Here is a 57,113-nt window from a genome sequence, read left to right as displayed (position 1 = left end):
TTGTCGGCGGGCAATGCGGTGTTCATCTCCCACGGCGGCGCCCATGCGCTGTCATCCACCGCGGACGGGCCGGTGCAGGACATCAAGGGCTTTGACGCCACGCCGCTAGGCGAGACCGTCTGCGCGGTGGATGCATCGCCCGACACGCTCCCGAGCACCTTGCTGTTCAGCGCCTGCATGGCGTTCGAGCTTGGCAGTATCCAGGGGCTCGGCAGCCTGATGCCGGCCTTGATGCTGATCGACGCCCAGGGCCAGCGTTACCCCGGCCTGATGCCGATCCTGGCGGTGATGGAACGCGAAGTCAGCGCCGCTCGCGTCGGCTACTCCGGCATCCTCGCGCGCCTGGCCGATGTGGTGGCCGCGATGATCGTGCGCGGCTGGGTGGAATGCGCCTGCGGCAATGCGTCGGGGCTGGTGGCGGCGCTGCGCGACGCACGGTTGGCCGGTGCCCTGCTCGCCCTGCACCAGCAACCCGGCCGCGCTTGGAGCGTGGCCGAGCTGGCCGCGCACTGTCACACCTCCCGTTCGGTGTTCGCCGAGCGCTTCCAGGCCACCCTGGGTATCCCACCCTTGCGCTACGTGACGGAACTGCGCATGCGCCTGGCCAGCCAATGGCTGACCCTGGAGCGGTTGCCCATCGAAGACGTCGCACTGCGCCTGGGCTACACCTCCCAGGCGGCGTTCAGCCGTGCATTCAAGCGCATCACCGGCCAGCCACCGGGGGCCAGCCGCCACACCCTGCGGAGCCCGGCATGAACGCTCGCCTCGACGACATCCTGGCCGACCGCCTGGACGTGGTGTTCTGCGGCATCAACCCCGGCAAGGGCTCCGCCGCCCTGGGCCTGCACTTTGCCAATCGCAGCAATCGCTTCTGGCGCACCTTGCACCGGGCGGGCTTCACGCCCCAAGAAATCCGCCCGGAGGACGGCCGTACGTTACTGGACTATCACTGCGGCTTGACCACCGTGGTCGAGCGCCCTACCGCGAGCGCGGGCGAGCTGGCACGGCATGAATTCACCGACGCGGCGGCAGCGTTTGAACAGAAAATCCACCGCCACGCACCGCGTTTCGTGGCATTTCTCGGCAAGGCCGGCTACAGCGCGCTGTCCGGTCAACGCGAGATCGGCTGGGGGTTGCAGCCGCAGCGGCTGGGCGGTGCGTCGGTGTGGGTGTTGCCCAACCCGAGCGGACGCAACCTGGCGTTCAGCCTGGAGCAATTGGTGGAGGCGTATCAGTCCCTGCGCGAGGCCATTGCGCCCGTCGACCCCGCGCCCTTAATCTCTTGAGCCCATCACCTTGTGAGCAATGGAGGCTTCATGAAACTGATCGGTATGCTGGACTCGCCCTACGTACGCCGCGTGGCCATTTCCCTGGAGTTATACGGGGTGGATTTTGTGCATGAGCCGCTGTCGGTGTTCCGCACGTTCACCGAGTTTTCCCAGATCAACCCGGTGGTCAAGGCGCCGACGCTGGTGCTGGACGATGGCACGGTGCTGATGGACTCCAGCCTGATCCTGGACTACCTGGAAACCCTGGCCCCGGCGGATAAAAAGCTGCTCCCGTCGCAACCCGCCGCGCGTGCCCGCGACCTGCAAACACTCGGGCTGGCCCTGGCGGCCTGTGAGAAAAGCGTGCAGATCGTCTATGAACACAACCTGCGCCCGGCCGAGAAGCTGCATGCGCCCTGGCTCGACCGCGTCAGCGGGCAGTTGCTGGCCGCTTATTCGTTATTGGAAAAACAGCTGAGCGACAGTGAAGCACTGAGCCAGGCCTCGATTACCGCGGCAGTGGCCTGGTCGTTCAGCCAATTCACCGTGGCGTCGGTGGTCAAGGCGGATGCGTTTCCCAACCTCAAGCGCCATGCCGAGCGCCTCGAACAGCACCCGGCTTTCAAGAAGTACCCGATCGAATAAACACCCCCTATCCAATGTGGGAGGGGGCTTGCCCTAATGCCAGTCAGTTAAGGATGAGCACCGTACCTGTGGCGAGGGAGCTTGCTCCCGCTGGGTCGCGAAGCGGCCCCAGCTCTTTGTTTCAAAAGACTGGGACTGCTGCGCAGTCCAGCGGGAGCAAGCTCCCTCGCCACGGGGTACTTTTCGCTCTTGCTGCTTCTTAACTGACTGGCATTAGGGCAGGCCCTCTCCCACGTTCAGCCAGTTCACCGTGGCGTCGGTGGTCAAGGCGGGTGCGTTTCCCAACCTCAAGCGCCATGCCGAGCGCCTGGAACAGCACCCGGCTTTCAAGAAGTACCCGATCGAATAACCCCCCCTATCCAATGTGGGAGGGGGCTTGCCCTAATGCCAGTCAGTTAAGGATGAGCACCGTACCTGTGGCGAGGGAGCTTGCTCCCGCTGGGTCGCGAAGCGGCCCCAGCTCTTTGTTTCAAAAGACTGGGACTGCTGCGCAGTCCAGCGGGAGCAAGCTCCCTCGCCACGGGGTACTTTTCGCTCTTGCTGCTTCTTAACTGGCAAGCCCCCTCCCACATTCGGCCTGTGCAGCCCGGCTCAGACCCAGCCGCCATCCACAATAAAGTTCTGCGCCGAACACATCGCCGAGGCGTCAGAGGCGAGAAACAGCGCCATATTGGCGATGTGCTCCGGCAGCACACTGCCCGGCAGGCACTGGCTGCGGCTGATCAGTTCCTTGGCGGCATCATCGACCCACATCGCCAGTTGTTTCTCGGTCATCACCCAACCCGGCACCAGCGTGTTCACACGGATGCGGCTCGGCCCCAGTTCCCGGGCCAGGGCGCGGGTCATGCCGTGGGCGGCGGCTTTGCTGGCAGCGTACACCGGGTAGCCGGCGGAAGCCATCATCCAGCCGACCGAGCCGAGGTTGATGATCGCCCCGCCGCCCGCGCCTTTCATCATCGGCACCACGGCCTTGGCGGCCAGGAAGGCGTGCTTGAGGTTGACGGAGATCAGCCGGTCGAACATCTCCGAGTCGACTTCTTCCAGGGTGTGGCGCACGTCATTGGCGGCGTTGTTCACCAGCACGGTGATCGGCCCAAGGGAGTGTTCGAAACGCCCGATGGCCGCCTTGTAGGCGATTTCATCGGTGATGTCGCAGTTCACGAACTCCACGGTGTGCCCGCGCGAACTGAGCAGCGCCGCCAGGCGTTCGCCCTGGCTTTGCGCGCGGTCCACAAACCCGACTTTGGCGCCTTGCGCAGCGAAGGCGCGCACCATGAATTCACCAATGCCCGAGGCGCCTCCGGAAATCAGGACGGTCTTGCCTTCAAGGTCGGGGTAAACGGCGTGTTGAGTGCTCATAGAACAGGTGCCTCGCTCAATTAGTCTTATTTTATTTTGCAAATACGGCGTTAAAGGCTATAAATTCGCTGTCTTATCGACAAAATATCGCACATTAGTAGAACTATTCCACTCAAAACAACAAAAGGAAGTTCGATCATGAAGCACCCTCGATACCTGCTCTCGGGCCTGGCCATGTCCTTGCTGATCGCCAGTGGCGGCGCCCAGGCCGCAGGGCTCACCAGCGAACACAAACCGTTTGGTAAAACCAACGACGGCACCGCCGTCGAACAGTACATCTTGCGCAACAGCCACGGCATGCAAGCCACGGTGATCACCTACGGCGGCGTGCTGCAGTCGCTGAAAGTGCCGGATAAAAACGGCAAGGTCGACGACGTGGTACTCGGCTTCGACGACGTGCAGGGCTACCAGGCTGGCACCGCGTTTTTCGGTGCGACCATCGGGCGTTTCGGCAATCGCCTCGCGGGCGGTGCCTTTGAGCTCGACGGCAAGCGCTACCAGGTGCCACTCAACGACGGCCCCAACTCGCTGCACGGCGGCGCACAAGGCTTCGACAAGCACGTTTGGAAGGCCTCGCCCGTCAAATCCAAGGACTCGGTCGGCGTCACCCTCACCTACCTGTCCAAGGACGGTGAAATGGGCTTCCCCGGCAACCTGAAAACCGAAGTCACCTATCGCCTCAACGATAAAAACGAACTGCACATCGACTACAAGGCCACCACCGACAAACCCACAGTGCTCAACCTCACCAACCACAGCTACTTCAACCTCGCCGGCGCGGGGAATGGCGACATTCTCAAGCAGGTCGCCACCTTGCATGCCAGCCATTACACCCCGGTGAATGCCACCTTGATTCCGACCGGCGAACTGGCCCCCGTCAAGGGCACGCCGATGGACTTCCTCAAACCGACGCCGATCGGCCAGCACATCAAGGAGGATCATCCGCAGCTCAAATTTGCCGAGCCGAAACAAGGCGGGTTTGACTTCAACTGGGCGCTGGACACCAAAGGCGACGTCAAGCAATTGGCCGCCGAGGTGCATGATCCTGAGTCAGGTCGGCGCTTGCAGCTGTACACCAGCGAGCCAGGGGTGCAGTTCTATACCAGTAACTTCCTCGACGGTTCGGTGAAGGGCAAGGCTGGGAAGACCTACCTGCACTGGAGTGGTTTCACCTTGGAGACCCAGCACTTTCCGGATGCGCCTAACCAACCGACATTTGCCTCCACCCGCCTGAACCCAGGGCAAACCTACACCCAGAGCACCGTCTTCAAATTCTCCGCAAACTAAACATGTGGGAGGGGGTAAGCCCCCTCCCACATTTAATCCTCACACGGCATGACTCAGCGTTGTTTCATGCGGTCGATGACCACGGCCAGCAGCAGGATCGAGCCACGGATCACGTACTGGTAGAAGGTGTCGATGTTCTTCAGGTTCATCGCATTCTCGATGATCGCCAAAATCAACACCCCGGCGATCACATGACGGATCATCCCGACCCCACCGCTCAACGATACCCCGCCCAGCACGCAGGCCGAGATCACGGTCAGTTCAAAACCCTGCCCGATCATCGGCTGGCCCGAGGTCATGCGTGACGCCAGGATCACCCCGGCCAATGCGCCGATCACACCGTGTACGGCAAAGATCAGGATCTTGGTACGGTCGACGTTCACCCCCGCGAGCAACGCCGCTTCCGGGTTGCCGCCGATGGCCATGGTGTTGCGCCCGTAGGTGGTGTAGTTGAGCAACCAGCCGAAAAACATGAAGCACAGGATCGTGATGATGATCGGCACCGGCACGCCCAGCAGTTGGCCGTTGCCGAAGATAAAGAACTGATCCTGGGACACCCCCACCGCCTTGCCGTTGGCAAAGATGTACGCCAGGCCGCGCACGATCTGCATGGTCGCCAAGGTGGTGATCAACGCGTTGACCCGCAGCTTGGCGATCACGATGCCGTTGATCAGCCCCACGACCAGGCCCATCAGCAGCGCGGCGCCAATGCCCAGCATGACGCTGTCGGTATCGCGCATCACAATCGCCGCGACCACCCCGGCGCAGGCAATCACCGAGCCCACCGACAAGTCGAAGTGCCCCGACGCCAGGCAGAACAGCATGGTGCAGGCGGCAATGCCCACGGTGGAAATCGCCAGGCCCAGCCCGCGCATGTTCAGCGGGGAGAGGAAGTTGTCGATGAGCAAGGCGCAGAGCAAAAAGATGCTCACCGCCGCCAGCAGCATGGCCCAGTTGTCCAGCAGTGCACGCACGTCCAGGGGTTTGCGCACGGTCGGCAGCGCATTGTTTTGGATTGTCATGATCGTCTCTCAGTTCGCCAGGCTACGCGGCAAAGCCAGCTGCAGCAGGTTGGATTCAGTGGCGTGTTCGCGGGTTTGTTCGCCGCGCATCGCGCCTTCGCACAGCACCAGGATGCGGTCGGAGATACCCATCACTTCCATCAGGTCGCTGGACACTACGATGACCGCAATGCCTTGGGCCGCGAGGTTATGGATGATCTGGTAGATCTCGGCCTTGGCGCCGATATCGATGCCACGCGTGGGTTCGTCCAGCAGCAGGACTTTCATCGGCATCGACAGCCAGCGTCCCAGGATCGCCTTCTGCTGATTGCCGCCGGACAGGTACATGATTTTCTGCGCCGCATTCGGCGTTTTGACTTTCATCGCCTGGATCTGCTGGTCGGCGTTGCGTTTTTCCCAGCCGTCGCGCAACAGCCAGCCAAACGCCGAATGGGCGCCGCGCGCGCTGATATTGATGTTCTCCGCCACGCTGGACAGCGGGATGATGCCCTCCTTCTTGCGGTCTTCCGGGCACAGCAACACACCGGCGGCGATGGCATCGCGCGGTGAGCGCAGTTGCAAGGCTTGCCCGCAGAGTTCCAGTTGACCGGCGCTGGCACGTTCCAGGCCGCTGAGCAGGCGGAACAACTCGGTACGTCCGGCGCCCACCAGCCCGAACAGGCCGAGGATCTCGCCTTTGCGCACATTGAAACTGATCGGCTCACGCAGGCCTGGGCCGAGCAAACCGTCGACCTTGAGCGCCACTTCGCCCTGTTCACGCGGACGGTAGTCGTAGATGTCCTGGATATCGCGGCCGACCATGCAGGTGACCAACTGGTCGTGGGTCAGCGCACTCATGTCATCGAAGGTGCGCACGTAGCGGCCGTCCTTGAACACCGTCACGGCGTTGCAGATGCGGAACACCTCTTCCATGCGGTGGGACACGTAGAGCACCACTTTGCCCTCGTCGCGCAGGCGCGTGATGATCGCCATCAAGCGGTCGATCTCGCGCGCCGAGAGGCTGCTGGTGGGTTCGTCAAAGGCAATCACATGGGCACCACGGGACAGCGCCTTGGCAATTTCCACCAGTTGGCGCTGGCCCAGGGACAGGCGGCCGAGCTTTTCCTGCGGGTCGATTTCATCGGCCAGGCCTTTAAGGCAGGCCAGTGCCTGCTGGCGCAACAGGCTGCGATTGACCACACCGAAACGCGACGGCAAATGCCCGAGGAACAGGTTCTCGGCCACGGTCATTTCCGGCACCAGGTGCAGTTCCTGGTGGATCACCGCCACGCCGCTGGCAATGCTGTCGGCGGCGTTTTTGAAGGCCATGGTCTGCTCGCCGATCTGCAGCGTGCCACTGCTGGGGATATAAGCACCGCCGAGGATTTTCAGCAGCGTCGACTTGCCCGCGCCGTTTTCGCCCATCAAGGCGTGCACTTGCCCTGGGTAGGCGGTGAAGCTGATGCCATCCAGCGCCTTGACCCCAGGAAAGGTTTTGCCGATGCCGTTGAAGCTCAACTGGGCAGCAGCGTTGTGTGTCTGTAATTGCGCGTGCATAACCACCTCGTCACACCAAACCGGCGGCCCCGTTGTGGGGGCCGCCATGCCAAACACTCAGTTCCACAACCCGATCTTGGTCAGTTCTTCCTTGAAGTTCTCGCGGGTGATCAGGGTCACTTCGTCCATGGCGGTGTACTTCGGTGGCTCGGTGCCTTTGGTGACCCACTCGTACATCATCAGCGCCGTGTTGTAGCCCTCGATATGTGGGCTAGGCAGCATGGAGCCGAAGAAGCCGCTGTTGGGTTTCTTCAGTTCGCCGATGGCATCGGTGCCATTGATGCCGATACCGATCACGTTGGCGGCTTTGAAGCCGGCGCTTTCGGTGGCGCGCACGCCGCCGAGTACGGTGTTGTCGTTCATGCCGCCGATGATCAGGTTTTTCGCGCCGCTGGGCAGCTTGACCAGGGCCGAGTTGGTGGCGTCCATGCTGCCCGGTACATCCAGGGTCTTGGCGGCGGTGAACAGGATGTGATCCTTGGGAATGCCGGCTTCCTCCAGGGACTTGACCGAGCCGTCGGTGCGTTTCTTGCCGGTGTCGAGTTCGTTGAAGGTGTTGATCACGGCGTAGGTGTCTTTCCAGTCCCAGCCACGTTTTTTCGCTTCAGCCGCCATGGCCGCGCCCTGCTTCTGGCCCACTTCGAAGGCGGCCATGCCCAGGTACGGCACGTCTTCCATGAAGGCGCCCTTGGCGTCGACGAAGCGGTCGTCCACGGCGATGACTTTCAGCCCATTGGCTTTGGCCTTGGCGACGATGGCCGGGCCGAGGGACACGTCCGGCGGGCAGATCACAAAACCCTTGGCGCCGTTGGCCGCCAGGCTGTCGATGGCCGAGAGGGTTTTCTCGCCATCGGGCACGGCGATCTTGATCACAGTGAAGCCATGTTCCTTGCCGGCTTTTTCGGCAAACGCCCACTCGGTCTGGAACCACGGCTCTTCAGCCTGCTTGACCAGAAAACCGATCTTCACTTCTTCAGCGGCCAGCAACAGCCCGCTCAGGCTCATGGCCGAGACCGCCACAGCGGCGCAGCACAGGGAACGGATACCACGACGACGATTCATACGGGTGACTCCTTGTTGTTGTTTTTAGGTAGAACTCTAGAAGCGGGCTGGCAAGGAACCCACTCCCATTAGGGTTATCCGGCAAAGCGGTGACAGGGTTTGCCTGGCACGTCGACCTCGATGGCCAATACCGCACCATCCAGGGGGTGATCCAATGGGCTGGCAGCGCTGGTGATATACAGGGTGGTGAGGTTGGGGCCACCGAATACGCAACTGGTGGGACGGCTGACGGGCAGTTCGATGATGCGGTCCACCTCTCCTGCGGGCGTGAGGCGCAGCAGGCAACTGCCGTCCCAGCGCGCGTTCCAGAGGTAGCCTTCAACATCCATCGCCGAGCCGTCCGGCCCGCCGCGCTCGTGTGGACCAAACCACGTTTGCGCCGGACCGAGCTGGCCGTCCGCGTGGATCGCATGCCGGTACAGCGTGCCATCCAGGCTGTCGCCGAAATGCACCTGGCAGCCGTCATCACTCCACAGCAAGGTGTTGGGAATGCCCAGCCCGCTCAGCAACGGCGTCACCTGTGCATCGGCATCGATGCGAAACAGGCCGCCGGAACGTCGGGTGATCGGCACGTCTTCACCGTGTTCGCCGATGTTGTTCTGCATGGTGCCCAGCCACAGCCGGCCCTGGGCATCGCAGCGCGCTTCATTGCCACGGTTGCCCGTATGCGGGTCGGCCACGCACAGCAAGGTCAGGGCCTCGGTGGCCAGGTCCAACCGGTACACGCCGCTGCTCAAGGTCACTAACGCATCGCCGCTTTCACACGGGATAAAGGCCGAGACATGCTCGGGCAACTGCCAGATCTGCAACTGCCCGCCCATCAGGCGCAGCGCCTGTTTGCCGGCAATGTTGACCCAATACAGGGCCTGGGTGGGCACGTCCCAGAACGGGCCCTCCCCCAGTTGCGCGCGGTGCGCGGTGACGGCGGTACACGACATGACGCCTCCTGGTTTTTTACAACGAATCGCGCGATGGCGTGCCATCCACCAGCCGCTGGATCCGCAACGGGTTAGCGTTTTTCAACGCGTCGGGCAGCAGGCTGTCCGGGTAGTTCTGGAAGCACACCGGGCGCAGGAAACGGTCGATGGCCAGGGTGCCCACCGAAGTGCCACGGGCATCCGACGTCGCCGGGTACGGCCCGCCGTGAACCATCGAATCGCAGACTTCCACACCGGTCGGGTAACCGTTGAGCAGGATGCGCCCGACTTTCTGTTCGAGCAGTGGCGTGAGTTCGGCGAACTGCTGAAAGTCGCCCGGCTCGCCAATGATCGTGGCGGTGAGTTGGCCGTGCAGGCCATGCAAGGCAGCGCTGAGTTGCGCCTGGTCAGCCACTTCGACAAACACGGTGGTGGGGCCGAAAACTTCTTCCTGCAGCACGTCATCGCCGTCGATCAACAAGCCCACATTCGCCTTGAACAGCTGCGGCTGCGCCTGGTTGCCTGCCTGGGCATTGCCCGCCAGGTGCTGGATGCCGGGGTGCGCCAGGAGTTTTTCCAGGCCTTTGCCGTAGCTGCTCAGGGTGCCGGCATTGAGCATGGTTTGCGCCGGTTGCTCGCCGATCAGTTGCGCCACCTGTTGGGTGAACGCGGTGAAGGCTGGCGAAGCAATCCCGATCACCAAGCCAGGGTTGGTGCAGAACTGGCCACAGCCTTGCACCACCGAGGCGGTGAGGTCGCGGGCAACGGTGTCGGCCCTGGCCTGCAACGCCTGGGGCAATACGATCACCGGGTTGATGCTCGACATCTCGGCAAACACCGGGATCGGTTGCGGGCGCGCCGCGGCCATATCGCACAACGCACGACCGCCCTTGAGCGAACCGGTAAAGCCGACCGCCTGGATCGCCGGGTGCTTGACCAGCGCTTCACCGACGCCACCGCCGAAGATCATATTGAATACGCCGGCCGGCATCTCGGTGGCCTCGGCGGCACGGATGATCGCATTGGCGACCTGTTCCGCCGTGGCCATGTGGCCGCTGTGAGCCTTGAACACGACCGGGCAACCTGCGGCCAGCGCTGCGGCGGTGTCGCCGCCCGCCGTAGAAAACGCCAGGGGGAAATTGCTCGCGCCAAACACCGCGACCGGGCCCAGGCCGATGCGGTATTGGCGCAGGTCCGGACGTGGCAGCGGTTGGCGATCGGGCAACGCTTTGTCGATGCGCGCGCCGTAGAAATCACCGCGACGCAACACGGTGGCAAACAGGCGCATCTGGCCACTGGTACGCCCGCGCTCGCCCTTGATACGCGCGGCCGGCAATGCGGTTTCGCGGCAGACCAATTCAATGAAGTTATCGCTCAGGGCATCCAGTTCGTCTGCGATCGCGTCCAGAAACTGCGCGCGACGCGCCGCACTCAAGGCGCGGTACGCGGGATAGGCCTGCGCGGCGGCCTTGGCGGCGGCGTCGACTTCCTGCGGGGTGGCCTGGTAGAAGTCCTGGGGCAAGGCTTCGCCGGTGGCTGCGTCGACGCTTTGCAGCTTGACGCTGCCGTTGGCGCTGCGCTGGCCGCCGATGTAGTTGTGGCCGAGGAACTGGGTCATGGGGGTCTCCTTTAAAGGGTGATGACGTTACCGGGTTCAAAGGCCGCATCGGCACTGCCGACACGGTTGACCAGCGGCGCGCCGAACTCGGCTTGGCTGATCTCGAACACATCGCCCGGTTGGGTACGTATACCGTCGGCGAATGACAGCGTGGCGGTGCCGAAGAAATGAATATGCACATCGCCGGGCTTGAGGAACTGACGGTATTTGAAGTGGTGGTATTCGAGGTTTTCCAGGCTGTGGCACATATTGGCCTCGCCACTGAGGAATTCGTTCCGCCAGATTTCCTCGCCGTTACGCAGGATACGGCTGGTGCCGGCCAGGTGTTGGGGCAATTCGCCCACGCGCAGCTCGGGACCGTAGCTGCAGCTGCGCAGTTTGGAGTGGGCCAGGTACAGGTAGTTCTTGCGCTCCATGATGTGGTCGGAGAACTCGTTGCCTACCGCAAAGCCGAGGCGATAGGGCTTGCTGTCCGGGCCGATGACGTAAAGGCCGCCAATTTCCGGTTCTTCACCGGCGTCTTCGGCAAATGGCGGCACCGGGAAGGCTTCGCCAGGGCGCACGACGATACTGCCATCGCCCTTGTAGAACCACTCCGGCTGCACACCGGCTTGGCCGGCTGCGGGCTTGCCGCCCTCGACGCCCCATTTGAAGATGCGCATGGTGTCGGTCAGTGCGGTGTCGTCACCGGCCTGGTGCATTTTGTCGCGTGCCGAGGCACTGCCCAGGTGAGTCAGGCCGGTGCCGCTGATCAGCATATGGGCCGGGTCCGGGTGATCCAGCGGCGGCAGGACTCTCAGGTCGGCCAGCAGTGCGGCGTAGTCATGGCTGTCGCCCAGGCCGAGGGTCTCGACCTGCTGCTGCAACTTGATACCTGCCTCGATGGCGGCCAGGGCCAGTTCGCGTACGCTGCGCGCCGTGTTCACTTCACGCAATGTGCTGCCTTCCACCACGCCGACGCGGCGCTCACCGTTGTGCAATTCGAACTGAACTAAACGCATGAAACTTCTCCCAGATTAAGTACGTGTGGCGCCACGGGCGCTGGCGGCGAACTGGTCGGCAGGCAATACGTGCTTGCGCTCAAGCACACGGTAGACCACGAAGGTCAGCAGCAGCCCGAACACCATCACCCCGGACAGGAAGTACAAGCCCGAAGCCAGGTTGCCGGTGTATTCCTTGAGCGCGCCGATCACGAACGGGCCAATGTAGCCGCCGAGGTTGCCCACCGAGTTGATCAAGGCAATGCCCGCCGCCGCACTGGCGCCGGCAAAGAAGCGCCCCGGCAGGGTCCAGAACACCGCCGTGCAGGAAAACATCGCGAACGCCGCCAGGCACAGCGCCGCCATTTGCAGCACCGGCACACTCAGCCAGGCACTGAAGAACAGGCCGATGGCACCGAGCACATAGAGCACGGCGAGGTGGCCGTAGCGGTCATTCAATCGGTCGGAACTGCGCGGGATGATCAGCAGGCCGATGATGCCGAAGATATAGGGCACGGCCGAGATAAAGCCGGTGGTGAGGTCGCTGCCGCCGAATTGCTTGATCAGGGTCGGCAGCCACAGGCCCAGGCCGTAGATGCTCAGGGTCACCGGCAGGTAGAACAGCGCCAACAGCAGCACGCGCTTGTCTTTGAGGGCATGCAGCGGGTTGCCGTGACGGGTCTGGCCGTAGGCTTGCAGGTCTTTAGCCAGTTCGCCGGTGAGCCAAGCCTTTTCGTCATCGCTCATCCAGTTGACCTGCTTGGGGCCGTCCGGCAAGTAGCGCAGCACCGGCCAGGTCAGCAGGATCGCCGGGGTGCCGATGACGATGAACAGCCACTGCCAGCCGTGCAGGCCAAGGATGCCGTCCATGCCCAGCAAACCGCCGGACACCGGGCCGGTGATCATCATCGCGATGGGTTGCGACAGGATGAACAGCCCGAGGATCTTGCCGCGATGACGCACCGGGAACCACTGGGTGATGTAGTACAGGACGCCCGGAAAGAACCCCGCCTCCGCCGCGCCGAGCAGAAAGCGCATCACGTAGAAGCTGTGCGGCCCTTGCACAAACGCCATGCCGATGGTGATGGCGCCCCAGGTGATCATGATCCGCGCAAACCAGCGCCGCGCGCCGAAGCGGTCGAGCATCAGGTTGCTGGGGATCTCGAACAGGAAGTAGCCAATGAAGAACAACCCCGCGCCCAGGCCGTAGGCGGCGTCACCGATACCCACGTCAGCGCCCATGTGCAATTTGGCGAAGCCCACGGCGGAGCGGTCCACGTAGGCGATCAGGTACAGCAGGATCAGGAAGGGAATCAGTTTCAGCGTGATGCGCCGAATAAGCCGCAGTTCCTGGCTCATGGGGGTCGATCTCCGATTGTTGTTTTTATAGAAGCTCGGGGGACGCCTCTCGCGAAAATCCGCCAGGGTCATACCTCAGTTGAGACCGACTATATAGTAGGACTATTTGCAAAACAACTCTTCCAAAGCATCGATTTTGCGCTTATGTTTAAGCACGCATAGAACATATAGTCATACAATAAGAGAATCGATCATGTCTGATAAAAAGCCCGGCCTACGCTCCGCCCAGTGGTTTGGTACCGCCGACAAAAACGGTTTCATGTACCGCAGCTGGATGAAGAACCAGGGCATTGCCGACCATCAGTTCCATGGCAAGCCGATCATCGGCATCTGCAACACCTGGTCGGAGCTGACCCCGTGCAACGCGCATTTCCGCCAGATCGCCGAGCACGTCAAGCGTGGCGTGATCGAGGCCGGCGGCTTCCCGGTGGAGTTCCCGGTGTTCTCCAACGGCGAATCCAACCTGCGGCCCACTGCGATGCTCACGCGCAACCTGGCGAGCATGGACGTGGAAGAAGCCATTCGCGGCAACCCGATTGACGGTGTGGTGCTGCTGACCGGCTGCGACAAGACCACCCCCGCCCTGCTGATGGGCGCCGCCAGTTGCGACGTACCGGCCATCGTCGTGACCGGTGGGCCGATGCTCAACGGCAAGCACAAGGGCCAGGACATCGGTTCCGGCACCGTGGTGTGGCAATTAAGTGAACAGGTCAAGGCCGGCACCATCACCCTGGACGACTTCCTCGCGGCCGAGGGCGGCATGTCGCGTTCGGCGGGCACCTGCAACACCATGGGCACCGCGTCGACCATGGCCTGCATGGCCGAGGCATTGGGCACCTCCCTGCCCCACAACGCGGCGATCCCGGCGGTGGATGCACGGCGTTATGTGCTGGCGCATATGTCCGGCATGCGTGCGGTAGAGATGGTGCGCGAAGACTTGAAACTGTCGAAGATCCTCACCAAAGAAGCGTTTGAAAACGCGATCCGCGTGAATGCGGCCATCGGCGGCTCGACCAACGCCGTGATTCACTTGAAAGCCATCGCCGGGCGCATCGGCGTCGAACTGGACCTGGACGACTGGACCCGCATCGGCCGTGGCATGCCGACCATCGTCGACCTGCAACCGTCAGGGCGTTTCCTCATGGAAGAGTTCTACTATGCCGGCGGCCTGCCCGCCGTGCTGCGTCGCCTCGGTGAGGCCAACCTGATCCCGCACCCGAATGCCCTGACCGTCAACGGCAAATCGTTGGGTGAGAACACCAAGGACTCGCCGATCTACGGCCAGGACGAAGTGATCCGCACCCTCGACAACCCGATCCGCGCCGACGGCGGCATCTGCGTGTTGCGCGGTAACCTCGCCCCGTTGGGCGCGGTGCTCAAGCCGTCCGCCGCCAGCGCGGAGCTGATGCAGCATCGTGGCCGTGCGGTGGTGTTCGAGAATTTCGACATGTACAAGGCGCGCATCAACGACCCGGAGCTGGACGTGGACGCCAACTCGATCCTGGTGATGAAAAACTGCGGGCCCAAGGGTTACCCAGGCATGGCCGAAGTCGGCAACATGGGCTTGCCGGCCAAGCTGCTGGCCCAGGGCGTAACGGATATGGTGCGGATTTCCGATGCGCGCATGAGCGGCACCGCCTACGGCACGGTGGTGTTGCACGTGGCGCCCGAAGCCGCTGCCGGCGGGCCGTTGGCCACGGTGAAGGAAGGTGATTGGATCGAACTGGACTGCGCCAACGGCCGCCTGCATCTGGACATCCCCGACGCAGAGCTGGCGGCGCGCATGGCCGACCTGAAACCGCCACAAAACCTGATCGTCGGCGGCTATCGCCAGCTGTATATCGACCATGTGCTGCAGGCCGACCAGGGCTGTGACTTTGACTTCCTGGTAGGGTGCCGTGGGGCCGAAGTCCCCCGGCATTCCCACTAATTGGGATGCTATGATGCCGCGAATTTAAGTCAGAGCCTCCCTGTCGTTATGGATCAACAGCCGTCCAAGCCGCGCAAGAGCCAGCATGCCCAGATCGTTCAGGACTTGGGCATGCACATCGTTTCCGGTCGCTTCAAGCCTGAAGAGCGGCTGCCCATGGAGGCCACGCTCTGCGAGGAGTACAATGTCAGCCGTTCGGTGCTGCGTGAAGCCACGCGGGTGCTCAGCGCCAAGGGCCTGGTGTATTCCAAGCCTCGGGTGGGCGCGGTGGTGCGGCCCCGGTTGAAATGGCACCTGCTCGACCCGGACGTGTTGTCCTGGTTGATGCAGTCCACGCCCCACAGTGAGTTCTTCAATACCTTGGCGGGTGTGCGGCGCATCCTCGAACCGGAAATCGCCGCCATGGCCGCGACTACCGCCACCGATGAAGACATCGCAACCATTGAACAGGCCTACCGGGGCATGGAAACCGCGAAGACCCACGAAGACCTGTTGCAGGCCGACCTGGATTTTCACCGCGCGATTGCCGATGCCACCCGCAACGACCTGCTCGCTTATATGTGCAACATGCTGTCGTTGCCGTTGCGCGAGTCGATCAACATCACCAACCGCCGCCCGGATATCCAGGGCCTGAGCCTGCCCCGGCACAAGGCGATCCTCACCGCGATCCAGAACCGTGACGCCCTCGGGGCACGGCATGCGTCGCTGGTGCAGCTGGATGACACGCGAGTGGCGTTGGATACGGTGATGAACGTGCTCACGCCGCTCTGACTCCAAGGCATACCCAGGACCCCATGTGGGAGGGGGCTTGCTCCCGATGGCAGTAGACCGGTCAATATTGCGTTGACTGATCCACCGCTATCGGGAGCAAGCCCCCTCCCACATTGAAGCGGTGTACGCCGTCATAGCGTGTAGGCGATTCCGATCTGCACGGTGCGCGGCTCGCCTGGGTAGGCGTAGACGTTGCCGAACGCGCCTTCTTCATACTCGCGGTTGAACAGGTTCTTCACGTCGAGGTTCAGGCGCACTTTGTCGTTGACCTTGTAGTAGCTGAGCAAGTCCACCACGGTGTAGGCATCCATCGAGAACGCGGTGTTGGACGTCTGCCCGGCGCGCTCATCCACGTATTTGCCGCCCGCCCCCAGCCCCAGGCCTTTGAGGGCGCCGTCCTGGAATTCGTAGACGTTAAGCAAGCTGAAGCTGTTGCGCGGGATGTTCAGCAAACGGGTGCCGGTGCGCAGGGTGTTGTCCTTGGTGACTTCGGCGTCCACATAGGCATAGCCGCCGATCACGCGCCACTCGGGGGTGATATTGCCCGTCACATTCAGGTCGAAACCTCGGCTGCGCACTTGGCCGGCGGCGACGCTGAAGGTCGAGTCCTGGGGGTCGGTGGTGAGCACGTTTTTCTTCTCGATCTGGTAGATCGCAGCGTCGACGCTCAACTGGCGATCCAGGGCTTCCCACTTGACGCCCATCTCGTAGGATTTGCCTTTTTCCGGCGCAAAACCGCCGCCCTGGCGGCTGGCGCCGGTGTTGGGCTTGAACGAGCGCGCGGCGTCGGCGTACACCGCGACGGTGTCGGTGAGGTCGTAGATCACACCGACGCGTGGGGTGACGGCGTTATCAGCGGCTTGCCAGCTTTTAGTGCCTGGCACGTAACTCTCGTAATCGTGCTCAAACCGTTCGAAACGCGCACCGGCCAACACTTTCAAACGCTCGGTCAGGGCCACTTGGTCTTGGACAAACGCCGCGTAGGTTTTGAGGTTTTCTTTGTCATGTGTCGGCGTGCGGGTCAACGGTGGACGCGCCTGGCCGTAGACCGGGTCGAAGATATCAATCGGGTAAGTACCCACGGCAGCGCTGGAACGTTGGATGATCGACTTGTAGTCGTAGTCCTCGTACTCGATACCGGTCAGCAACGTGTGATCAAAACCGCCGGTAGAGAAGTGCCCGGTCAAGTTGAGCTGGTAGTCCTTGTCGGTCCACTCCAGCTTGCGGTAATTGAAGTTGCGTTGCAGCGTGCGGCCGTCAGCGTTAAGGCTGGTCGTACCATTGGCCTCAATCGCGTTGCCTTGCAGCGTGCCATCCAACCATTGCATACCGCCGCCCAGGGTCCAGTTGTCGTTGAGCATATGTTCGAAACGCAACTGAGCCATGTTGTTGTCGTTGTGCAATTTACCGACATCTTTATCCCCCCAGAAGGTGTCGCGCGAAGGCGTACCTTTTTGGTTCGGGTACCGCGTCAAGCCACGGTCCAACGGGTGGTTGTTACGCATGAAATCGCCTTCGAAAATCACCTTGGTGTCGTCGGTGGCTTGCCAGGTGATGACCGGGGTCACGCCGTAGCGCTCGGTTTCGACATGATCACGGAAGGTATCGCCGCCCTCACCCACCACGTTCAGGCGATAGGCCAGGCGACCTTGCTCGTCCAGTGGGCCCGATGCGTCAAGCGTGGCGCGCTGCATGCCCTGGTCATCCAACTGGCTGCCGAGGGTGACGGTGGGTTCGGCCAGCGGTTGCTTGGACACCACGTTGAAGGTGCCGCCCGGATCACCACGGCCGTAGAGCATGGTCGCCGGGCCGCGCAGCACTTCCAGGCGCTCGATGGTGTTGGCGTCCGGCATGTTCGGGTAACCGCGGTTGATCGGGAAACCGTTGCGGTAGAACTCGCCGGTGGTAAAGCCGCGCACGGTGAACGTGGTCAACCCCTGCCCGCCAAAGTTGTTCGCACGCCCGACACCGCCGGCGTAATCCAGCGCGTCCTGCAGGCGAGTGGCGCCGATGTCGTCGACCACGGCCTTGGACACCACGGTGATGGACTGCGGGGTTTCATGAATGGAGGTGTCGGTGCGCGTCGCACTGGCTGAACGTGTGGCGTGGTAGCCCTTGACCGGCCCTTGAGCCGTCTCGTAGTCCGCCTCGCCCGTGACATTGGTGGCTTGCAGCTCAAGACTGGCTTTGTCGGCAGGGACAACCTCAGCCCAAGTTAAAGGCGAAAACGCCTGAAGCACACAGAGGGAAATCAAGGTACGACGCATGGATGTTGAACCTAGTGAATGAGCCAGAAGGGGCGGCAAACCTGCCAAAAATTCGCGGGGATGGTATACCAATCCATTCGCGTTTGACATCTATTCTCATTCACTATTTTTCAGGTAACAACTTTGTATCGATAAGCAGCAAGTTTGATGCGAACTCAATGTGGAAGGGGGCTTGCGCCCGATAGCAGTGTGCCAGACACCGATGTTGTGACTGCCACACTGCTATCGGGAGCAAGCCCCCTCCCACAGTTGGATTGCTATACGACGTCAGGATCCGATCAGCGATAGCGCTCCAGCCAATGGGCGTAAGGCGCAGGCAAGGTCCAGGAGGATTTCTCCACGCCCAGTTCCTTGGCCGCAAAGTACGCCCAATGCGGGTCAGCCAGGTGCGCACGACCGACCGAGACCAGGTCCAGATGCCCGGCCTGCAATGCGCCTTCTGCCAGTTGCGGTGTGCCAAAGCCCCAGGCCGACGTCACCGGGATACCGGCTTCACGACGTACACGTTCAGCGATCGGGCCCATGAAAGCCGGGCCCCACGGGATATTGGTGTCGGGAATGGTAAAACCGACGCTGACGCTCAGCAGGTCCAGGCCACCGGCTTTGAAGTTGCGGGCCAGTTCGATGGATTCGGTGAGGGTCTGCTCGTCACGGCCGTCGTATTCGATCACGCCAAAACGCGCGGTCAGCGGCAGGTTCTCCGGCCAGACTTCGCGCACGGCGGCCAGGGTTTCCAGGAGGAAACGGCTGCGGTTGTCGAAGCTGCCACCGTAGGCGTCGGTGCGCTGGTTGGAATGCTCGGAGAAGAAGCTCTGGCCCAGGTAACCGTGGGCGAAGTGCAGTTCGATCCACTCAAAGCCGGCGTCACGGGCACGGCGGGCAGCATCGACGAAGTCCTGGCGCACACGGGCGATGTCGTCCAGGGTCATGGCGCGTGGCACTTGCGGCAGGTTGGCACCAAAGGCGATGGCCGACGGTGCGATGGTTTCCCAGCTGCGCGCATCGGAGGCAGGCATATGGTCGTCCCCTTCCCACGGGCGGTTGGCGCTGGCCTTGCGACCGGCATGGCCGATCTGGATGCCTGGCACCGAGCCGGCGGCCTTGATGGCGTTGACCATGGGCACGAAGGCCTCGGCGTGGGCGTCGCTCCAGAGACCGGCGCAACCGGGGGTGATACGCCCTTCAGGCGCAACGGCAGTGGCTTCAACCACCAGCAAACCGGCGCCGCCACGCGCCATACTGGCCAGGTGCACGAGGTGCCAGTCGTTGACGATGCCGTCATCCGCCATGTATTGGCACATTGGCGGTATGGCGATGCGATTGCGCAGGGTGACGTCTTTGAGTTTGAACGGTTCGAACAAAGCGGACATTGAGAACTCCGGGAGCGAGTGGATGATTCGATAGTTCGATGGTAATCGAACTATGGTATTCGATGATACCCCCCTGTTATGATTCGTTTCATGCGAGCCTTTAAACATCCCCCTCTGGAAGACCTGACCCTCGAGCGCCTGCTATATGCGCTGAGTGATCCGGTGCGCCTGGAAATCGTGCGTTGCCTGGCCGGTGTGCCCGAAGCCACCTGCGGCGAACTGGATGGCGGGCGGCCCAAGTCGAGCATGTCCCATCACTTTCGCGTGTTGCGCGACGCTGGGTTGGTGCACACCCGCAGCGTGGGGACCACTCATCTGAATTCGTTGCGCGGTGATGTGCTGGAGGAACGGTTCCCGGGGTTACTGCACTGCATTCTTGCCCAGCGGTAAACCCTGTCAGTCCAGCAGCGCGATAAGGCTCGGCTCGATCGACGTCTCCAGCACCTCCAGCACCACCAACGTCACCGGCAACTTGAAGCGCCGCCGCCCTGCACTGCCGGGGTTCACATACAGCGTTGCGCCGCGCCATTCGATCAGGGGCTTGTGCGAATGGCCGGTGATCACCAGCCGAGTAGACGTGTCGAGTAAGGCGGGTACGTCGGCGATGTCATGCACCACCAACGTCCGCCATCCGTCCACATCCAGCAGCAGATGGTCGGGCACCTGCTCTGCCCACGGCGCGTCCTGGTCATTGTTGCCGCGCACCACGTGCAGGGGCGCGATCTGCGCCAATTGCTGAAGAATCTCAGGGCTGCCGATATCGCCGGCATGAATGATCTGCTCACATCCCTGCAAAGCCACCACGGCTTCAGGTCGCAGCAGGCCATGGGTATCGGAAATCACGCCAACTTTCATAGGGCCTCCGGGGTGGAAATCGAACCGTGAGACACCCGCGCGCCATCTAGGTACACGCGATCCTTGCCGTTGCCCTTGGCGGTGTAGAGGTTGCGGTCGGCACGCTTGAGAACCGCCGACATATCGGCCCCGAGCGTAAAATGCGTCATGCCCGCACTGCAGGTGTAGTCATGGGGCGGCGCGACACTGCTGCGGATCGCTTGCAGCAGGCGCAGCGCGTAATCGGTGGCGAGACCAGGGTCATCGCCCACCAGCAACACTCCGAATTCTTCGCCGCCAATCCTGCCGAAACTGTGGCTGCCTGGGGTGGATTTAAGGCACGCGGCCATGGCGCAGAGAATCCTGTCGCCTACGTCATGACCGAACTGGTCATTCTTTAATTTGAAACTGTCGATATCCAGCATCATGAAGTAGCCGGTATCACCGGCCGCAATCAGTTTGGAAAAGCTCTCCATAAAGGCCCGCCGGTTCAGGATGGAGGTCAAGTAATCGGTCTCGGCCAACTCCCTAAACTCACTCTCCACCATTAACACCGAACGCAGGTTCTTCAGGTAGTAGACATTCAAGATAAAGCCGATCGCCACCGACGCGGCACAAAAGATAAACACGTAGATATCGACGCCTTCGTAAAGGCTCATCTGAATGCTGGGCCACGTCAGTAACCAGACCAAGGCGGCGCAGACCAGAAAATCCTGAACCACGATAAACAGGATTGCACTGCTCAGCACCAAGGTCACGGCCAGCGGCAAGGCAAACACCTGCAGCGCGGGATGGACGTGAACCACATAGGCAAAACCCGCAGACAGCAGCACCATGTAGGCCACACCCAGCGCCCGCCACAGCACATAATGAGTCACCACTCGGTGAACCCCATACACCCCGCACAGCCCGATCGTGACCAGCGCGACCGGCCAGCCAAACATCGCCCAGCGGTCCACCAGCAACACCGCCAGCCAGGCGAAAATCCCGATCAGTTCAGCCTTGGCGATCGCGGGCGACAACAGTCTTTGCATCCGTGGCCTGAGCTTCACATTAGCCGGCATCCCGTCACTCCCTGTGCATGAGTGGCCGGTGTGCTATCGGCATGACTCAGTTGAAGACTGTGGAGGCCGGTCGCAAACGAGTAAGCCATAAACCGCCTGACCAACACCATAAAAGGTGGCAGGACTTCAAGCAATGTCTTGGAATGAATCTTGAAATAGCCCCGGTCGGCACCCTCTTGCACCAGACGAATAACGTGGGTCTTGGACACCGAGAGTTGCTCAGCGATGGAAAGGTAGGACGAAGACCTGAAACTTGCCCCTTGATTATCGAGCGCACACGCATCGTTATAGATCGCCAGCATCAACATATGCCCGGCATCGCGTTTTACCAGCCAATAACAATCAGGCATCAACAGGTCGATGGTCACGTTATGGGAGAGAAGGACCGAAAATCCTTTGAAATAACGTGCCAGATAGGCGCGATCATCCAACCCGCCCATTGACCCGCACACCGCCGTTCCCGAGCACATCACACCCAGCGGCTCGACCACGGAGGTGAGCATCCGCCGGATCTCCTCGCAGGCTTGGGATGACGGGCTGAATACCCGCAAACGGCTGTCATCCGGATGCCTGGACACCGTCATGAACCCCAGCGCCCTGAACAGCAGGAAGATCGACTCCAGGCTGTTTCTGGAACAGAACCCGCGCGCCACACAAAACGCCTTCACCTCGGACAGTAAGGGAACGGGCTTGGAGAAATACGTGCTCAATAAGGTAAAGGACACCATCAAGCGACTGAACTTGAGTGCGGTCTTATAGAAAAACGGTCTTTTTGAATAGCACTCCAACAAAATCGAATAATGGGAACGAATACACGCTTCAAAATCCACATGACGCTCAAACGCCCGCGCCGACTGTTCTATCGCCAACTTCAACGAACCACTGCACATGAGAAAGAGCCCTGATCAAACAACTTGGATTCACTGATCTCAATTGCAGCACCGATAATGGCGTTTTGCCTTGAGCGCAATCTATCGTGATTAGCGCAGAGGACACCGTCGCTACCAAAATTGTTCCAAAAAGACCTCGATGGCTTAACCGTTTCAGTCGCCGCAGCGAACCTTCCCCGCAAGCCGACGTCCGAGCTTTAGCACTGTTGCTTACTGCTCGCCGCGAGGGCCTCGTTTGAAAGCCGCCATCATCAAAAAATACCGTTTGATCATCAAGACCATGGGCTACGTGGGCTGGGCGCTGTTCTGGCTATTGCTGTGGGACGTCGCCGTCACCGTGGACTTCATGCTGTTTCTCACCGCCAAGATCAATCTGCCGCTGATGCCGCTCACCCTGCTGGGTTCGGCGCTGGTGGTGCTGATCAGTTTCCGTAACAGCAGCGCCTATAACCGCTGGTGGGAAGCCCGTACCCTTTGGGGTGCGATGGTCAACAACTCGCGCAGCTTTGCCCGCCAGGTACTGACCCTGCTGGACGACCCCGACGGCGAAGTGAACCCGGTCAAGGCCACCCTGCTGCGCCGCCATGTGGCCTACGTGAATTGCCTGGCCGCCCACCTTAAAGGCGAGCCATGCCCCGAAGAAGTGCGGGCGTTTATCCCGGCCGAGGAATTTGCGCGCAACGGTGCCACCAATAACTTTGCCAATGACATACTCACCGGCTCGGCGGCGTTGCTGGCCAAGGAATACAAGGCCGGGCACCTGGACAGCATCCGCCTGGCGCGGCTGGAGTCGACCCTGGTGGATCTGTCCAACGCCCAGGGCGGCATGGAGCGCATCGCCAACACGCCACTGCCCTACCCTTACGTGTACTTCCCACGGTTGTTTATCTCGCTGTTCTGCCTGATCGTGCCGGTGGGCCTGGTGGAATCCCTGGGTTGGTTTACCCCGCTGGCATCGACGGTGGTCGGTTTTATGCTGCTCGCCATCGAACGCATCGGCACCGACCTGCAAAGCCCGTTCAACTCCAGCGAACACCAGATCCAGATGGAAACCATCTGCGAAACCATCGAGAAAAACCTGCAGTCGATGCAGCGTGACGCTCTCGGTGGCGAGCGCATCGGTTAAACCTGCCCTCGGCCCTCAAGTGCTTGCCCCCGCGGTCGATATACAGGGGGTACGCATGGGCCATATCCCCCTCACAACAACACATGCGACGCTCGACACTACTGTTTTCTCCTTGCCAAAAATATAAATACCCGCGGGTGAAGTCATGAATATCAAGCAAAAGCTGACCTGGGCGTTTGCCGCCATCGCGTGCGTCCCGGTTATTTTGGTCGCTGTGTTAGTTGTACTGAATGTGCGCGAGGGGGCCGTGGCCAATTTCCTCGACAGCAGCGGCCGCGAAATCCGTCAGATCGACAATGGCATGAAGCAGTTCTTCGACGGCATCAGCCAGAACGTCGACTTCGTCGCCAAGGACCCGCGCGTTGTCGCGGCCAAGGACCTCAAGAGTTACGCCGGCGCCGACGCCGCGCAAATCCCCCTGACCCAGACCAACAAAGACCTGCTGGCGATTTTCGACCAGTTCGCCAAAAGCCACCCGAGCACCGCCTACTTGTCTTTGGGCCTCGCCGACGGCGGTTATGCCAGCTGGCCTGATGACACCAAACTGAACAACTACGACCCGCGCGTACGCCCCTGGTATCAGGCGGCCATCGCCGCGCCGGGTAAAACCGTGCGCACCGGCGCCTACTATTGGGCGCCGGACGATGTGACGCTGATCGGCACCGTACACACCGTCGCCGACGGCAGCGGGAATATCCTCGGCGTGGTTGGCCTGGACGTGTCGCTCAAGCAGCTCACCGAGCTGGTGCGCAACATCAAGCTGGGCGACAGCGGCTACCTGATGCTGGTGGAAGGCAACGGCAACGTGCTGGTCGACCCCAGCGATGCCAAGCACAACTTCAAGCCCCTGGCCGACCTGGGCCCCAACTACGCAGAACTGGCCAAGCGCGGCGACGGCGTGAGCCAGATCGACATTGATGGCGTGGCCTACATGGCCAACATGGTCAGTTCCAAGGATCTCGGCTGGCGGTTTATCGGCCTGATCAAGCGCGACGAAGTGATGGCCGGCGCCACCCGCCTGACCTGGTTGATCGCGGCCATCGCAGCAGTATTGGCGTTGGTGTTCGCGATTGTCGGCGCCAGTTTTGCCAGCGTCATCGTACGCCCGATTCGCGGCGTGGCCGACGGCCTGCAAGAAATCGCCGAAGGCGAAGGCGACCTGACGCGCCAACTCAAGGTGCAAGGCAAGGACGAAACCGCCAGCCTGGCCGGCTGGTTCAACCAGTTCCTGAGCATGATCGCGCAGCTGGTGCAGCGCATCGGCAACGCCTCTTCCGACCTGCAAACCGCCGCCGCCGACACCAGCGAAGTCGCCCACAACATGAACCAGGCCGCCGGCCGCCAGCGTGAAGCGGTGGAGCTGGTCAGCACCGCGTTCAACGAAATGGTGGCCACCGCCAACGAAGTCGCCCGTTCCTGCAGCGCCGCCGCCACCAGTGCCGACGAAGGCTACCGCGACGTGCACGACGGCCAGCAGCACATCGGCGAAGCCACCGGCAGCGTGCTCAAGCTCAGCGAGGACCTGCAGAAGTCGACCCAGACCATGCAGCTGCTGGAGCAGGACAGCAAAAACATCAACACCATCCTCGACACCATCCGTTCGATTGCCGAACAGACCAACCTGCTGGCGCTCAACGCCGCCATTGAAGCCGCGCGCGCCGGTGACCAGGGCCGAGGCTTCGCCGTGGTCGCCGACGAAGTCCGCGCCCTGGCGCGCCGCACCGCCGACTCCACCGGTGAAATCGACAGCCTGCTCGGCAACCTCGCCCGCCGCACCCAGGAAGTCACGCAGCAGATGCAAGGCAGCCTGCAGGTGTCCCACACCAGCGTGGAACGCATCCAGCAGGCCCGCGACAGCTTCGACAAGATCCGTGGCTCGGTGGACTCGATCCGCGACCAGAATACCCAGATCGCCACGGCCGCCGAGGAACAACACCAAGTGGCCGAAGAGATCAACCGGCACATTGCGCAGATCCATGCCGATGCGCAATTGGTTGAAGAATTCGCCCACTCGGCGCAGACCGGGTCAGGTCGGTTGACGGATATTTCAGGTCAGCTCAAGGGGTTGGTGGGGCGGTTCAAGTTCTAACCGCCGTCACACCGGGGTCGCTTGCGGGGGCGTGTATTGGCTACTATAGCCACGCACTCCCCCGCACCTTACCTTTGGAGCCTTAATGCCCACCCCCAAGGACACGGCCGCCGACAGCAGCACCCCGATGATCCCCGAGCAGCGTCGCGAACAAATCCTGCGGCAGTTGCGCAAGCATCAGGTGATGAGCGTGCACCAGTTGATGGAGATGTTCGACTGCTCGCACATGACCGTGCGCCGTGATATTGCACTGCTGGAGCAGGAAGGCCGGGCGTACTCCGTCACCGGAGGGGTCAGGATCGCCAGCCAGCTGCACAGCGAGCCCAGCCATCAATCCAAAGCCGTGGTGGAATTGCCGCAAAAGCAGGCGATGGCACGACTGGCCGCGCGGTTGCTGCACGCGGACATGACGGTGTACCTGGATGCAGGCACCAGCACCTTGGAGATCGTCCCTTACATCAAGGCGCTGTCGGGGATGACGGTGGTCACCAACGACTTCGGGATCGTACAGGCCTTGATGGATGCGACGCAGGTCACGGTGATCCACACCGGCGGCCAACTGGACCATGACAACCATTCTTCGGTCGGCGGGCTGGCGGTGGCGACCTTGCGCCAGATAGTCACGGACATCGCCTTTGTGTCCACCAGCTCCTGGGACTTGCACCGAGGCATCACCACGCCCTCGGCGCTGAAAGTCGAGGTCAAGCAAGTGGCAATGCAATCGGCGTCCCAGGTCGTACTGGTGGCGAGCAGTTCCAAGTACGGCACCTTCAGCATGTACCGCATCGCCGGGCTGGAACCGTTCGACGTGATCATCAGCGACGACGGCCTGGCGCCGGCGGCGGCGGATGGCATCCGCAAGCGCGGGATTGAATTGATGCTACCGGGCGATCCATTGCCGGCGTGATGCCCTTCCTTTGTGGGAGAGGTCGAGCTTTAGCGAGGCTTCGATGGCGGTGCCAGGGTTGGCAGGTGTGTTGGCTGACACACAGCTATCGGGGGCAAGCCCCCTCCCACATTTGAGTTCGGTTGGCAGGTGGGAAGTGGGTCACCGCTGGTCCCCTGTGGGAGAGGTCGAGCGTTAGCGAGGCTTCGATGGCGGCGGCATTGCGGGTAAATGTGTCGGCTGACACACCGCTATCAGGGGCAAGTCGACTCGTCGCACCGCCCCTCCCCCCTTTGAACCAAACCGACGCACAGGCTCGTCGACTATCGAGCCCCTTTCCAGTCCCGCAACCATTGCAGGCCCGCCGAGGTGTCGCCCTTTGGCCGGTACTCGCAGCCGACCCAGCCGTCATAGCCCAACTGGTCCATCAGTTCGAACAGGTACGCGTAGTTCAGCTCGCCCAGGTCAGGCTCGTGACGGTCCGGTACCCCGGCGATCTGGATATGACCAATGCCGTCGAAGTCGCGGCGCAGCTTGGTGGCCAAGTCGCCTTCGACGATCTGGCAGTGGTAGCAGTCAAACTGCACCTTGAGGTTGCGCGCGCCGACTTCACGGCAGATGGCGTGGGCCTGGTCCTGGCGGTTGAGGAAAAAGCCCGGCATGTCGCGGGTGTTGATCGGCTCCAGCAACACGGTGACGCCGACCTCAGCCGCCGCCGCACTGGCGTAGGCGAGGTTTTCCAGGTACACGGCCTGATGGCGCTGGCGCAGGTTTTCCGAGGGCAGCAAACCGGCCATGACGTGCACGCGGTCATTGCCGAGCACGGCGGCGTATTCCAACGCGCGGTCGAAGCCGCTGCGAAACTCGGCCTCACGCCCCGGCAGGCTCGCGATGCCCCGCTCCCCTGCAGCCCAGTCACCGGGCGGTGCGTTGAACAACGCCTGCACCAGGCCGTTATCACTCAGGCGCTGCTTGAGCACCTGCGCGTCGTACTCGTAAGGAAACAGGTACTCCACCGCGTCAAACCCATCGGCCTTCGCGGCACTGAAGCGCTCGAGAAAGTCATATTGCGGGTAAAGCATGCTCAGGTTGGCAGCAAAACGAGGCATAGGAACTCCTGGAAATCAGACAAAAGGCCAGATCAGCAATGTAATCACGAAACCCAAGGTACCGAGCAAGGTGGTGATCACCGTCCACGTGCGCAGACCATCGGCCACGTTGAGCCCGGCAAGCTTGGTGAAGATCCAGTAGCCGGCATCGTTGATATGCGACATGGCCAGCCCGCCACCGCCCATGGCCAGGCACAGCAGCGCCAGGTGGTTGGGCGTCAGGTTGAGGGTGGCGATCAGCGGGCTGATGATACCGGCGGTGGTCACCAGCGCCACTGTGGTGGAACCCTGCACCGCCCGCAACAGCATGGTCAGCAAGAAGCCCAGGGCCAGCACCGGCAGGCCGGTGGTGCGCAGCATGTCGGAGACCACCGCGCCGATCCCGGTGTCCACCAGCACTTTACCGAACACCCCACCGGCACCGGCAATCAGGATCACCATGGCCACGCCCGGCAACGCCGAGCCGATCACGTCGGAGACCTGGCTGCGGCTCCAGCCACGGCGCGAGCCGAGCAGCCAGGCGCACAGCAAGGTGTCGATCAGCAGCGCCACCAACGGCGCGCCCAGCACGGTCATCACCCCACGCAACGTCGATTCGATCGGCAGCAGCGAGGTGGCCAGGGTACCCAGCAGAATCAAGACAATCGGCAGCAGGATCAGGCCGACGATCAGCCCGAACCCCGGCGCAGGCGCCGCCGGCAACTTGGCGGCGATGGCGCTGGTGGACTCTTCCAGGCCCATAGGGGATTCGGCCACAGCGCTCGGTTGCACCGCCTGGTGGTTTCCGTTGGTCCAGGCCCGCAGGTCTTCATTGGTCACGTGGGGGCCATAGACTTCGGCACGGATGTCATCGGTCATCGGATAGAAGCGCCGCGTCATGCGCCCCGCCACGCGGTAGCCGACGTAGCACAGCAACGCGGTGATCGGCAGGCCGAACATCAGCACCCGGCCCAGGTCGGCACCCAGTTGGCTGGCGGCGGCCACGGCGCCCGGATGCGGCGGCAGAAACGCATGCACGGTGAGCAGCGCCGCACACATCGGCAACGCGAACATCAGCAGCGGCTTGCGGGCCCGGCGTGCCACGCCGTAGGCCAGCGGCATGAGGATAATCACCCCGACTTCAAAGAACACCGGCACGCCGATGATGAACCCGGCGATGGTCAGCGCCAGCGGCGTACGGCTGTTGCCAAACCGCTCGATCAGCGACTTGGCCAAGGCTTCGGCACCGCCGGAAAGCTCGATGATCCGCCCGATCATCGCCCCCAGGGCAATGATGATTGCGATGTGGCCAAGGGTCTTGCCCATGCCGCCTTCGATCGTCGCCACCAGGTCAGCCGGTTTCACCCCGGCCACCAGCGCCACCACGATACTCACCAGCATCAGCGCGACAAACGGCTGGAATTTGTACTTGAGGACCAGAAACAGTAGCAGCGCGATACCCGCGCCGGCGGTCAACATCAAAATCAGTGGGCTCATTCGAGAATGTCCTGTTGTTATTGTTTTTTGGCGCAAGCCGCTCCCGTCACGCTCCGCAGGCGGGTCTCGCGGGGGGGCTTGCAGTGTCGGTCTACGGCATTACCAATGCGCGCCGAACGTCTCGCGCAGTTCATCCAAGGCGGCCTGGCTCAGCGGCTCGGGCCGGGGGTTGCTCATCAGCCAGAGCCGGGCGGTTTCTTCCAACTCTTCCAGGGCGTAGCTGGCCTTGGCCACCGAGCTTTCCCAGACCACCGGCCCCAGGCGCTCGAGCATCACCCCTCGCACGCTGTTGGCCAGTTGCGCCACTTGCTCGGCGACGTCGGGCGAGCCCGGACGCTGGTAACCGATCAGGGGGATGTGCCCGACCTTCATCACCTGATAGGGCGTGAGCGGCGGCAGAATATCGTCCGCCCGCCACACCCCGGCCAGGGTCAACGCCACCAGGTGGGTGGAATGGGTGTGCACCACCCCGCCCACCGTGGGATTGCGGTCATACACCTGACGGTGCAGGGCCAGGGTCTTCGAGGGTTTGTCGCCGGACACCCACTCGCCCTTCAGGTTGACCTTGGCAATCGCCCCAGGCGCCAGGCGACCCAGGCAGACGTCGGTGGGCGTAATCAACCAGCCATCGTCCAGGCGCGCACTGATATTGCCGGCGCTGCCGACGGTGTAGCCACGTTGATACAGGCTGTGGCCAACGTCGCAGATTTCTTCGCGCAGGGCCTGTTCGTCAATGCCGCTCATTGGGCACCTCCGGCCAGGTGCGCAAGGGCCTTGGCAAAGAACTCACGGCCCCCGAAGTTGCCCGATTTCAGCGCCAGTGCCAGCGGCTCGGTGGAACTGCTGACCGTGGCCGGCACGCCGGGGTCGATCTGTGCACCAATCTGCAACAGGTTGACGCCGAGGGCCTTGACCACCGCGCCGGAGGTCTCCCCGCCCGCCACCACAAAGCGCCGCACACCCTGCTCGCGCAAGCCGGCAGCGATCTCGCCCAAGGCGTTCTCCACCAAGGCGCCGGCGCGTTCGACACCCAGCTGTTGCTGCACCGCCTTGACCTCGGCTGGGGTGCTGGTGGCGTAGATCAATACGGTGTGTGCACTGTCGCGGGCAAAGGCCAGCGCCTGCGCCACCACCGGCTCGCCGGCGGCCAGGGCGATGGGATCGATGCGCAACGCCGGGCGGCCCGCCTCGCACCAGGCCGCGACCTGGCCGAGGGTCGCCACCGACGCACTGCCGGCCAGCACCACTTCGCCACCGCTGACCGTGGGCAACGTGTTCACATCGAAGTCGCGCAATTTACCCGCGCGGCGGAAATTGCCCGGCAGCCCCAGGGCCAGGCCCGAGCCCCCGGTGAGCAACGGCAAGTCGGCGCAGGCGCTGCCCAGGGTGTAGAGGTCCTGGTCCGACAGCGCGTCGGCGATGGCAATGCCCACGCCTTGCGCGCGCAGTTCGGCGATCTTCGTGCGGGTCGCGTCCACCCCCGCGGCAACCGCGTCGTAACGCAGCAGCCCGACCGGCAATGCAGTCTGACGTTGCAGCACGCGCACCAAGTTGGCGTCGCCCATCGGCGTCAGTGGGTGATGCTGCATGCCCGACTCATTGAGCAACTGGTCCTGCACAAACAGGTGGCCACGGAAAATCGTCCGGCCGTTTTCCGGGAACGCCGGGCAGGCCAAGGTGAAATCACTGCCCAGCGCCTTGAGCAAGGCCTCGCTGACCTGGCCGATATTGCCGGCGGCGGTGGAGTCGAATGTGGAGCAGTACTTGAAGAAAATCTGTTCGCAGCCCTGCTCGCGCAGCCAGTCCAGCGCGGCCAGGGATTCCTCGACAGCCTCTGCCACCGGCGTGGTGCGCGACTTGAGGGCGATGACGATGGCGTCTGCATCCAGCCCGTCCGCGACTTCGCGACTGGGGATGCCAATGCTCTGCACTGTACGCATGCCGCCGCGTACCAACATGTTGGCCAGGTCGGTGGCGCCGGTGAAATCGTCGGCGATGCAGCCCAGCAACGGGCGCGTGGTGGGGTTAGTCATAAAGCGTTCCTTACACCGGCTCGGGCTTGGCAGTCGGCAGGTCGATGCCGGGGAAAATCTTGATCACCGCCGAGTCGTCCTCACGACCAAAACCGGCGCTGGAGGCCTGCATGAACATCTGGTGCGCGGTGGCGGACAACGGCAGCGGGAATTTGCTCGCACGCGCGGTATCCAGCACCAGGCCGAGGTCCTTGACGAAAATATCCACCGCCGACAGTGGCGTGTAGTCGGCCTTGAGAATGTGCGGCACGCGGTTCTCGAACATCCACGAATTACCGGCGCTGTGGGTGATCACCTCGTACAAGGCCTCGGCGTCCACCCCTTCGCGCAGGCCCAGGGCCATGGCCTCGGCGGACGCCGCGATGTGCACACCGGCGAGCAGTTGGTTGATGATCTTGACCTTGGAACCCAGGCCGTGGACGTCGCCCAGGCGATACACCTTACCGGCCATGCCTGCCAGCACCGCATCGGCCTTGGCATAGGCGGCCTGCGGGCCCGAGGTCATCATGGTCATTTCACCGGCGGCGGCCTTGGCCGCACCGCCGGAAATCGGCGCATCCAGGTACAGCAGGCCGTGGTCGGCCAAGCGCTGGCCGAGGTCGACGGCGTAGGTCGGGGCCACGGTGGCACAACCGATCACCAGGCTCGCAGGGCGCAATGCAGCCACTGCACCGCCTTCGCCGAACAATACGGTTTCGGTCTGTTCGGCGTTGACTACCACGGTGATGAGCACATCACAGGCCTCGGCCATCTGCGCCGGTGACGCGCACGCCACTCCGCCTTCGCCAGCGAACTGCTGGGTGACCGCCTCGCGTACATCACAGGCATGCACATTGAAACCTGCGCGCAACAGCGAACGGGCAATGCCCAGCCCCATCGCGCCCAAACCGATCACACCGACATTCTTATTATTCATGGGGTACTCCAGGGGAAAACGGCGGCTGACACCACATCGGCGAGCCGCGTTGGAATTGGAATCGATCATCCACCAATGAACAGATTATGTGAAGTATTTTTTCGATCTAACATTTTTTAACATCGCCAGCGGAAGAATTTCACACATCACCCTTTATCGCCTCACCCCACGCAAACTCATTTGCGACGCTTGTGCTTTGCGTATTATGGTATACCATCATACGCAAACCACTCCCCCACACCTGATGGAGCCGCTCATGAGTTTCGAAATCCGCAAGATCGTCAGTTATGTAGAAGAAACCTTTATCGAAGGCGGCAAGGCCGCAGACACCCCGGTGAAAATGGTCGGCCTCGCGGTGGTGCTGAAGAACCCATGGTTGGGTCGTGGTTTCGTCGAAGACCTCAAGCCGGAAATCCGCGCCAATTGCTCCGACCTCGGCGCGCAGATGGTCGAGCGTCTGGTAGCAATCATTGGCGGCGCCGAAAACATCGAGGCGTATGGCAAGGCAGCGGTGGTCGGTGCCGATGGCGAGATCGAACACGCCAGCGCGATCATCCACACCCTGCGCTTCGGCAATCACTACCGTGAAGCGGTCAAGGCCAAGAGCTACCTGAGCTTCACCAACAAGCGCGGCGGCCCGGGCACTTCGATCCAGATCCCGATGATGCACAAGGACGACGAAGGCCTGCGTTCGCACTACATCACCCTGGAAATGCACATCGAAGATTCGCCACGTGCCGACGAAATCGTCGTGGTCCTGGGTTGCGCCGACGGTGGCCGCCTGCACCCACGGATCGGTAACCGTTATATCGACCTGGAAGAGCTGGCGGCCGAAAAAGCCCAGTAAGCACGGCCGGCCACCACAACAAAAAACATGCAGGAGCGCTCCATGATTCGGCTCACCGCTGAACGCACCCCGGCTGGCACCAGTTATCTGGCGACCGGCCAAGGCCAGCCTGTGGTTTTGATCCACGGCGTGGGCCTGAATAAAGAAATGTGGGGCGGGCAAGTCGTTGGCCTGGCCACGAACTACCGCGTGATCAGCTATGACATGCTCGGCCATGGCGCCAGCCCGCGCCCGGCCGCCGGCACGCCGCTGCTGGGGTATGCCGACCAGTTGCTGGAGCTGCTCGACCACCTGCAACTGCCCCAGGCCACAGTGATCGGTTTTTCCATGGGTGGCCTGGTCGCCCGGGCGTTTGCCCTGCACTACCCCGAGCGCCTCACCTCCTTGGTGGTGCTCAACAGTGTGTTCAACCGCAGCCCCGAACAGCGTGCCGGCGTGATCGCACGCACCGCCCAGGCCGCCGAACACGGCCCGGATGCGAATGCCGAAGCTGCGCTGTCGCGCTGGTTCAGCCGTGAATACCAGGCCGCCAACCCGGCGCAGATCGCCGCCCTGCGTGAAACCCTGGCGGGCAACGACCCCCAGGGCTACCTGACCACCTACGAACTGTTTGCGACCCAGGACATGTACCGCGCCGACGACCTCAAGGGTTTGCGCGTCCCCACCCTGGTCGCCACCGGCGAACTCGACCCCGGTTCAACCCCGGAAATGGCCCGGCAACTGGCCGATCGTATTCCCGGCGCCACCGTTGCGGTGCTGGCCGAGCAACGGCATATGATGCCGGTAGAATCGCCACGCCTGGTCAACCAGCTGCTGCTGGGCTTCCTCGACACGGTGTACGCCCAAAACAATCCAATCAAGGGGATCGTTGCATGACACTCGCACGCTTCCAGATGTGCATCGGCGGTGAATGGGTCGATGCCCTGTCCGGCAAGACTTTCGACAGCCTCAACCCGGCCCTGGCCGAACCCTGGGCGCAACTGCCCGACGCTGATGAAGCCGATGTGGAGCGCGCCGTACAGGCCGCCCAAAGCGCCTTCGACAGCCCGGCCTGGCGTGGCCTCACCGCCACCGCACGGGGCAAATTGCTGCGCCGCCTGGGCGACCTGATCGCCGACAACAAGGAACAACTGGCCCAGCTGGAAAGCCGCGACAACGGCAAGTTGATCCGCGAAACCCGTGGCCAGGTCAGCTACCTGCCGGAGTTCTTCCACTACACCGCCGGCCTGGCCGACAAGCTCGAAGGCGGCACCCTGCCGCTGGACAAGCCGGACCTGTTCGCCTACACCGTGCACGAAGCCATGGGCGTGGTGGCGGCGATCATTCCGTGGAACAGCCCGCTGTACCTGACCGCGATCAAACTCGCGCCGGCCCTGGCGGCGGGCAATACCATCGTGATCAAGCCGTCGGAACACGCCTCGGCGACCATCCTCGAACTGGCGCGCCTGGCCCTTGAAGCCGGAATCCCGCCGGGCGTGGTCAACGTGGTCACCGGCTACGGTCCCAGCACCGGCGCCGCCCTCACCCGCCACCCGCTGGTGCGCAAGATCGCCTTTACCGGCGGCGCGGCCACGGCCCGCCATGTGGTGCGCAGCAGCGCGGAGAACTTCGCCAAGCTGTCCCTGGAGCTGGGCGGCAAATCGCCGAATATCATCTTTGCCGACGCCGACCTCGACAGCGCCATCAATGGCGCGATTGCCGGGATCTATGCGGCATCCGGGCAGAGCTGCGTGTCCGGTTCGCGCCTGCTGGTGCAGGATGAGATCTACGACGAGTTCGTCGAGCGCCTGGTGGCACGCGCCCAGCGCATCCGCATCGGTAACCCGCAGGACGACGCCAGCGAAATGGGGCCCATGGCCACCGCACAGCAACTGGCCGTGGTCGAAGGCCTGGTCGCGGATGCCATCGCCGAAGGCGCGCGCCTGCGCACCGGCGGCAAACGCCCGCAGAACCTCGGTGAGGGCTGGTTCTATGAGCCGACGCTGTTCGAATGCGACCGCAATTCGATGAAGATCATGCAGGAAGAAGTGTTCGGCCCGGTGGCCTCGGTCATCCGTTTCAAGGACGAAGCCGAAGCGCTGGCCATCGCCAACGACTCGCAGTTCGGCCTCGCCGCCGGCATCTGGACCCGCGACCTCGGCCGCGCCCACCGCCTGGCGCGGGACGTGCGCTCGGGGATCATCTGGGTCAACACCTACCGTGCCGTGTCGGCAATGGCGCCCATCGGCGGCTTCAAGAACAGCGGCTACGGACGTGAAAGCGGCATCGATTCGGTACTCGCCTACACCGAGCTTAAGACAGTGTGGATCAACCTCTCCCAGGCGCCCATGCCTGATCCCTTCGTGATGCGTTAAGAGACCCCGACCATGATCGAACCCGGCATTTACAAAGACGTCATGAGCTCGTTCCCTTCGGGCGTCACGGTGGTCACCACCCTCGACCCGGACGGCGGCATCGTCGGCATTACCGCCAGTGCGTTCAGCGCGCTGTCGATCGACCCGGCGCTGGTGCTGTTCTGCCCCAACTATGCGTCGGACACCTACCCGATCCTGCGCGACAGCAAGCGCTTCGCGATCCACCTGCTGTCCGCCGACCAGACCGCCGAGGCCTATGCGTTCGCCAGCAAAGGCAAGGAAAAGGCCAAGGGCATCGAGTGGCACCTGAGCGAGCTGGGCAACCCGCTGCTGGCCAAGGCCACGGCGATCATCGAGTGCGAACTGTGGCGCGAATACGACGGCGGCGATCACGCGATCATCGTCGGCGCGGTGAAGAACCTGATCCTGCCCAAGGAACCGGTCACGCCGATGATCTACCACAAGGGCAAGCTGGGCCCGCTGCCGACCCTGGCCTGAGGCGCGCCGGGGCAGCAGGGAGGGCGCCATGAGGGTTTGTCGCTTAAAGAACGCAGCATGATAAACTTGGGCACGATTTTCGGCCCTCAATCGGCCCCGGCCGGCCGAGGCCTCCAGTTAACCGCTAAATTCAGAGCAGACCCCATGAAACGCGCGCCCCTCGACGACAGCTTCAAGGTCAATCACAACCCGGTCACCCTGCGCGAAATCGTGCTGGAAAAACTGCGCAGCGCCATCATGAACTTCCAACTGCTGCCCGGTGACCGCCTGGTGGAGCGCGACCTGTGCGACCGCCTCGGGGTCAGCCGCACCTCGGTACGCGAAGCCTTGCGTCACCTGGAGTCCGAAGGCCTGGTGGAATTCGCCGACGCCAAGGGCCCGCAGGTAGCGATCATTACCCTGGCCGACGCCGTCGACATCTATGAACTGCGGTGCGTGCTCGAAGGCTTGATCGTGCAATTGTTCACCCTGCGCGCCAAGGCGAAGGACATCAAGGCCCTGGAAAAAGCCCTTGAAGAAAACCGCAAGGCCCTCAAGGACGGAGAACTGCAACAGGTCATCGACTCGGTGCAGGGCTTCTACGACGTGCTGCTCGAAGGTTCGGGCAACCATGTGGCGGCCACCCAGCTGCGCCAGTTGCAGGCCCGCATCAGCTACCTGCGCGCCACCTCGGTGTCCCAGGAAAACCGTCGCGGCACCAGCAACCAGGAAATGGAACGCATGGTCCAGGCGATCAAGAGCGGCGACCCTCTGGCCGCCCACCAGGCCTGCGTCGATCACGTGCGCGCCGCCGCCGCCGTGGCCTTGGACTACCTCAAGCGCAAACAGGAAGAAACCGGCAAGCTTCCGGAAATCACCCTGCCCATCGCGCTGAAAGAACCGCGCATAGGTCACTGACCTTGGCCAGCCCCAGCTTTTGCCCGACATGTGGCGGCAGTGACCTCGGTCACCAACTGCCACCGGGCGATACCCATGAGCGCCTGATGTGCCGGGGCTGCGGCTATATCCACTACATCAACCCCAAGATCATCGCCGGCTGCATCATCGAGCAGGACGGCAAATACCTGCTGTGCCAACGCGCGATCCCGCCCCGCCCCGGCACCTGGACATTGCCTGCCGGTTTCATGGAAGGTGGCGAAACCACCGAACAGGCCGCGCTGCGTGAAGTGTGGGAAGAAAGCGGCGTACGTGCCGAGATCGTATCGCCCTACTCGATCTTCAGCGTGCCCAGGATCAGCGAGGTCTACATCATCTTCCGCGCCATCGCGCTGGAGATCACCGGGGAGTTCGGGCCGGAGACCCTGGATTACAAATTCTTCGCGCCCGAGGAGATTCCCTGGGACAGCATCTACTACCCGGCGATCCGGCAGATCCTCGAGCGTTATATCGAGGAACGCCAGGCTGGGGTGTATGGCATCTATATCGGCAACGATGACAGCGGCAAGATTCATTTCATCCGCTGACCGCACGGCCAGACACGGATCAAAATGTGGGAGGGGGCTTGCTCCCGATAGCGGTGTATCAGTCAGCATCCTTGTAGCTGACAGACCTCTATCGGGAGCAAGCCCCCTCCCACATTTGGCCCACATTTGGCCTGATGACCTAGGGTGCCAGCCCTTCCACAATAATAATCTGCGCCACCCCTGCCCCCTCCCGGTGCCCCTTCGCCTCCTGATATTCAGCAGACGCGTAACAGGCCACCGCCTGCTCATAGCTCTCAAACTCAATCACCACATTACGCTGCCGTGACGGCCCGCCTTCCATCGCCTCGCTGCGCCCGCCCCTGGCCAGGAACCGGCCGCCAAACTTTGCAAACGCCGCCGGCGCGCGCTGGGTGTACTGGGTGTACTGCTCTGCATCAGACACATCCACATGGGCAATCCAGTAGGCCTTCATCGTGACATCCTCTTGTTGAATTTTTGTGGTATACCATAATACATACAACCAACAAATCGAGCACTCTCCATGTCCTTCAACAGCATCGCAGACATCATCGAAGACTACCGCCAAGGCAAGATGGTGCTCCTGGTGGACGACGAAGACCGGGAAAACGAAGGCGACCTGTTGCTGCCTGCGGCCTGCTGCACCGCCGAGACTATCAGTTTCATGGCCCGCGAAGCCCGTGGCCTGATCTGCCTGACCCTCACCGACGAACACTGCCAGCGCCTGGGCCTGGAACAGATGGTGCCGAGCAATGGCAGCGTGTTCAGCACCGCGTTTACCGTGTCCATTGAAGCCGCCAGTGGGGTCACCACCGGCATCTCCGCCGCCGACCGCGCGCGTACCGTGGCAGCGGCCGTCGATGTCAATGCCGGGCCGGCCGACATCGTGCAGCCGGGGCATATCTTCCCGCTGCGCGCCAAGTACGGCGGCGTGTTGACCCGCGCCGGCCACACCGAGGCCGGCTGCGACCTGGCGCGCCTGGCCGGGCACACCCCGGCGTCGGTGATCGTCGAAGTGATGAACGATGACGGCACCATGGCCCGCCGCCCGGAACTGGAAATCTTCGCGCGCAAGCATGGCATCAAGATCGGCACCATCGCCGACCTGATCCACTACCGCCTCAGCACCGAACGCACCGTGGTGCGCATCGGTGAACGCGACCTGCCGACTGTGCACGGCACGTTCCGCCTGATCACCTTTGAAGACCGCATCGACGGCGGCGTCCACATGGCCATGGTCATGGGCCAGTTGCGCCGCGATACCCCTGCGCTGGTACGCGTGCACGTGATCGACCCGCTGCGCGACTTGGTCGGCGCAGACTACAGCGGCCCGTCCAACTGGACGCTGTGGGCGGCTTTGCAACGTGTCGCCGCTGAAGGCAGCGGCGTGGTGGTGGTGCTGGCTAACCATGAGTCGTCCCAGGCGCTGCTGGAACGCGTGCCACAACTGACCCAGGCGCCGCGCCAGTTCAACCGTTCGCAGTCGCGCATCTATTCTGAAGTGGGCACCGGGGCGCAGATCTTGCAGGACCTCGGCGTCGGCAAGCTGCGTCACCTCGGCCCGCCCCTCAAATACGCCGGGCTGACCGGCTACGACCTGGAGGTGACTGAGAGCATTCCCTTCACCGAATGACGGATAACCGGTAAGGCAAAATGCTTGCACAAAGTTTGGAATACCATAATATGATATTCCATAGACCGAACGCTTCTGCCAAGTGCGCCCGCCAGGGAGAGCACCAATAACAGCCCTTGGCACGGTCGCCTTTTGGGGTCTCGATTAGAGGCTCCCGATGGACCTACTGCTCCCGATAGGCGGGCATTACCAAGCCCGCTCAATAACAAAACAAATGAGGGCGTGAAAATGGTGTTGAACAAACGTGCAACCGCGGTGCTGTTCGCGGGTTTATTGGCTACGGCCACTCACGCGGCCCTGGCAGCCGAAAGCGTCAATTTCGTGAGCTGGGGCGGTAGCACCCAGGATGCGCAGAAGCAGGCCTGGGCCGACCCGTTCAGCAAGGCCAGCGGCATTACCGTGGTCCAGGATGGCCCCACCGACTACGGCAAACTCAAGGCCATGGTCGAAAGCGGCAACGTGCAGTGGGACGTGGTGGATGTGGAGGCCGACTTCGCCTTGCGCGCCGCCGCCGAAGGCCTGCTCGAACCCCTCGACTTCTCGGTGATCCAGCGCGACAAGATCGACCCGCGCTTCGTCTCCGACCATGGTGTGGGCTCGTTCTTCTTCTCCTTCGTGCTCGGCTACAACGAAGGCAAGCTCGGCGCCGGTAAGCCTCAGGACTGGACCGCGCTGTTCGACACCAAGACCTACCCCGGCAAACGTGCCCTCTACAAATGGCCAAGCCCCGGCGTGCTCGAACTGGCACTGCTGGCCGACGGCGTCCCCGCCGACAAACTCTACCCCCTGGACCTGGACCGCGCCTTCAAGAAACTCGACACCATCAAGAAAGACATCGTCTGGTGGGGCGGCGGCGCGCAGTCGCAACAGCTGCTGGCCTCCGGCGAAGTCAGCATGGGCCAGTTCTGGAACGGTCGCATCCACGCCCTGCAGGAAGACGGCGCGCCCGTGGGCGTGAGCTGGAAGCAGAACCTGGTGATGGCCGACATCCTCGTCGTGCCTAAAGGTTCGAAAAACAAAGCGGCTGCGATGAAATTCCTGGCCAATGCCAGCAGCGCCAAGGGCCAGGCGGATTTTTCCAACCTGACCGCCTACGCACCGGTGAACATCGACAGCGTGCAGCGCCTGGATTCGGTGCTCGCGCCGAACCTGCCGACCGCCTACGTCAAGGACCAGATCACCCTCGATTTCGCCTACTGGGCCAAGAACGGCCCGGCCATTGCGACACGGTGGAATGAATGGCTAGTCAAATGAAAATGACGGCAACCACACCGACCGGGAGCGCCCTCGGCGCTACCGGCGCGGTTTCGGCCAAGGCCGGGGCGCCGTCCCTGGCGCAGCGCTGGCGGGGGTCGAGCAACCTGATTCCGGCCCTGCTGTTCCTCGGCCTGTTCTTCCTGGCGCCGCTGATCGGCCTGTTGCTGCGCGGCGTGCTGGAGCCGGTGCCGGGCCTGGGCAACTATGAACAGCTGTTCGCCAACTCGGCCTATGCCCGCGTGCTGCTCAACACGTTCTCGGTGGCGGGCCTGGTGACCCTGTTCAGCCTGCTGCTGGGCTTTCCGCTGGCCTGGGCGATCACCTTGGTGCCACGCGGCTGGGGACGCTGGATCCTCAACATCGTGCTGCTGTCGATGTGGACCAGCCTGCTCGCCCGCACCTACTCCTGGCTGGTCTTGCTGCAAGCCTCCGGGGTGATCAACAAGGCGCTGATGGCCATGGGCATCATCGATGTGCCCCTGGAGATGGTGCACAACCTCACGGGCGTAGTGATCGGCATGAGCTACATCATGATCCCGTTCATCGTGCTGCCGTTGCAGGCGACCATGCAGGCCATCGACCCGATGATCCTGCAGGCCGGCTCGATCTGCGGCGCCAGCCCGTGGACCAACTTCTTCCGCGTCTTCCTGCCGCTGTGCCGGCCGGGCTTGTTTTCCGGCGGCCTGATGGTGTTCGTGATGTCCCTCGGTTACTACGTCACCCCGGCGCTGCTCGGCGGTGCGCAGAACATGATGCTGCCCGAGTTCATCATCCAGCAGGTGCAATCGTTCCTTAATTGGGGCCTGGCCAGTGCCGGCGCCGCGTTGCTGATCTTCATCACGCTGGTGCTGTTCTACTTCTACCTGAAGCTCCAGCCGGAATCCCCGGTTGGCGCCAGCAACGCGAGGTAAGCCGTCATGCTCCTGACCCCCAATGCCATGAGCCGCAGGATGCGCTTGGGCCTCTACACCACCACCGGGTTGATCGGTCTGTTCCTGCTGCTACCGATTGTGTTTATCGTGCTGCTGTCGTTCGGCTCGTCGCAATGGCTGGTGTTCCCGCCGCCCGGCTGGACGCTGAAATGGTACGGCCAGTTCTTCTCCAACGCCGACTGGATGAACGCGGCCATGGCCAGCCTCAAGGTGGCCGTGTTGACCACCGTGTTCGCCGTCGCCCTGGGCCTGCCTACCGCGTTTGCCCTGGTGCGCGGGCGCTTCCCCGGCCGCGAATTGCTCTACGGCCTATTCACCCTGCCGATGATCGTGCCCTTGGTGATCATCGCCGTGGCGGTGTACGCGCTGTTCCTCAAGCTCGGCTACACCGGCACGATGTTCGCGTTTGTGGTCAGCCATGTGATCGTTGCTCTGCCGTTCACCATCATCTCGATCATCAACTCGCTGAAGCTGTTCGACCAGTCGATTGAAGACGCGGCGGTGATCTGCGGCGCCTCGCGCTTGCAGGCAGTGTTCAAGGTGACCTTCCCGGCGATTCGCCCGGGGATGGTGGCCGGCGCACTGTTCGCCTTTCTGGTCTCGTGGGACGAAGTGGTGCTCAGCGTGATGATGGCCAGCCCTACCCTGCAAACCCTTCCCGTAAAAATGTGGACCACCCTGCGCCAGGACCTGACGCCTGTGATCGCCGTCGCGTCGACGCTGCTGATCGGCCTCTCGGTGCTGGTCATGGTGATTGCCGCCGCCGTTCGCCGGCGTACCGAAACCCGCGCCTGAGCGCCGAGGAGAAGAACATGAGTGCAGTGATCAACGATGTCGCACAGAGCCACGGCCAACCCCTGGTCAGCCTGCGCAACCTGAACAAGCACTACGGTGAATTCGCTGCCGTGGACAACATCTCGCTGGACATCCAGGACGGCGAATTCCTCACCTTCCTCGGCTCCAGCGGCTCGGGCAAAAGCACCACGCTGTCGATGCTGGCCGGCTTCGAAACGCCGAGCAGCGGCGAGATACTGGTCAGCGGTCAATCCCTGGTCAACGTGCCGCCGCACAAGCGCGACATCGGCATGGTGTTCCAGCGTTACTCGCTGTTCCCGCATTTGTCGGTGCGCGACAACATCGCCTTCCCCCTGGCGATTCGCAAACTGGCCAGCGCCGAACGCGAAAAGCGCGTCGACGCCATGCTCAAGCTGGTGCAGCTTGAGCAATTTGCGCATCGCCGCCCTTCGCAGCTGTCCGGCGGTCAGCAGCAACGGGTCGCCATCGCCCGCGCGCTGGTGTACGAGCCACGCATCCTGTTGATGGACGAACCCCTCGGCGCCCTCGACAAGAAGCTGCGCGAAGACCTGCAAGACGAACTGCGCCAACTGCACCGACGCTTGGGCATCACCATCGTCTACGTGACCCACGACCAGGAAGAAGCCATGCGCCTGTCCCAGCGCATCGCGATTTTCAGCCACGGCAAGATCGTCGGCCTGGGCAGCGGCTTCGACCTGTACCAGAACCCGCCGAACGCGTTTGTGGCCTCGTTCCTCGGCAACTCCAACTTCCTCAAGCTCAAGGCCCAGGGCAACGCAGTGGCGTCGTTCGAAGGCCAGGCGCTGTCGATCCGCCTGACCACCGGGCTGCACACCGAGCAGGACGTGCTGCTGATGGTACGCCCGGAAAAAGCCTTGGCGCTGAGCGTCGAACAGGCCGCCGAACAACCGCTGGCGGCGGGCTGGAATGAAGTGTCGGCGATTGTCGGTGAAGTGCTGTTCCTCGGCGAAAGCCAGACCTGCACCGTGAAAACCCTGGGCGGCACGTCGATGACGGTCAAGGCGCTGTCCGCTGCCGGCATGCCGCTCAAGGCCGGCGACCCGGTGCGTGTGCGCTGGGCGACGGCGGATGCGTGTGTGTACACGGAGTGGGCCGAAAGCGACCTGAACAAGGCCGCTGGCGCGCATTGAATCCCATGTGGGAGGGGGCTTGCCCCCGATAGCGTTGTGTCAGTTAAAGATGCATTCACTGACACTCCCTCATCGGGGGCAAGCCCCCTCCCACATTTGAAGTGCGTTTATCCGTCAACTCTTGCGCTCGAAAATCGCTCCCTCGATCCCCAGCACTTCGCGGGTATCGGCATAGATCCCCACGCCCTTCTCCCACACCTGCTTGATCGACTGATCCGCGCAGCGAATCTGGTAATTGAGCTCGAACGGCTCCTGCCGTGACAGCGCGTATTGCACCTCGCGCCACACATAGTCGGCATCCTGCGCCAGGATCAGGCTGTTGTAGGTGAACTCATGGTTGTCCACCAGGCGCTCGGCGGGGTAGCCGGTGAGTTGCAGGCAGCCCGCGCTGACGAATTCCATGGTCCAGTCGCGGTTGTTGCGGCCGCGATAGATCAGGCCCGGCATGCTGTCGAGCAAACTCATGCTGCTGCGCTGGCTGGCCTGCAAGGCGATTTCGCGGCGTTTGTGGGCCGTAACGTCACCGGCCACCAGGTAGAAACCTTGGGGGCCGCGCTTGAGGCTGATGTCAAACCAGCGCAATTCGCCGCTGGGGTGCACAAAACGCAGGCGCTGGTTGAATGAGGTGTCGGGGCGGCGGCGCAGTTCATTCAAGGCCTGGCGCCATAGCGGGCGGTCTTCCTGGTGCACGTAGTCCATCAGGTTACGCTCCGCGCCGTGCGGGCCCATCAACGCGGCCCAGGCCAGGTTGGAGTGGGCGATCTGGCCGTTGTCGCGCAGTTGCACTAAGGCGGCGGGAAAGCAATCCATCACGTCCATGGGCGGCGCCGCAAATGCTTCGGGGCTGTCCCTCATCTAGTGGCGCTCCTCGTGTTTCATCAAGGCGCCGCTGTGCACCCAGGCCGCCAGCTCCAGGCGCGAATGCAGGCCGAGTTTCTGCAACAGGCTGCGCACGTAGATTTTCACCGTGCCGTCGCTGATCCCCAGTTCGCGACCGATCTGTTTATTGCTCATGCCGGCGGCGATCAGCGCCAGGGTCTGGCCTTCGCGCTCGGTGAGGTTGCCGCTGTCGATGGGGTCGCACGACGGCGACGGCTCAGCCTGGTCGGCGAGCAAGGCAATCAGGGTCGAGTCCAGTACGATCGCGCCCTTGTGACAGTTGCGCATATACGCCAGCAACGCATCCGGCTCGGTTTCCTTGAGCACATAACCGCTGGCACCCAGGCGCAAGGCCGTGAGCAACTCGGCGCGGTCCGGGGAGGCGGTGAGCACCACCACCTGGCAATCCAGGCGCAACTGGCGCAGTTCGTCCAGTACCTGCAAACCGCTGAGGCCAGGCATGTGCAAATCCAGCAGCACCTGTTGCGGCGTCAGGCTCACGGCCAGGTTGATGCCCTCGCGGCCGCTGGCCGCCTGCCCCACCACTTCGAAGTCGCCGCTGGCATCGAACAACTGCGCCAGGCCCTTGCGAAACAACGGGTGATCATCGATCAGTAATAAGGTCGTGCAGTCCATCGAGACTCCCCTGTGGCAGATCGTGGTGGCGACGCAGGCCAAGGTGCACACGCACCCCGTGCGGGCGGATCGCCTCTATGCTCAGCCGTGCACCGATGCTGGCGGCGCGCTCGCGGATAATCGCCAGGCCGAAATGGTTGTGCTCGTCGCAGGCCGGGATCAAGCCGATACCATCGTCTTCCACCGACACCGAGGCGTCGCCCTCCTGGGTCTGGCGCAGTTCGATCCGCACGTGGCGCGCGTGGGAATGCCGCACTGCGTTGGTCAGGGCCTCGCGGATGATCTGCAGGATCTGCAATTCGGTTTCCGGGCTCAGGGCGTCGTCGGCCAGGCGGTTGTCGAGTTCGAAGACAATGATGCAACGCCGCGAGAACTCCGCGACCGAGTCGGCCAGGGCCTGGCGCAGCGAGCGCCCGTCCATGGTCAGGCGCGCACTGGTGATCAGCTCGCGCACCTGGCGTTGCAGTTGGCTCAGGCCGGTGCACAGGTCCTGCAGGGCCGGCTCGCCCAGTTGCGACTGCAAGCCATGGGCCTGGAACGACAGGTAGCCCAACTGCTGCGCCACCGAATCGTGCAGCTCACGAGCCAGGGCGCCGTGTCGGGAAGTCGCCTGTTTGCGCTGCTGCTCACGGTTGTGGCAGCGCAGGCGTACGGTCACGCCTACCGCCTGCGCCGCCTCCTCCAGTATCCGGCGCCAACTGGTACCGGCCCGCCGAGGGGTGTCGAGCAGCAATGCGCCCTTTTCACCCTCGGGCAAGGCGCACACCAGACGGTGCACGCCCCTTTGCCGGCAAGGTCCGCAGGCTTGGGGAGCGTCCGTCACGCTGGCGTCGCGCCAGGGGCAGCGCGCGACGGCCTGGCAGCCGTCGACCGCCCCTCGCCGCGTCGGGCCCAGGTCTTCGCCGCCGAGGATCAGGTTAAGCCTGGCAGGCGGCAGCAGTGCGTCGAAACGGTCCAGGAAACCCGACAAGGCACCGTCAGCGTGCAGGGGCAACCCGGCCAACAACCTGCGCACGCTGCGCGCCTGTTCGGGGCGTACAGGCCCCAACCAGAGCGGCCAGCCTTTTGGTCGTGTCAGCACTCTTTGATAACTCCCCGTCCGGTTGCTCTGCATGGTCAAGAAGCCCAGCAACTTCCATGCCCCGAATGGCCGGCGCACAAGGCTTATCTCCAAAGGCATAGCCCTTTTTCCAGATTGAGAAGATTTTCCCCATAGGAAAGTATCTCTCCCAACAGGAAACAAAAACGCACCGTGGAGAGCCCGCATGACGCCTACCCGCAGCCGCCCCATCGTGGTGATGCAATCCGCCGCCGCCCGCGCAGCGTTCATCAGCGAACTGCACATGCCCGTGCTGTTGAACGGCGAACACCCTGACTTTGCGCGGCGCCTGCAACACGCGTTGGCCAGCGCCACCGTGGGTTGCCGGCTTTACCTGCTGGGCGACGAAGCCTTTATCTGGCGTGTGCACGGCGAGGCCCGTGCCGCGGGCCTGGAAGACGACGAGATCGACATGACCTGCACCACGCCGGGCCTGCGCCAGGTGTATTGCGCGCACTGCGGCCTGACCCAGGCGGCCGGGCCGGCGCCGCTGTTGAACTGCATCGGCTGCCACGTCGGGCTGGAGGTCCGCACGCATTTTTCCCGGCGCCTGGGGGCGTACCTCGGCGTGTGCATCAACCCTGACCAGCCCTACGCGGGGTTCCAGCCATGAGCGCGGCCCTCAACGTCCAGGTCAGCGCAGCACGCATGCTCACGCCCGTCGTTCGCGAATTCACCCTGACGCCCGCCACGGGCAGCCTGCCCGGCTTCTCGCCCGGCAGCCATGTGCAGGTGCACCTGCCGCTGGCCGAAGGCACGGTGCGCAACGCCTATTCACTCACCAGCGACCCGGCGCACCCCCAGCACTATCGCATTGCCGTGCGCCTGCAAGACGCCTCGCGCGGTGGCTCGCAGTACCTGCACAGGCAGGTGCAGGTCGGCGACACCTTGCAGATTTCGCCGCCGGCCAATCTGTTCGCCCCTCATGGCACCGCGCGCCTGCATATTCTCATCGCCGCCGGGATCGGGATCACGCCGTTCATGGCCTATATCGCCGCAATGGAACAACAGCAGGCCGACTTCGAACTGCATTACCTGTTCCGCCGGGGCCTCAGCGACGTGTATCTGGACGAGCTGCAACACCGCCTCGGCCCGCGCCTGCACGCCTACGAACGGCGCCCGGACCTGAACCCAATCCTCGGCAACCGGCCGCTGGGCAGCCACGTCTACACCTGTGGTCCGCAGCCCTTGCTCGAGGCGGTTGAGCAACACGCCACACGCCTCGGCTGGCCGCTCAAGCGCGTGCATTCGGAAGCCTTCAAGGGCGCACAACCCGGCCAGCCGTTCGACCTGCACCTGCTGCGCAGCGGCCGACGCCTGCGGGTCGAGGCCGAGCAAAGCCTGCTCGAGGCCCTGGAACAGGCCGGCCTGCAAGTGCCCAACCTGTGCCGTGGCGGGGTCTGCGGGCAATGCATCACGCGCCACCAAGGCGGCGCCATCGAACACCGTGACAGCTTCCTCAGCCCGGCCGAGCAGGCCGACTTTCTGATGCCCTGCGTCTCGCGCGGCAGCGGCCCCTGCGTTTCGCTGGACCTATAGGAGTGAGTGCCATGCCCCTGCAAACGAGCCCCGTGCTGAGCTATCGCGACGATTTCAGTTTTCGCAACAGCCCGGCAGCGATCCGCCGTTTTCCCTTTCCCTTTACCGAGGACAGCTACCTGTACTCGGTGAACATCGAACCGGCCATCTCCCGCGACCCCGGCTCGATCTATGAGCACGCCTTCGACATCGACGAGCACTACCGCTCGGAAATGGCCGAGCGCGCCCTGGTGTTGGACAAGGACCCGCGCCGCTACCTGGTGATGCCACACATGCAAGTGGCCGCCTGGGATGCACTGCAGATGATCATGGAGCACCTGGCTACCGACTACCCGCAGTGGTTCAGCCTGGTGCAAGACGGCGAGCGCTGGCAGTGGCGCAACCACCTGCTGGACATCGACCAGCCCTTCATCTTCGGCGATGCCACCAGCCTGCCCTGCGCGCCGCTGGAGTACATCGGCCGCCAGGTGCAGGGGGATTTCGCCCTGCTCGACCAGCGCGACGGCGACCTGTACATGGACGCCGGCCTGGTCACCAGCCCGGCCGACTGGTCGTTGGCGTTCGACGCCGGCATGAGTTTCAAGCAATGGCACGCACCGGTGCCCATGGCCCATCAGATGGGCGTGTTCGAGCGCGCACTGAAGTACCTGCTCAACGTGCAGGTCGGCCAGCCGGTACGGCGCTTGAACTGGACCCTGACCATCAACCCGCGCCTGGATTCGTCGCCGGAAACCTTCCATGAATGGGGCGCCGATCGCGGCCAGATCACCGCCCAGAACGTCGGGCAGCAGATACACCTGCGGGTCGAACTGCAAGTGATGGCGCGCCTGCCGCGCAGCCACGCGGTGATGTTCAGCATCCGTACCTACCTGATCAGCCTGGACGAGCTGGTCACACAACCCGGCTGGGGCTGTCGCCTGCACCGCGTGCTGCGCGACCTGCCCGACCCCATCGCCGACTACAAGGGCATGACCCGCTACCGCCACACGCTGGTCGAGTGGTTGAGCCAGTTCGACCCACAGGCCTGACGCCCCCTCTTCTACGACAAGGAACCTCACATGACCCACTCATGGCGTATTTCTGCATTGGCCGAACGGCACCGCGCCCTCGGCTCGAATCTCGAAGACTGGAACGGCATGGGCACTGCCTGGACCTACAGCAGTGACCTCGCCGACCACCACCAGGCGATCCGTACCCACGCCGGGTTGATGGACGTGTCGGGGCTGAAAAAAGTCCACTACGTGGGCCCCCACGCCGAGAGCTTGTTGCAGTGGGCCACCACCCGCGACATCGCCAAGCTCTACCCCGGCAAATCGGTCTACGCCTCGATGCTCGATGAGGACGGCAAGTTCGTCGATGACTGCATCGTCTACCGCACCGGCCCCAACGCGTTCATGGTGGTGCATGGCGCCGGCACCGGGCATGAAATGCTTGTGCGCTCGGCCCAGGGCCGGCAAGTAGCGGTGCTGTTCGATGACGACCTGCACGACCTGTCGCTGCAAGGTCCGTTGGCGGTGGATTTCCTCGCCGAACACGTGCCCGGCATCCGCCAACTGGCGTACTTCCATCACCTGCAAACCCGCCTGTTCGACCGCCCGGTGATGATCTCCCGCACCGGCTACACCGGCGAGCGCGGCTACGAGATTTTCTGCAAGGCCGCCGATGCGCCGTTCCTGTGGGACAGCATCCTTGAACAAGGGGCGAGCCTGGGGATCATCCCCTGCGCCTTCACCGCCCTGGACTGGTTGCGGGTGGAAAGCTCGCTGATGTTCTTCCCCTACGACAACTCGCAGATGTACCCCTTCGCCGACCAGAAGGCCGGCGACACCCTCTGGGAAATGGGCCTGGACTTCACCGTCTCGCCCGGCAAGCACGCCTTCCGTGGCGCCGAAGAACACCTGCGCCTGCGCGGCCAGGAGCGTTTCAAGATCACCGGCGTGCTGCTTGAGGGCGTTCGCGCCGCCGAGGCTGGCGACACCTTATGGCAAGGCAATCAGCAAGTCGGCGTGATCACCTGCGGCATGTATTCGCGCCTGAGCAAACGCTCGATGGCCATCGCGCGCATGAGCGTCGCCTGCTCAGAACCCGGTATTGCCTTACAGGTACGCGGCAGCCTTGAGGCCAGCGCCAGCACCCACGCGCTGCCCTTCGACGACCCGCAAAAAACCAAGCGCACGGCCAAGGGCTGAGCCTTCCTTCACTGAATTCAGGAGCCTTCGATGGACGCCTCCCGCGAACATTACATCCTCAAGATCACCTGCCCGGCGGCGTCCGGGATTGTCGCCGCGATCAGCGCGTGCCTGGCCCAACAGCAGTGCTACATCAGCGAGCTGGCGCAGTTCGACGACGAGTTCACCGGGCAGTTTTTCATGCGCGCGGTGTTCCGTTTCAACACCGGCGTGAGCGGCGACATCGGTGCCCTGCGCAACGGCCTCGGCGACCTCGCCGGTGGCTTCGACATGCACTGGCAGTTGTTCAGCTCACGCCAACCGACCCGCGTGCTGCTGATGGTCAGCAAGTTCGACCACTGCCTCACCGACCTGCTCTACCGCCACCGCAAGGGCGAGATGGACATGCACATCACCGCCGTGGTCTCCAACCACCTGGACCTGCGGGCGATGGCCGAGCGCGAAGGCATTCGTTTCATCTACCTGCCGATCACCCAGGACACCAAGGCCCGCCAGGAAGCCGAGCTGATGCGCATCGTCGAAGACACCCAGACCGACCTGGTGGTGCTCGCACGCTACATGCAGATCCTGTCCGACGGCCTGTGCCAGCAACTGTCGGGCCGGGCGATCAATATCCACCACTCGTTCCTGCCCGGTTTCAAGGGCGCCAAGCCCTACCACCAGGCCTATGACCGTGGCGTCAAGCTGATCGGCGCCACCGCCCACTACGTCACCAGCGACCTGGATGAGGGCCCGATCATCGAGCAGGAAATCCAGCGCGTCGACCATACCCACTTGCCCGACTCGCTGGTTGCCATCGGCCGTGACACCGAAACCGTGGCCCTTTCCAAAGCCCTGAAATACCACCTGGAACACCGGGTGTTCATCAACCAGGACAAGACAGTGATCTTTCGCTGAACCCTTCAGGAGGCACGCTCATGACCCTACGTGTTGCAATCATCGGCGCCGGCCCGTGTGGCCTGGCGCAACTTCGCGCTTTCCAGTCGGCCCGCGACAAAGGTGCCGCCATCCCCGAACTGGTGTGCTTCGAGAAACAGCAGGACTGGGGCGGCATGTGGAACTACACCTGGCGCACCGGCCTCGACGAGAACGGCGAGCCGGTGCACGGCAGCATGTACCGCTACCTGTGGTCCAACGGCCCCAAGGAATGCCTGGAGTTCGCCGACTACACCTTCGAAGAGCACTTCGGCCGGCCCATCGGTTCCTACCCGCCGCGTGAAGTGCTGTGGGACTACATCAAGGGCCGCGTGGAAAAGGCTGGCGTGCGCGACTATATCCGCTTCAACAATGTGGTGCGCCAAGTCACCTTCGACGCACAGAGCCAGCGCTTCACCCTCTACGCCCACGACTACACCAGCGACACCTTGACCTGCGAAGCATTCGACTATGTGATCAACGCCTGCGGCCACTTCTCCACGCCCAAGGTGCCGTACTTCGAAGGCTTCGAACAGTTTGCCGGGCGCATCCTGCATGCCCACGATTTTCGCGAGGCGCTGGAGTTCAAGGACAAGGACCTGCTGATTATCGGCAGCAGCTATTCGGCCGAGGACATCGGCTCGCAATGCTACAAATACGGCGCGCGCAGCATCACCAGTTGCTACCGCAGCGCGCCCATGGGCTATGCCTGGCCGGATAACTGGGAAGAAAAACCGCTGCTCCAGCGCCTGGAAAACAACCGCGCGTACTTTGTCGACGGCAGCAGCAAGCACATCGACGCGGTGATCCTGTGCACCGGCTACAAGCACCACTTCCCGTTCCTGCCGGACGAACTGAGCCTCAAGACCGACAACCGCCTGTGGCCGATGAACCTCTACAAGGGCGTGTTCTGGGAACCCAACCCCCGCCTGATCTACCTGGGCATGCAGGACCAGTGGTACTCCTTCAACATGTTCGACGCCCAGGCCTGGTATGCCCGCGATGTGATCCTCGGGCGCATACCACTGCCCGGCCACGCTGACATGGTCGCCGACAGCCAAGCGTGGCACGCACGGGAACAGGCCCTGGAAACCAACCAGCAGATGTTCGAGTACCAGGGCGCCTACATCCAGCAACTGGTGGACGCCACCGACTACCCGAGTTTCGACATCGCCGCCGTCAACGAAACCTTTCTGCACTGGAAGCACGACAAGGCGGAAAACATCATGGGCTATCGCGACAAGTCCTATCGCTCGCTGATGACCGGCACCCAGTCGCCGCCGCACCACACGCCGTGGTTGCAGGCTCTGGATGACTCGATGGCGGCCTACTTGGGAGAGCCCACGACCCCCATCAAGTCGGTCGGCTGATGATGAATGCACCCCGTGTTTCCCATCCCCGAGAGCCCGGGCTGTTTGCCCGCGCGCCGAACCTGGAACGCTACCGCGTGGCCGCCGGCGGTGTGACCCTGGTCGACTTGCAGCCCGGCGACAGCCTGCACGTGATCGACGTCGAAGGCCGGCAAACCTGCACACTGCTGGCCCTCGACGCTGGCGGTCGCAGCGCGCTGGCAAGCTGGGGGCTGAACGCGTCAACGGCTTGCCGTGTGCCTGGGCGTATCGGCCAGGCGCTCCGGCGGCGCGGCATCGACGCACAGGCATTGCCGCTGGCCGCCTCGCTATGGGACGCCGACAGCCCGCCCGGCCACAGCCGGCAGTTTGTCGCCGAGGACGCGCTGCTGGTGATTGTCACCGCACCCGCCGAGGCTACGGCCGTCGACCGGCAATACCGGCCCAGCGAGCTGCGCCTGATAGTGACGCGGGCCAACCCGTCGCCGCTGCTGGTGCCCGCCCTGCCCGAGCCGTTGGGCGATGTACTCGACGAATTCACCCTGCGCGCGGGCACGGCCCACAGCTACACCGTCGCCAAGGGGCAGTACATCCAGGTGCTGGACGTCGCGGGCCGCCAGTGTTCGGACTTCGTCGCCCTCGACCGGCGAGCCCTGGATCGCGGCGTGGAACTGGACCTGGACCAGACCGTCACGCGCACGCTGAACGGCAGCGCGTATCCAGCACCGGGGCTGTTCTCGAAGTTTTTCGACCGCCATATGCAACCGATGCTGGAGGTGGTGCAAGACACGGTCGGGCGCCACGATTCATTCGCCCTGGCCTGCGCGGCGCGCTACTACGAAACCCATGGCTATTTCGGGCACGACAACTGCAGCGACAACCTCAGCCGCGTCCTTGCGCCCCATGGCGTGCAGGCGCGCAACGGCTGGCCGGCGATCAATTTCTTCTTCAACACCGGCATCGATGCGCACCAGCAGATGACCCTGGATGAACCCTGGTCGCGGCCCGGCGATTACGTGCTGCTGCGGGCCATGAACGACCTGCTGTGCGGCAGTACCTCGTGCCCGGATGACATTGACCCGGCCAACGGCTGGAACCCGACCGATATCCATGTCCGCATCTACAGCGAGAAGGAGCGTTTTTCCATCGCCATGAGCACTCGAACCACGGCGGATGCCGACCCGATCCTCACCCGTGAGTCCGCGTTCCACTCACGCACCCGCGCCCTCACCGGCAGCTTCACCGACTACCGCAATTGGTGGCTGCCACTGCGCTACGACGGTTACGGCGTGACTGAGGAATACCTCGGTTGCCGCGAACGGGTGGCGGTGATGGACCTGACCGCCCTGCGCAAATTCGAAATCATCGGCCCCGACGCCGAAGCCCTGTTGCAGTACTGCCTGACCCGCGACGTACGGCGCCTGGCGGTGGGCCAGGTGGTGTATTCGGCAATGTGTCACGCCCACGGCGGCATGCTCGACGACGGCACCCTGCTGCGCCTGGGCCCGGACAACTTCCGCTGGATCTGCGGCGAAGACTACGCCGGCGTGTGGTTGCGCGAGCAGGCACAGAAACTGGGCATGAAGGTGTGGGTCAAGTCGGCCAGTGAGCAGATTCACAACCTGGCGGTGCAAGGGCCGCTGAGTCGCGAGCTGCTCAAGCAGATGGTCTGGACCCCGCCCACGCAACCGAGTGTGGAAACCCTCGGCTGGTTTCGCTTCCTGGTCGGTCGGCTGGACGGTTTCGACGGCTGCCCGTTGATGATTTCGCGCACCGGCTACACCGGCGAACTGGGCTTTGAGGTGTGGTGCCAGCCCGAAGACGCCGTACAGGTCTGGGACCGCATCTGGCAACTCGGCCAACCCTTGGGCCTGGTGCCCCTGGGCCTGGAAGCCCTGGACCTGCTGCGCATCGAAGCCGGGCTGATTTTCGCCGGCTACGAGTTCAGCGACCAGACCGATCCGTTCGAGGCCGGTATCGGTTTCAGCGTGCCGCTCAAGAGCAAGACGGATGACTTTATCGGTCGCGACGCCCTGCTACGGCGCAGCGCCCACCCCAGCCACAAACTGGTCGGCCTGCACCTGAGCGGCAACGAGGTCGCCCACCACGGCGACCCGGTGTACCAGGGCCGCGCCCAGGTCGGGGTGATCACCAGTGCCTGCCGCTCACCGCTGCTGGCCAGCAATATTGCGCTGTGCCGGGTCGACGTGAGCTGCGCCGAGCCCGGCACTGAACTTGAGATCGGCAAAGTCGATGGCCTGCAGAAGCGCATCAGCGCCACGGTCAGCGCCGCGATTTTCTACGACCCGGACAAAAGCCGGGTGCGCAGCTGATCGTCCCGAAACGGGAGTGCCAGCGCATTTTGACTGCCCCAACCTAACCGCTATTCAGACATGGGAATACGAAGATGGAAGCGACGACGTTCGAGGCTGTACCGCAGGCTGCCGGCTCGGTGGGCAGCCTGCACCGCAAGATCGATTGGCGCGGGGCATTCTGGGTCGCCAGTGGCGTACCCGCGCTGGTGCTGTTCTCCATCGGTGCGATTGCCGCCACGGTGGGCAAACCGGCGTGGATCGTGTGGATCGTGTCGATCCTGTTCGGGTTTATCCAGGCCTTCACCTACGCCGAGATCGCGGGGCTGTTCCCGCACAAATCCGGCGGCGCCTCGGTGTACGGCGCGGTGGCCTGGGTGCGCTACAGCAAACTGATCGCACCGGTGTCGGTGTGGTGCAACTGGCTGGCTTGGTCACCGGTGCTGTCCATCGGTTCGGGGCTGGCGGCGGGGTATATCCTCACGGCGCTGTTTCCCGCCGATGCGTTGATCAACACCTGGCAACTGACCCTGCTGGACCTGGGCTGGGTGAAAAGCGGCCTGTCGTTGCGCATCAACGCGACGTTCGCCATTGGTTTGTTGATTTTGCTCACGGTGTTTGCCGTGCAGCACGGCGGCATCCTGCGCTCAGCACGGCTGACCCTGGTGCTCGGCGTCACCTCGTTGATTCCGCTGCTGCTGGTGGGCGTGGTGCCGTTGTTCACCGGGGATGCGACCCAGGCCAACTTCCTGCCGCTGTACCCCTTGGCCCACGACGCAGCCGGGCAAGTCATCGATGGGCCATGGGATATGTCCGGCTGGTCATTGATGGCCGGCGGGCTGTTCATGGCGGCGTGGTCCACCTACGGCTTTGAAACGGCGGTGTGCTACACCCGCGAATTCAAGGACCCCAAGCGCGACACCTTCAAGGCGATCTTCTACGCCGGCCTGCTGTGCATCCTGGTGTTCACCCTGGTGCCGCTGGCGTTTCAAGGCAGCCTCGGGCTGGGGCAACTGGTGACGCCAGCGGTGCTCGATGCCAGCGGCGCAGTCGTCACGCCCGCGGTGTACAGCGGCCTGCTCTCGCCGGCGATCTACAGCGGCATGGGCGTTGGCCAGGTGATGGCCGACAGCATCGGCGGCGGCAAGGTGGTGGCCAATATCGTATTGATCATGCTGGTGCTGGCGACGTTGCTGGCGATCATGACCTCGATGTCCGGCTCGTCGCGAACGTTGTACCAGGCGTCGGTGGACGGTTGGCTGCCCAAGTACCTGGGGCGCACCAACGAACATGGCGCGCCGACGGCGGCGATGTGGACCGACCTGTCGTTCAACCTGCTGCTGTTGCTGATGTCGGACTATGTATTCGTGCTTGCGGCCTCAAACGTCAGCTACATCATCTTCAACTTCCTCAACCTCAATGCCGGCTGGATCCACCGCCTTGACCGCCCCGACTGGGTGCGCCCGTACAAGGCCCCCACCGTGCTGCTGGCGGCCGGCGGCGTGCTGAGTTTCGTCAACCTGGCCTGCATGGGCCTGGGCGCTGACATCTGGGGCGCGGGCACGCTGGTCACCGGTTTGTTGCTGGCGCTGCTGATCCTGCCGGTGTTCTGCTACCGCCACTATGTGCAGGACAAGGGCCGCTTCCCCGCCGCCATGCTCACTGACCTGTATATCCAGGCCGATGACGGCCAACGCCGCGCCGGCTGGCTGCCCTATGCCACGCTGGTCGCCGGTGTGCTGGTGGTGTATGCCTGCCATCAACTGGTAGCCTGAGCCTTCTGGCCTGCCTATGGCTGAGGGATTCTTATCCCTCAGCGCCTTGATTCCCCAGACAACGGTGACGCTTTTGACCAGTTCTCTCCCCACGCTTGCCCGCGATATTGACGGCAAGGCCATCTCTGCGCGGGTGCTCGATGAGGTTCGCGAAGAGGTCCTGCTGCTTGCCTCACAGCAGATCTACCCGGCCCTGGCAGTATTGCTGGTGGGCGACGACCCGGCCAGCCACGTCTACGTGCGCAATAAACTGCTGCGGGCCAAGGACGTCGGGATTCGCTCCCTGGAATACCGGCTGCCGGAGGATGCCAGCCAGACGCAGGTGCTCGACCTGCTTGCCCAGTTGAATGCCGACACATCGGTCAACGGCATCCTGGTGCAATTGCCGCTGCCGGCGCAGATCGACGAAGCGGCGGTGATCCACGCGATCGACCCGATCAAGGATGTGGATGGCTTCCACCGCGAAAACGTCGGCGGCCTGGTGCAAGGCATCGAGGTGCTCACGCCCTGCACACCCAGCGGCTGCATGCGCCTGCTGCACGAAACCTGCGGCGACTTGAGCGGCTTGCACGCGGTGGTGATCGGTCGTTCGAACATTGTCGGCAAACCCATGGCGACCTTGCTGTTGCAAGCCAACTGCTCGGTCAGCGTGGTGCACTCGCGCAGCGTCGATGCACCGGCGTTGTGCCGCTTGGCCGACATCGTCGTCGCCGCCGTGGGCCGACCCCAGTTGATCGACGCCCGTTGGCTCAAGCCCGGCGCAGTGGTGATCGATGTGGGCATCAACCGCATCACGACCGAGACCGGCACGCGGTTGGTGGGGGATGTCGATTACGCCAGCGCACGCACCGTGGCCAGCGCGATCACGCCAGTGCCCGGCGGTGTGGGGCCGATGACGATAGCCTACTTGCTGAAGAACACCCTGGTAGCGAGCCAGCTGCAACGCAGCAAGGCAAATGAGGGAGGGAGCTTGCCCCCGATGGCCGTGGCTCAGCTACAACCAAGCTGACTGACAGATCCTGTCGGCGCATAAGCTTTTCTACAATGGTAACCACGATGCGAAGCGAGCCGCCCTTGATCTTGCTTTAGATCTTGATCTTGATCTCAGGCGCCCCGTCAACCACGCTGGCCGGAATTCGATATTGATTTGGGGGGTAAACCGGCAGGGATGCCGGTTTAGCCGCCCCGCGCCATGGATGGCGCGTGGCGGCGGCCCCCCAAATCAATGTCGGATTACGGGCACACCGAGCCTGGGCGAGGTGCCGAGTGGTGGGGCGAAGGCTTTTTGCTTACTTTTGGGCCTCTCCAAAAGTGAGTCGCTGTAAAAGCGAAACCATAAGCAGCCGTTACCGCAGCAACGGATATGTACTCATTCCACTCCAGCATCCTGGTCGGCTGTCAGGCCGCCAGCGGGAGCAAGCTCCCTCGCCACAGGTTCAGCGCCATACCCAGAGTGGTGTAGATACCGAGGCCTCGATGGCGCTGAATCAGTCACCTGATGAATCGGCTGACACACCGCTATCGGGGGCAAGCCCCCTCCCACATTTGCATCGCGGTCTAACCGTTAGATGCCGCTCGGCTGTCAGGCCGCCGGCGGGAGCAAGCTCCCTCGCCACAGGTTCAGCGCCATACCCAGGGTGGTGTAGATACCGAGGCCTCGGTGGCGCTGAATCAGT

General features: G+C 63.0%; 51 protein-coding genes and 3 pseudogenes (1 of these 54 running past the window's edge). 32 read left to right on the top strand and 22 right to left on the bottom strand.

Features of this window, described 5'->3' with window-relative positions; genetic code table 11:
• The 4 genes and pseudogenes from K7431_RS22275 to K7431_RS22260 all read left to right on the top strand — a co-directional run.
• On the top strand, window positions 1-756 hold the 3' portion of the coding sequence (locus K7431_RS22275; protein ID WP_052308707.1) for an AraC family transcriptional regulator. The gene continues 243 nt to the left of window position 1, outside the view; 756 of the gene's 999 nt are visible here — the last part of the coding sequence; the start codon falls outside the window, past its left edge; its stop codon occupies window positions 754-756.
• Window positions 753-1,286 carry a G/U mismatch-specific DNA glycosylase gene (gene mug, locus K7431_RS22270; protein WP_012723603.1) on the top strand — a complete coding sequence of 178 codons (534 nt, stop codon included), beginning with the start codon at window positions 753-755 and terminating at the stop codon, window positions 1,284-1,286. The genes K7431_RS22275 and mug overlap by 4 nt, the downstream gene beginning before the upstream one ends.
• Window positions 1,287-1,316: 30 nt before the next feature.
• A complete protein-coding gene (locus K7431_RS22265) occupies window positions 1,317-1,913 on the top strand; it encodes a glutathione S-transferase family protein (protein ID WP_012723602.1) in 597 nt (198 codons plus the stop codon).
• 232 nt (window positions 1,914-2,145) lie between these two features.
• Window positions 2,146-2,262: pseudogene (locus K7431_RS22260) on the top strand (glutathione S-transferase); the annotation flags it as partial.
• 242 nt (window positions 2,263-2,504) lie between these two features.
• Here K7431_RS22260 and K7431_RS22255 read toward each other — a convergent pair.
• Window positions 2,505-3,272 (bottom strand): SDR family NAD(P)-dependent oxidoreductase, encoded by a 768-nt coding sequence (locus K7431_RS22255; protein WP_012723601.1) that lies wholly within the window; start codon window positions 3,270-3,272, stop codon window positions 2,505-2,507.
• 138 nt (window positions 3,273-3,410) lie between these two features.
• Between K7431_RS22255 and K7431_RS22250 the strand changes: the two genes are divergently transcribed.
• Window positions 3,411-4,559, top strand: coding sequence for an aldose epimerase family protein (locus tag K7431_RS22250; RefSeq protein WP_012723600.1), 1,149 nt, complete (start codon window positions 3,411-3,413; stop codon window positions 4,557-4,559).
• Between the two features lie 53 nt (window positions 4,560-4,612).
• Here K7431_RS22250 and araH read toward each other — a convergent pair whose 3' ends face one another.
• The 7 genes from araH to K7431_RS22215 form a co-directional block, all read right to left on the bottom strand.
• The gene (gene araH / locus K7431_RS22245; RefSeq protein WP_012723599.1) at window positions 4,613-5,581 is read right to left on the bottom strand and encodes an L-arabinose ABC transporter permease AraH; all 969 of its coding nucleotides are present in this window, start codon (window positions 5,579-5,581) and stop codon (window positions 4,613-4,615) included.
• 9 nt (window positions 5,582-5,590) lie between these two features.
• A complete protein-coding gene (araG, locus tag K7431_RS22240; RefSeq protein WP_012723598.1) occupies window positions 5,591-7,117 on the bottom strand; it encodes an L-arabinose ABC transporter ATP-binding protein AraG in 1,527 nt (508 codons plus the stop codon).
• 57 nt (window positions 7,118-7,174) lie between these two features.
• The gene (locus K7431_RS22235) at window positions 7,175-8,179 is read right to left on the bottom strand and encodes a substrate-binding domain-containing protein (RefSeq protein WP_012723597.1); all 1,005 of its coding nucleotides are present in this window, start codon (window positions 8,177-8,179) and stop codon (window positions 7,175-7,177) included.
• A 74-nt stretch (window positions 8,180-8,253) separates the two neighbouring features.
• The gene (locus tag K7431_RS22230) at window positions 8,254-9,117 is read right to left on the bottom strand and encodes an SMP-30/gluconolactonase/LRE family protein (protein ID WP_012723596.1); all 864 of its coding nucleotides are present in this window, start codon (window positions 9,115-9,117) and stop codon (window positions 8,254-8,256) included.
• A 16-nt stretch (window positions 9,118-9,133) separates the two neighbouring features.
• Complete coding sequence (locus K7431_RS22225; RefSeq protein ID WP_012723595.1) at window positions 9,134-10,714, bottom strand: aldehyde dehydrogenase (NADP(+)); 1,581 nt, start codon at window positions 10,712-10,714, stop codon at window positions 9,134-9,136.
• A gap of 11 nt (window positions 10,715-10,725) precedes the next feature.
• On the bottom strand, window positions 10,726-11,715 hold the full coding sequence (gene araD1 / locus K7431_RS22220) for an AraD1 family protein (protein ID WP_012723594.1): 990 nt from the start codon (window positions 11,713-11,715) through the stop codon (window positions 10,726-10,728).
• A gap of 15 nt (window positions 11,716-11,730) precedes the next feature.
• Window positions 11,731-13,053 (bottom strand): MFS transporter, encoded by a 1,323-nt coding sequence (locus K7431_RS22215; RefSeq protein ID WP_012723593.1) that lies wholly within the window; start codon window positions 13,051-13,053, stop codon window positions 11,731-11,733.
• Window positions 13,054-13,246: 193 nt separating this feature from the next.
• Between K7431_RS22215 and K7431_RS22210 the strand changes: the two genes are divergently transcribed.
• Complete coding sequence (locus K7431_RS22210) at window positions 13,247-14,983, top strand: IlvD/Edd family dehydratase (protein WP_012723592.1); 1,737 nt, start codon at window positions 13,247-13,249, stop codon at window positions 14,981-14,983.
• 48 nt (window positions 14,984-15,031) lie between these two features.
• Window positions 15,032-15,754 carry a FadR/GntR family transcriptional regulator gene (locus K7431_RS22205; RefSeq protein ID WP_012723591.1) on the top strand — a complete coding sequence of 241 codons (723 nt, stop codon included), beginning with the start codon at window positions 15,032-15,034 and terminating at the stop codon, window positions 15,752-15,754.
• A gap of 131 nt (window positions 15,755-15,885) precedes the next feature.
• Here K7431_RS22205 and K7431_RS22200 read toward each other — a convergent pair whose 3' ends face one another.
• Together K7431_RS22200 and K7431_RS22195 are read right to left on the bottom strand one after the other, a co-directional pair.
• Complete coding sequence (locus tag K7431_RS22200) at window positions 15,886-18,021, bottom strand: TonB-dependent siderophore receptor (RefSeq protein ID WP_012723590.1); 2,136 nt, start codon at window positions 18,019-18,021, stop codon at window positions 15,886-15,888.
• A 278-nt stretch (window positions 18,022-18,299) separates the two neighbouring features.
• Entirely contained in the window at window positions 18,300-19,391 is a 1,092-nt protein-coding gene (locus K7431_RS22195) for an NADH:flavin oxidoreductase/NADH oxidase (protein ID WP_012723589.1), read from the bottom strand.
• Window positions 19,392-19,481: 90 nt separating this feature from the next.
• On the opposite strand from K7431_RS22195, the gene K7431_RS22190 reads away from it, so the two are divergent.
• A complete protein-coding gene (locus K7431_RS22190; RefSeq protein WP_012723588.1) occupies window positions 19,482-19,781 on the top strand; it encodes an ArsR/SmtB family transcription factor in 300 nt (99 codons plus the stop codon).
• A gap of 6 nt (window positions 19,782-19,787) precedes the next feature.
• On the opposite strand, the gene K7431_RS22185 is transcribed toward K7431_RS22190, so the two are convergent.
• Genes K7431_RS22185 through K7431_RS22175 form a run of 3 tightly spaced genes read right to left on the bottom strand, consistent with a single transcriptional unit; the run spans window position 19,788 to window position 22,179 of the window.
• Window positions 19,788-20,246: a metallophosphoesterase family protein gene (locus tag K7431_RS22185; protein ID WP_012723587.1), complete on the bottom strand. Its 459-nt coding sequence runs from the start codon at window positions 20,244-20,246 to the stop codon at window positions 19,788-19,790.
• A complete protein-coding gene (locus K7431_RS22180; protein WP_012723586.1) occupies window positions 20,243-21,289 on the bottom strand; it encodes a GGDEF domain-containing protein in 1,047 nt (348 codons plus the stop codon). Before K7431_RS22180 ends, K7431_RS22185 begins: the two co-directional genes overlap by 4 nt.
• Complete coding sequence (locus K7431_RS22175) at window positions 21,274-22,179, bottom strand: hypothetical protein (RefSeq protein ID WP_012723585.1); 906 nt, start codon at window positions 22,177-22,179, stop codon at window positions 21,274-21,276. The genes K7431_RS22180 and K7431_RS22175 overlap by 16 nt, the downstream gene beginning before the upstream one ends.
• A 235-nt stretch (window positions 22,180-22,414) precedes the next feature.
• Between K7431_RS22175 and K7431_RS22170 the strand changes: the two genes are divergently transcribed.
• From K7431_RS22170 to K7431_RS22160, 4 genes and pseudogenes are all read left to right on the top strand, one after another.
• Window positions 22,415-23,305, top strand: coding sequence for a bestrophin family protein (locus K7431_RS22170; protein WP_012723584.1), 891 nt, complete (start codon window positions 22,415-22,417; stop codon window positions 23,303-23,305).
• Window positions 23,306-23,450: 145 nt separating this feature from the next.
• A pseudogene (locus K7431_RS31275) lies at window positions 23,451-24,530 on the top strand (cache domain-containing protein); the annotation flags it as partial.
• Between the two features lie 327 nt (window positions 24,531-24,857).
• Window positions 24,858-25,394, top strand: a pseudogene (locus K7431_RS31450) (methyl-accepting chemotaxis protein); the annotation flags it as partial.
• 85 nt (window positions 25,395-25,479) lie between these two features.
• Entirely contained in the window at window positions 25,480-26,301 is an 822-nt protein-coding gene (locus tag K7431_RS22160; protein ID WP_043205175.1) for a DeoR/GlpR family DNA-binding transcription regulator, read from the top strand.
• Window positions 26,302-26,603: 302 nt separating this feature from the next.
• Here K7431_RS22160 and otnI read toward each other — a convergent pair whose 3' ends face one another.
• The 5 genes from otnI to ltnD form a co-directional block, all read right to left on the bottom strand.
• Window positions 26,604-27,389 carry a 2-oxo-tetronate isomerase gene (otnI, locus tag K7431_RS22155; protein WP_012723581.1) on the bottom strand — a complete coding sequence of 262 codons (786 nt, stop codon included), beginning with the start codon at window positions 27,387-27,389 and terminating at the stop codon, window positions 26,604-26,606.
• Between the two features lie 15 nt (window positions 27,390-27,404).
• Window positions 27,405-28,865, bottom strand: a complete 1,461-nt coding sequence (locus K7431_RS22150) for a GntP family transporter (protein ID WP_012723580.1) — start codon at window positions 28,863-28,865, stop codon at window positions 27,405-27,407.
• A 99-nt stretch (window positions 28,866-28,964) separates the two neighbouring features.
• The gene (otnC, locus tag K7431_RS22145; protein ID WP_012723579.1) at window positions 28,965-29,609 is read right to left on the bottom strand and encodes a 3-oxo-tetronate 4-phosphate decarboxylase; all 645 of its coding nucleotides are present in this window, start codon (window positions 29,607-29,609) and stop codon (window positions 28,965-28,967) included.
• Window positions 29,606-30,898 carry a 3-oxo-tetronate kinase gene (otnK, locus tag K7431_RS22140; RefSeq protein ID WP_012723578.1) on the bottom strand — a complete coding sequence of 431 codons (1,293 nt, stop codon included), beginning with the start codon at window positions 30,896-30,898 and terminating at the stop codon, window positions 29,606-29,608. Before otnK ends, otnC begins: the two co-directional genes overlap by 4 nt.
• Before the next feature lie 10 nt (window positions 30,899-30,908).
• Window positions 30,909-31,883 carry an L-threonate dehydrogenase gene (gene ltnD, locus K7431_RS22135; protein ID WP_224265963.1) on the bottom strand — a complete coding sequence of 325 codons (975 nt, stop codon included), beginning with the start codon at window positions 31,881-31,883 and terminating at the stop codon, window positions 30,909-30,911.
• Between the two features lie 187 nt (window positions 31,884-32,070).
• Here ltnD and K7431_RS22130 point away from each other — a divergent pair, with 187 nt between their 5' ends.
• From K7431_RS22130 to K7431_RS22105, 6 genes are all read left to right on the top strand, one after another.
• On the top strand, window positions 32,071-32,661 hold the full coding sequence (locus K7431_RS22130) for an amino acid synthesis family protein (protein WP_012723576.1): 591 nt from the start codon (window positions 32,071-32,073) through the stop codon (window positions 32,659-32,661).
• Window positions 32,662-32,703: 42 nt separating this feature from the next.
• Entirely contained in the window at window positions 32,704-33,537 is an 834-nt protein-coding gene (locus K7431_RS22125; protein ID WP_043205174.1) for an alpha/beta fold hydrolase, read from the top strand.
• Window positions 33,534-35,015 (top strand): aldehyde dehydrogenase, encoded by a 1,482-nt coding sequence (locus K7431_RS22120; RefSeq protein ID WP_012723574.1) that lies wholly within the window; start codon window positions 33,534-33,536, stop codon window positions 35,013-35,015. The genes K7431_RS22125 and K7431_RS22120 overlap by 4 nt, the downstream gene beginning before the upstream one ends.
• Window positions 35,016-35,027: 12 nt before the next feature.
• A complete protein-coding gene (locus K7431_RS22115; RefSeq protein WP_012723573.1) occupies window positions 35,028-35,513 on the top strand; it encodes a flavin reductase family protein in 486 nt (161 codons plus the stop codon).
• A 144-nt stretch (window positions 35,514-35,657) separates the two neighbouring features.
• The gene (locus K7431_RS22110) at window positions 35,658-36,410 is read left to right on the top strand and encodes a GntR family transcriptional regulator (protein WP_012723572.1); all 753 of its coding nucleotides are present in this window, start codon (window positions 35,658-35,660) and stop codon (window positions 36,408-36,410) included.
• Window positions 36,411-36,412: 2 nt separating this feature from the next.
• Window positions 36,413-36,976 carry an NUDIX hydrolase gene (locus K7431_RS22105; protein ID WP_012723571.1) on the top strand — a complete coding sequence of 188 codons (564 nt, stop codon included), beginning with the start codon at window positions 36,413-36,415 and terminating at the stop codon, window positions 36,974-36,976.
• A gap of 139 nt (window positions 36,977-37,115) precedes the next feature.
• Here K7431_RS22105 and K7431_RS22100 read toward each other — a convergent pair whose 3' ends face one another.
• Window positions 37,116-37,409, bottom strand: a complete 294-nt coding sequence (locus K7431_RS22100; protein ID WP_012723570.1) for a DUF1330 domain-containing protein — start codon at window positions 37,407-37,409, stop codon at window positions 37,116-37,118.
• A gap of 69 nt (window positions 37,410-37,478) precedes the next feature.
• Here K7431_RS22100 and ribBA point away from each other — a divergent pair, with 69 nt between their 5' ends.
• The 5 genes from ribBA to K7431_RS22075 all read left to right on the top strand — a co-directional run bounded on the left by ribBA (window position 37,479) and on the right by K7431_RS22075 (window position 42,744).
• Window positions 37,479-38,588: a bifunctional 3,4-dihydroxy-2-butanone-4-phosphate synthase/GTP cyclohydrolase II gene (gene ribBA, locus K7431_RS22095; RefSeq protein WP_012723569.1), complete on the top strand. Its 1,110-nt coding sequence runs from the start codon at window positions 37,479-37,481 to the stop codon at window positions 38,586-38,588.
• Between the two features lie 228 nt (window positions 38,589-38,816).
• Window positions 38,817-39,842, top strand: a complete 1,026-nt coding sequence (locus tag K7431_RS22090) for an ABC transporter substrate-binding protein (protein WP_012723568.1) — start codon at window positions 38,817-38,819, stop codon at window positions 39,840-39,842.
• Window positions 39,839-40,756: an ABC transporter permease gene (locus K7431_RS22085; protein WP_012723567.1), complete on the top strand. Its 918-nt coding sequence runs from the start codon at window positions 39,839-39,841 to the stop codon at window positions 40,754-40,756. Before K7431_RS22090 ends, K7431_RS22085 begins: the two co-directional genes overlap by 4 nt.
• A gap of 6 nt (window positions 40,757-40,762) precedes the next feature.
• Window positions 40,763-41,572 (top strand): ABC transporter permease, encoded by an 810-nt coding sequence (locus K7431_RS22080; protein ID WP_010567348.1) that lies wholly within the window; start codon window positions 40,763-40,765, stop codon window positions 41,570-41,572.
• A gap of 17 nt (window positions 41,573-41,589) precedes the next feature.
• Window positions 41,590-42,744, top strand: a complete 1,155-nt coding sequence (locus K7431_RS22075) for an ABC transporter ATP-binding protein (RefSeq protein ID WP_012723566.1) — start codon at window positions 41,590-41,592, stop codon at window positions 42,742-42,744.
• Between the two features lie 114 nt (window positions 42,745-42,858).
• On the opposite strand, the gene K7431_RS22070 is transcribed toward K7431_RS22075, so the two are convergent.
• From K7431_RS22070 to K7431_RS22060, 3 genes are read right to left on the bottom strand one after another with little or no spacing between them, the layout of a single operon-like run.
• Window positions 42,859-43,599, bottom strand: coding sequence for a PAS domain-containing protein (locus K7431_RS22070; protein WP_012723565.1), 741 nt, complete (start codon window positions 43,597-43,599; stop codon window positions 42,859-42,861).
• Window positions 43,600-44,259, bottom strand: coding sequence for a response regulator (locus K7431_RS22065; RefSeq protein ID WP_012723564.1), 660 nt, complete (start codon window positions 44,257-44,259; stop codon window positions 43,600-43,602).
• The gene (locus K7431_RS22060; RefSeq protein ID WP_043206208.1) at window positions 44,228-45,274 is read right to left on the bottom strand and encodes an ATP-binding protein; all 1,047 of its coding nucleotides are present in this window, start codon (window positions 45,272-45,274) and stop codon (window positions 44,228-44,230) included. Before K7431_RS22060 ends, K7431_RS22065 begins: the two co-directional genes overlap by 32 nt.
• A 250-nt stretch (window positions 45,275-45,524) precedes the next feature.
• On the opposite strand from K7431_RS22060, the gene K7431_RS22055 reads away from it, so the two are divergent.
• The 9 genes from K7431_RS22055 (at window position 45,525) to K7431_RS22015 (ending at window position 56,446) form a co-directional block, all read left to right on the top strand.
• Window positions 45,525-45,971: a dimethylamine monooxygenase subunit DmmA family protein gene (locus K7431_RS22055; protein ID WP_012723562.1), complete on the top strand. Its 447-nt coding sequence runs from the start codon at window positions 45,525-45,527 to the stop codon at window positions 45,969-45,971.
• Window positions 45,968-46,897, top strand: coding sequence for a PDR/VanB family oxidoreductase (locus K7431_RS22050; RefSeq protein WP_012723561.1), 930 nt, complete (start codon window positions 45,968-45,970; stop codon window positions 46,895-46,897). Before K7431_RS22055 ends, K7431_RS22050 begins: the two co-directional genes overlap by 4 nt.
• Before the next feature lie 11 nt (window positions 46,898-46,908).
• Window positions 46,909-47,925, top strand: coding sequence for a heme-dependent oxidative N-demethylase family protein (locus K7431_RS22045; protein ID WP_043205173.1), 1,017 nt, complete (start codon window positions 46,909-46,911; stop codon window positions 47,923-47,925).
• A 30-nt stretch (window positions 47,926-47,955) separates the two neighbouring features.
• Window positions 47,956-49,086 (top strand): aminomethyltransferase family protein, encoded by a 1,131-nt coding sequence (locus tag K7431_RS22040; RefSeq protein WP_012723559.1) that lies wholly within the window; start codon window positions 47,956-47,958, stop codon window positions 49,084-49,086.
• Window positions 49,087-49,116: 30 nt separating this feature from the next.
• Window positions 49,117-49,983 carry a formyltetrahydrofolate deformylase gene (gene purU, locus K7431_RS22035; RefSeq protein WP_012723558.1) on the top strand — a complete coding sequence of 289 codons (867 nt, stop codon included), beginning with the start codon at window positions 49,117-49,119 and terminating at the stop codon, window positions 49,981-49,983.
• Window positions 49,984-50,003: 20 nt separating this feature from the next.
• Window positions 50,004-51,371 (top strand): NAD(P)-binding domain-containing protein, encoded by a 1,368-nt coding sequence (locus K7431_RS22030; protein ID WP_012723557.1) that lies wholly within the window; start codon window positions 50,004-50,006, stop codon window positions 51,369-51,371.
• Window positions 51,372-51,373: 2 nt separating this feature from the next.
• Entirely contained in the window at window positions 51,374-53,683 is a 2,310-nt protein-coding gene (locus K7431_RS22025) for a DUF1989 domain-containing protein (protein WP_043206207.1), read from the top strand.
• A 74-nt stretch (window positions 53,684-53,757) separates the two neighbouring features.
• Complete coding sequence (locus tag K7431_RS22020) at window positions 53,758-55,437, top strand: APC family permease (RefSeq protein WP_012723555.1); 1,680 nt, start codon at window positions 53,758-53,760, stop codon at window positions 55,435-55,437.
• Between the two features lie 73 nt (window positions 55,438-55,510).
• On the top strand, window positions 55,511-56,446 hold the full coding sequence (locus K7431_RS22015) for a bifunctional 5,10-methylenetetrahydrofolate dehydrogenase/5,10-methenyltetrahydrofolate cyclohydrolase (protein WP_043205171.1): 936 nt from the start codon (window positions 55,511-55,513) through the stop codon (window positions 56,444-56,446).
• The last annotated feature ends 667 nt before the right edge of the window (window positions 56,447-57,113 follow it).

The organism is Pseudomonas fluorescens group sp., from assembly GCF_020093335.1.
GTDB lineage: Bacteria > Pseudomonadota > Gammaproteobacteria > Pseudomonadales > Pseudomonadaceae > Aquipseudomonas > Aquipseudomonas petroselini.
The sequence above is the reverse complement of the archived record's forward strand: the minus strand, read 5'-3'. Positions and strand labels throughout refer to the sequence as shown.

Coding starts and splice junctions, on each gene's coding strand:
- mug (WP_012723603.1), top strand. CDS start 753: ATGAACGCTCGCCTCGACGACATCCTGGCCGACCGCCTGGACGTGGTG.
- K7431_RS22265 (WP_012723602.1), top strand. CDS start 1,317: ATGAAACTGATCGGTATGCTGGACTCGCCCTACGTACGCCGCGTGGCC.
- K7431_RS22255 (WP_012723601.1), bottom strand. CDS start 3,272: ATGAGCACTCAACACGCCGTTTACCCCGACCTTGAAGGCAAGACCGTC.
- K7431_RS22250 (WP_012723600.1), top strand. CDS start 3,411: ATGAAGCACCCTCGATACCTGCTCTCGGGCCTGGCCATGTCCTTGCTG.
- araH (WP_012723599.1), bottom strand. CDS start 5,581: ATGACAATCCAAAACAATGCGCTGCCGACCGTGCGCAAACCCCTGGAC.
- araG (WP_012723598.1), bottom strand. CDS start 7,117: ATGCACGCGCAATTACAGACACACAACGCTGCTGCCCAGTTGAGCTTC.
- K7431_RS22235 (WP_012723597.1), bottom strand. CDS start 8,179: ATGAATCGTCGTCGTGGTATCCGTTCCCTGTGCTGCGCCGCTGTGGCG.
- K7431_RS22230 (WP_012723596.1), bottom strand. CDS start 9,117: ATGTCGTGTACCGCCGTCACCGCGCACCGCGCGCAACTGGGGGAGGGC.
- K7431_RS22225 (WP_012723595.1), bottom strand. CDS start 10,714: ATGACCCAGTTCCTCGGCCACAACTACATCGGCGGCCAGCGCAGCGCC.
- araD1 (WP_012723594.1), bottom strand. CDS start 11,715: ATGCGTTTAGTTCAGTTCGAATTGCACAACGGTGAGCGCCGCGTCGGC.
- K7431_RS22215 (WP_012723593.1), bottom strand. CDS start 13,053: ATGAGCCAGGAACTGCGGCTTATTCGGCGCATCACGCTGAAACTGATT.
- K7431_RS22210 (WP_012723592.1), top strand. CDS start 13,247: ATGTCTGATAAAAAGCCCGGCCTACGCTCCGCCCAGTGGTTTGGTACC.
- K7431_RS22205 (WP_012723591.1), top strand. CDS start 15,032: ATGGATCAACAGCCGTCCAAGCCGCGCAAGAGCCAGCATGCCCAGATC.
- K7431_RS22200 (WP_012723590.1), bottom strand. CDS start 18,021: ATGCGTCGTACCTTGATTTCCCTCTGTGTGCTTCAGGCGTTTTCGCCT.
- K7431_RS22195 (WP_012723589.1), bottom strand. CDS start 19,391: ATGTCCGCTTTGTTCGAACCGTTCAAACTCAAAGACGTCACCCTGCGC.
- K7431_RS22190 (WP_012723588.1), top strand. CDS start 19,482: ATGCGAGCCTTTAAACATCCCCCTCTGGAAGACCTGACCCTCGAGCGC.
- K7431_RS22185 (WP_012723587.1), bottom strand. CDS start 20,246: ATGAAAGTTGGCGTGATTTCCGATACCCATGGCCTGCTGCGACCTGAA.
- K7431_RS22180 (WP_012723586.1), bottom strand. CDS start 21,289: ATGCCGGCTAATGTGAAGCTCAGGCCACGGATGCAAAGACTGTTGTCG.
- K7431_RS22175 (WP_012723585.1), bottom strand. CDS start 22,179: ATGTGCAGTGGTTCGTTGAAGTTGGCGATAGAACAGTCGGCGCGGGCG.
- K7431_RS22160 (WP_043205175.1), top strand. CDS start 25,480: ATGCCCACCCCCAAGGACACGGCCGCCGACAGCAGCACCCCGATGATC.
- otnI (WP_012723581.1), bottom strand. CDS start 27,389: ATGCCTCGTTTTGCTGCCAACCTGAGCATGCTTTACCCGCAATATGAC.
- K7431_RS22150 (WP_012723580.1), bottom strand. CDS start 28,865: ATGAGCCCACTGATTTTGATGTTGACCGCCGGCGCGGGTATCGCGCTG.
- otnC (WP_012723579.1), bottom strand. CDS start 29,609: ATGAGCGGCATTGACGAACAGGCCCTGCGCGAAGAAATCTGCGACGTT.
- otnK (WP_012723578.1), bottom strand. CDS start 30,898: ATGACTAACCCCACCACGCGCCCGTTGCTGGGCTGCATCGCCGACGAT.
- ltnD (WP_224265963.1), bottom strand. CDS start 31,883: ATGATCGATTCCAATTCCAACGCGGCTCGCCGATGTGGTGTCAGCCGC.
- K7431_RS22130 (WP_012723576.1), top strand. CDS start 32,071: ATGAGTTTCGAAATCCGCAAGATCGTCAGTTATGTAGAAGAAACCTTT.
- K7431_RS22125 (WP_043205174.1), top strand. CDS start 32,704: ATGATTCGGCTCACCGCTGAACGCACCCCGGCTGGCACCAGTTATCTG.
- K7431_RS22120 (WP_012723574.1), top strand. CDS start 33,534: ATGACACTCGCACGCTTCCAGATGTGCATCGGCGGTGAATGGGTCGAT.
- K7431_RS22115 (WP_012723573.1), top strand. CDS start 35,028: ATGATCGAACCCGGCATTTACAAAGACGTCATGAGCTCGTTCCCTTCG.
- K7431_RS22110 (WP_012723572.1), top strand. CDS start 35,658: ATGAAACGCGCGCCCCTCGACGACAGCTTCAAGGTCAATCACAACCCG.
- K7431_RS22100 (WP_012723570.1), bottom strand. CDS start 37,409: ATGAAGGCCTACTGGATTGCCCATGTGGATGTGTCTGATGCAGAGCAG.
- ribBA (WP_012723569.1), top strand. CDS start 37,479: ATGTCCTTCAACAGCATCGCAGACATCATCGAAGACTACCGCCAAGGC.
- K7431_RS22090 (WP_012723568.1), top strand. CDS start 38,817: ATGGTGTTGAACAAACGTGCAACCGCGGTGCTGTTCGCGGGTTTATTG.
- K7431_RS22085 (WP_012723567.1), top strand. CDS start 39,839: ATGAAAATGACGGCAACCACACCGACCGGGAGCGCCCTCGGCGCTACC.
- K7431_RS22080 (WP_010567348.1), top strand. CDS start 40,763: ATGCTCCTGACCCCCAATGCCATGAGCCGCAGGATGCGCTTGGGCCTC.
- K7431_RS22075 (WP_012723566.1), top strand. CDS start 41,590: ATGAGTGCAGTGATCAACGATGTCGCACAGAGCCACGGCCAACCCCTG.
- K7431_RS22070 (WP_012723565.1), bottom strand. CDS start 43,599: ATGAGGGACAGCCCCGAAGCATTTGCGGCGCCGCCCATGGACGTGATG.
- K7431_RS22065 (WP_012723564.1), bottom strand. CDS start 44,259: ATGGACTGCACGACCTTATTACTGATCGATGATCACCCGTTGTTTCGC.
- K7431_RS22055 (WP_012723562.1), top strand. CDS start 45,525: ATGACGCCTACCCGCAGCCGCCCCATCGTGGTGATGCAATCCGCCGCC.
- K7431_RS22050 (WP_012723561.1), top strand. CDS start 45,968: ATGAGCGCGGCCCTCAACGTCCAGGTCAGCGCAGCACGCATGCTCACG.
- K7431_RS22045 (WP_043205173.1), top strand. CDS start 46,909: ATGCCCCTGCAAACGAGCCCCGTGCTGAGCTATCGCGACGATTTCAGT.
- K7431_RS22040 (WP_012723559.1), top strand. CDS start 47,956: ATGACCCACTCATGGCGTATTTCTGCATTGGCCGAACGGCACCGCGCC.
- purU (WP_012723558.1), top strand. CDS start 49,117: ATGGACGCCTCCCGCGAACATTACATCCTCAAGATCACCTGCCCGGCG.
- K7431_RS22030 (WP_012723557.1), top strand. CDS start 50,004: ATGACCCTACGTGTTGCAATCATCGGCGCCGGCCCGTGTGGCCTGGCG.
- K7431_RS22025 (WP_043206207.1), top strand. CDS start 51,374: ATGAATGCACCCCGTGTTTCCCATCCCCGAGAGCCCGGGCTGTTTGCC.
- K7431_RS22020 (WP_012723555.1), top strand. CDS start 53,758: ATGGAAGCGACGACGTTCGAGGCTGTACCGCAGGCTGCCGGCTCGGTG.